The sequence below is a fragment of the Massilia yuzhufengensis genome (assembly GCF_900112225.1).
GTDB lineage: Bacteria > Pseudomonadota > Gammaproteobacteria > Burkholderiales > Burkholderiaceae_D > Telluria > Telluria yuzhufengensis.
The window spans coordinates 56,888-113,473 of sequence record NZ_FOLD01000016.1; the positions used below are offsets into that span (position 1 = coordinate 56,888).

Genomic DNA, 56,586 nt, shown 5'->3' on the forward strand with positions numbered 1-56,586 from the left:
GGATCATGGTGCCTGCATAGGAACGCATGAAGACCGGGCCGGCCGCCTTGTCGATCGCCGGCAGCCGGGCCAGGCGCGCGGCAGCGGTCTGCTCGGCCAGCGCTTTTTGCTCGGTCGGGTACATGCTGCCCATCGCCGTGCGCACGCGCGAGAACGGCAGCTTGGTCTTGAGGTCCTCGACGTTGGCAAGCCACTCGGCCTTCACTTTCGGGTCGGGACGCACGACCGTGGCGGCCAGCGCCGCGCCCTGGCCGGTGTCGGACTTGTCGCGCAGGCTTTCTGCCTCCACCAGCGCAGCCGCGCCCTGGTAGTTGTAGCGGTTCAGGCGGGCGATGATGGCCCAGCGCTGGTCCTGGCCGATGTTCAGGCCTTCGGTGCCGCGTCCTTCGAGCATGCCGGCCAGGCGCGCCAGCGCTTCCGGGCTGCTTGCCATGCCCATGTAGGTGGCGAACCAGCGGCGCTGGAAGCTGTCGTTGCCCTTGTAGGCGAGCACACCCTGCCACGCCATGTCTTCCAGCTGCTTCGTGGTGCGCTTGGCGTAGGCGTTATCCAGGCCCATCGCATCGAGGTAGTACTTGGACGAACCGACCTTGCCCAGCACGTCGCCCAGCAGGGTGTAATCTTTTTCCTGCGGCGCGTTGGCCAGCGCGACTTCGATGAACTCGTTCAGGGCCAGCTTGCCGTCTCGCACGCCGTCCCACAGGCTTTGCCACAGCATCGCGCGCAGCAGCGGATCGTCCACGCCGGCCAGCGTGGTGCGCGCGGTGGCGAACGAACGCTTGTCCAACTGGACCTTCACGAAGCCCCAGTCCTGGTAGTTCGGGTACACCAGGTCGGGGCAGGCCGCGCCGACCATGCCGGGGACCCTGGTGTTCGCGCCCGCATAGGTCACCGGCACGTTCTTGGCCAGTACCAGCTTGCCGTTCACGAGCTTGAACGCGGCGACCTGCACGCGCTGCTCGCGCAGGGTGGGCAAAGCCTTGCTGGCGGCGGTCTGCTGCAGCGAGAACGACGAGATCTTGCCGCCGCTGCAGCTGTAGTTGGCGGCCACCGTGTTCACCCCGGCCTGGTACAGCCAGTCCTGGGTCCATTTACTCAGGTCGCGCCCGGCCGCGTCGCCCAGGCTGCCGATAAAATCTTCCAGCTTCGCGTTCTGCCACGAATACTTGACCAGGTAGTTGTGCACGCCCTTGCGGAATACTTCCTCGCCCAGCATGTGGCGCAGCTGCTTCAGGGTCGAGGCGCCCTTGGAATAGGTGATGGCGTCGATATTGTCGAAGGCATTGCTCGAGGACGGCACCGGCACTTCGATCGGGTGGGTCGAGACCTTCTGGTCCTGGGCGTAGGCGCCCTGCTTGTCGTCCTGGTAGAAGGACTGCCAGGCGTCCTTGAATTCGGTCGCTTCGGCCGTGGCCAGGGTCGCCATGAAGGAAGCGAAGCTCTCGTTCAGCCACAGGCCGTTCCACCACTTCATGGTGACCAGGTCGCCGAACCACTGGTGCGCCATCTCGTGCATGATCACTTCGGCCTGCCGGGCTTTCTGCGCCGGGGTCATCTCGGCCTTGTACAGGAAGCCGCCTTCGGCGAAGGTGATCGCGGCGGCGTTTTCCATCGCGCCGTACAGGAAGTCCGGCACCAGCAGCTGGTCGTACTTCTCGAACTGGTACGGGATGCCGAAGTAGTCGTCGAAGAACGTCAGGCCGCTCTTGGTGTAGCGGAACCAGTCGGCTGGCGTTACCTGCTTGGCCACCGACTGGCGCGCGAACAGGCGCATCGGGTACTTGCCGCTCTTGTCTTCCCATACCTGGTAAGGACCGGCGTGCAGCGAGAAGTTGTAGGGGCTGAGTTTCTTCGTGGTCGGGAAGGTCCAGCGCTTGCCGCCGGCGGCGTCCGCGATCTTGTTCTCGCGGGTGGTGGTCACCACGTGCCAGTCGGCCGGGGCGTTGACGGTGACGGTGTAGGTGGCCTTCAGGTCGGGCTGGTCGAACACCGCGAACATCTGGTGCGCGGCGGCCGGCTCGAAGTGCGAGTAGGTGTAGACGCGGCCATCGACCGGGTCGACCATGCGGTGCAGGCCTTCGCCATTGGTGCTGTGCAGGCGCTCGTAGCTGACGGTGACGGTGTTCTTGCCCTTGACCAGGTCTTGCGGCGCCAGCGTGAGGAACCACTGGTTGTAGCTCGGCGCGACGGGCTTGCCGTTGATGCTCAAGGATTTGACGGTGGCCTTGTTCAGGTCGAGCGTGACGGCGGAGTCGATATCCTTGAGGTCGAAGCTGACCGTGGTGGTGCCGGCGAAGCTTTCCTTGCCGGTGAGGGTGAAGTCGAGCACGTAGTCCACGTTCGACACGCGCGCGGAACGGGTCATCGCGTCGGATTCCGACAGGTAGGCGTTTTCGGCGCGTTGCATCGCCGGTGCGGCGGCTGCGGTGTTGAAGGCGAATGCGGAAGCGATGGCGAGTGCCATGGCGCGGGGTGCGAAGGTGTTCACGTGGTCTCCTGGACAGCGCATGCTGGGTGCGCGTTAAAAATAATCGCGCAAGAATAGCATGGGTCAGGTGGGGTTTACATCACATGCATATACGGTTGTGGGGTGCGTACGTTCAAGGTGCAAGTTGACTAAGTGGGGTGCGACGGACTTGGGTTCCAGCCTGCGCCGGAAGTCGTAGGCGCCAGTGGCGCGTACGACGGTTCTAAAACCTGAGCAGAGAATGGCGTCGCTACTGGCCGTCTGCCTCAGCCCGTCGTCCCGGCGAAGGCCGGGACCCAATGTCGTCGCATACCGCTAACGCGCGTATTTACCCCAGCGCCGGATAATCCGTGTACCCCTCCGGCCCCGCATGATAAAACAGCTCCGGCTTCGGCTGGTTCAGCGGTGCATCGACCTTGAAGCGCTTCGGCAGATCCGGGTTCGCGATGAACCACACGCCAAACGCCACGGCATCGGCCTCGCCCGACTCGATCAGCGCCTGCGCACTGTCCTTGGTCAGCTTTTCATTGGCGATGTACACGCCGCCGAATTCCTTTTTCAGGTACGCGCGCAGGCTGTCGTCGCCGATGGCTTCGCGGGCGCAGATGAAGGCGATGCCGCGCTTGCCGAGTTCGCGCGCCACGTAGCCGAAGGTCTCGCGTGGGTTCGAGTCGCCCATGTCGTGTGCGTCGCGGCGCGGGGCCAGGTGCATGCCGACACGGTCGGCGCCCCAGACCTCGATACAGGCATCGGTCACTTCCAGCATCAGGCGGGCGCGGTTCTCGACCGGGCCGCCGTAGGCGTCGGTGCGCTGGTTAGTGGAATCCTGCAGGAACTGGTCGAGCAGGTAGCCGTTGGCGCCATGGATCTCCACGCCGTCGAAACCGGCCAGCTTGGCGTTTTCCGCGCCCTTGCGGTAGGCCGCGACAATGCCCGGAATCTCGGACAGGTCCAGCGCGCGCGGGGTCGGGTAGTCGCGCTTCGGGCGCACCAGGCTCACGTGGCCCTGGGCGGCGATGCTCGATGGCGCTACCGGCGCCTGGCCGTCGAGGAAGACCGGGTCCGAGATGCGGCCGACGTGCCACAGCTGCAGGAAGATGCGGCCACCGGCCTGGTGCACGGCGTCGGTGACGATCTTCCAGCCTGCCACCTGCTCGTCGGACCAGATGCCCGGGGTGTCGGCATAGCCCACGCCCATCGGGGTGACGGCGGTGGCTTCCGACAGGATCAGGCCGGCGGAGGCGCGCTGCACATAGTATTCGGCCATGATCGCGTTCGGCACGCGGGCGCCGCCCACGGCGCGCGAACGGGTCAGCGGCGCCATGATGATGCGGTTGGGGAGTTCGAGTGCGCCTACCTTGATGGGATCAAACATGCTGCTCATGTGGTGTACTCCTAAAGTCCGTCATTGAGTTGGTCGAGGAAGGCCTGGATGGTGTCCTCGTTGCGTTGGAAGAAGATGAACTGGCCGACCCGGCGGGTGTTCACCAGCCCGGCACGCGCAAGCGTGGCCAGGTGGGCCGAGACGGTCGACTGCGACAGGCCGGTGCGCTGGTCGATCAGCTTGCAGCACACGCCGAAATCGAGCGGGTGCTCCTGTTCGGCGAAATGCTGGTGCGGGTCCTTCAGCCAGTGCAGGATCTGGCGCCTGACGGGGTTGGCCAGCGCCTTGTGGATCGCGTCGATGTCCATGGGTTCTTCCTTATATCGGGTTCTTTCGATCCGAATATCGTCATCTTACGATATTCAGAAAAATCCTGCTTGCGGCCGCTATACTCGAGACTTTTTGCGGGAAGAGGAGTACACATGAGCTGGTTCTACCTGTTCATCGCCGGTCTGCTGGAAGTGGCCTGGGCGGTCGGCCTGAAATACACGCACGGGTTCACGCGCCTGATGCCATCGCTGTGGACATTGCTGGCCATGCTGGGCAGCGTCGGTATGCTGGGCCTGGCGCTGCGCAACCTCCCGCTGGGCACCGCCTATGCGGTCTGGACCGGCATCGGCACCGTCGGCACCGCGATCTGCGGCATGGTGCTGCTGAACGAGCCGGCCGGCGCCATGCGCCTGGGCGCGATCGCGATGATCGCCGGCGGCATCATCGCGCTCAAGGTGCTCACGCCCACCTGAGGCCTTATTCGCGGCCGAAGGCCGGGTTGGGGCGGGTGAGGTAGTACCACTCCGAGTTGGCGCCCGCCTTCGCGTCGGGGAACAGGATGCGGCCGCTGAAGTCGGCCGTCACCAGCGTGCCGTCGGCGCGCATGCCGATCTCCTCGCCTTGCTCGACCGGATCGAAACTGGCCCACGCGCGGCTGAAGCGGTCGTCCGCATGCAGCTTGTCGTGCACCACGACCATGGACAGCGCTTCCATCTGGTCGAACGGGATGGGTTGCGGATCCGGCGCCTCGATGAGTTTCAAATGCGCCAGCGTGTTCATGATGGCGCGGTAGGCGACGTCGGGCGAGGCCGGATCGAGGTGCTGGCCGCATTCCAGCGTGAGCGCATAGCCGCCGGTGGTGCGCATGTATTCGGTGGTGCCCACGCCGTAGCGCAGCACGGTTTCCAGTTCGGCGGCATTGCCGCGGCTGCGGCGCTGGACGCCGTCGCCGTAGGCCGCCAGCCAGCCGTCCACGAAACGCGTCACGCCCAGCCGGCGCGCCAGCGCGCGTTCCTGGGCGGCGTGGCTGAACGGCTGCAGCGGACCGTCGTTGTCGAGCGGGCCGACCATCACGAAGGGCAGGCCGCCGGCCGCATTGAAGGAATGCAGGTCGAGCAGCACGTCGTGCTGGGCCAGCAGGGGACACAACCAGTTGGCGATGTGGTCCTCGAAATCCTGCGGGTCGTCCTTCGGGAACAGGTTGCGGTTCAGGTTGCGGTCGCCGTTGCGGGTATTCTGCTGGTAGGCCTTCGGGTTCACGATCGGCACGAAGGTCACGCTGCCGGCGGCGATGTGCAGCCGGCCGCTGTCGATCTCGTCCATCACGCGGCCGATGCCGATGGTGCCGCACACTTCATTGCCATGGGTCGCGCCCATGATGATGACGCGCGGGCCGGGCTGCAGGCCGGTGTAGTTGACGGACTTGAACTGGTAGGTGCTGGGGGAAATCATTGCGTGGCGATCCTGGAGGGATTTTTTCGGGTGCGGGTATTCTATCGGTAAAAGTTGCCCCATGTCGAAGGCGCATGGCATCATCCGGCATGCAGCCAGCCATTCCAACCGCCCGTATCCACGGCCTCGACACCCTGCGCGCGCTCGCCGTCACGCTGGTGGTGCTGCACCACTACGTGCTGTTCGTCAGCGACGCACCCACCTTCGGATGGGTGGGCGAGATCGGCTGGGTCGGGGTCGACCTGTTCTTCGCGCTGTCGGGCTACCTGATCGGCAACCAGATCTTCGCCGCCCTGCGCAGCCCGGGCGGCTTCTCGCTCAAGCATTTCTACGCGCGCCGCCTGCTGCGCACGCTGCCCAATTACTGGGTGGTGCTGGCCCTGTACTTCCTGTGGCCGGCCTTCCGCGGCGACGCCCCGCTGCTGCCGCTATGGAAGTACCTGGCCTTCGTCCAGAACTTCGCGCTGGAGCCGGGCAGCGCCTTCTCGCACAGCTGGTCGCTGGCGATCGAGGAGCAGTTCTATCTCTTGCTGCCGGCCGTGGCCTTGCTCGGCGCCCTGTGGGGCGGGTCGCTGCGGCTGGCCTGGGTGGCGATCGCGCTGGCCTTTGCCGCCGGCATGCTGGTGCGCGCCGAGCTGTGGCAGGACCTGGTTGGAGGCCAGAAGTATCAGCTTTACTTCTATTTCAAGCACATTTATTACTCCAGCTTATGCCGTTTCGACGAGCTGCTGGCCGGCGTCGCGCTGGCGCTGCTGCGCAACCATCATCCCGCGGCGTGGGGCAGGCTCACGCGTCACGGGAACCTGGTGGGCCTGGCGGGGCTGCTGGTGTGCGCCGTAGCGTTCTGGCTATTCATTGACGACCGCTACGGCTTTGCGATCACCGTGTTCGGCTTCCCGCTGCTGGCGCTGGGGTTTTCGCTCTTGATCGCTTCAAGCGTGTCGGAGAATTCGCTGCTGCGCACCGTACGCGTGCCCGGCGCGGGACCGCTGGCCCTGTGGTCGTATGCGATCTACCTGCTGCACAAGCAAGTGTGCGTGCTGGGGGCGACATGGATGGCGACCTACGGTTATGGGGCCGAGTCGCCCCTGACCATCGTGGCCATGCTGGCGCTGTCGGTGCTCACCGGCTGGCTGCTCTACAAGCTGGTGGAGACGCCCTTCATGCGGCTGCGCGAGCGCTACGTGCCGAGCAACGCGGCGCGCCCCGGGCAGCTTACGCCCGCGCCTCGATGACCCCAAAAGCCGCCGGCGCATCGGCCAGGTAAGCCAGGATCGCATTGGCCTGCACATGCGGCTCGTAGCTTGAAGTGTCGCGGATCGCCTGGCGCAGCCCCGGCACGGCTTCCATCGTATGCGGGCTGCGATAGCTGGCCACCAGCAGCTGCGCCAGGTCGACCGGCGCCCCGTTCGTGCGGCGCAGGCGCTGCTCGATTACGCCAAGCAAGGTGCGCTGCATGCGCGGCGTCGGGTTGAGGATTTCGCCAAACACCAGCGGCGTATTGGCGATGGCTTCGCACACCGCGTGCTCGATGGCGTCGGGCTTGAGGTCGGAGGCGATGTCGAAATAGGCCTTGTTCCAGCGCGTGCGCGCATACGGATGGCCGGGCGGGAAGGAATCCACGGTTTCCAGCCCGAGCGCGCGGCTGGCGCGCCCGAGCAGGGTGGCGAGGGTGTCGATCAGCGGCATGATGGGAAGAGCGAATACGTCATGCCGCCAGTGTAGCGCATCAGGCGAAACGGCCGGCCCGGAAGTCGTCGAAGGCCTGGTGCAGCTGCTCGGTCGTGTTCATCACGAACGGACCATGCTGGGCGATCGGCTCGTTCAGCGGGCGTCCCGCCAGCAGGATCAGGCGGGTAGGTTCGATCGCCTTGATGCGCACGCCGTCGGCGCCCGGTGCATTGTCGAGGATCGCCATGCGGGTCTTGCCCACGCCCTTGCCATCGACCACCACTTCGCCCCGGTACACATAGAAGAAGGCGTTGTGCCCCGGGGGGATCGGCTGCTCGAACGTCACCCCGGCCGGGATCTCGATGTCGAGGTAGAGGGGCAGGGTGTGCGCGCGCTGCACCGCCCCGGCCACGCCGTGGGTCTCGCCCGCGATCACCTGCACCGTCACGCCATCGTCATTGGTAAAGCGCGGCACTTCCTCGGCCGGGATGTCGCGGTACCACGGCGCCTGCATCTTGTCCTTGCCCGGCAAATTGAGCCACAGCTGGAAGCCTTCCATCAGGCCCTCGTCCTGCTCCGGCATTTCGGAGTGGATCACGCCGCGCCCGGCCGTCATCCACTGCACGCCGCCATTGGTCACCAGGCCTTCGTTGCCGGCGCTGTCGCGGTGGCGCATGCGGCCATTGAGCATGTAGGTGACGGTCTCGAAGCCGCGGTGCGGGTGCTCCGGGAAGCCGGCGATATAGTCGCCCGCCTTGTCGCTGCCGAAGGCGTCCAGCATCAGGAAGGGGTCGAGGCGGCGCTGCAGGGTACCGGTGAGGACGCGGTTGATCTTCACGCCCGCGCCATCCATCACGAACTGGCCGTTGACCAGGCGTTCGACGCCGCGCGAGGTGGCGATGGTGGAAGTGGTAGTGAGCTCGGTCATGCTGTTCTCCTGTTGGTTGGTGTCGATGCTGCGCCGCGCGTCGCGGATCTTACGCCAGTGCGGCTTCGACCGCTTCGTTGGCGGCCTGCTGGCCATTGGCCGCCGCGTCCGGACCCATGTTCAGGCCCGACGAATAAATGAAGGTGTGGTCGCTCATGCCCAGGAAGTTCAGCAGCATGCGGATGTGCGGCACCTGCGGGTCGGCTTCCACCGGATATACGCCGCCACGGGCGGTGGCCACGTACACCTTCTTGTTCTTCAGCAGGCCTTCCGGACCGGTCTCGGTATAGCGGAAGGTCACGCCGGAACGGGCGATCGCGTCGAACCAGTTCTTCAGCTGCACCGGCATGCCGAAGTTGTACATCGGGGCGCCGATCACGATCACGTCGGCCGCCTGCGCCTCAAGGATCAGGGCGTCGTCCAGGGCCACGCGGGCGGCCTGCTCGGCATTGCGCTGGTCCACCGGGGTGAACAGGGCGCCGACGGCGGCGCCGTCGAGCAGCGGGTGCGGCTGGGCGCCGAAGTCGCGGCGGACGACCTGCGCTTCCGGGTTGCTGGAGACCAGCTTGTCGACGATCAGCTTCGTGACGCGGGTCGATTCCGAATCGTCGCCACGGACGCTGGAGGTGATGTGCAGGATGTTCATGTGGTGTCCCTTTCCAAGAAAATGTTGATGGACACACTGTATAGGTTCCATAATCAAGTCGGAAGCCAGTAAAATGGATAACATTATTCCGCTAGTGAGACAATCATGGACGTCGAACCGAACGACCTGCTGCTGTTTGCCCGTATCGTCGAGGCCGGCAGTTTCAGCCGCGCCGCCGAACGCGTGCAGCTGCCGAAATCGACCGTCTCGCGCCGCATCGCGCTGCTGGAACAGCGTCTGGGCGAGCGCCTGCTGCAGCGGACCACGCGCAAGCTGATGGTCACCGAATTCGGCGCCAGCCTGCTCGAGCACGCGCGCCGGGTCGTGGAAGAAGTGGAGGCGGCCGGCGCGCTGGCCCAGCACCGGCAAGGGGAACCGAGCGGCAAGCTGCGGATGTCGGTGCCGGGCGACTTCGCCCACAGCGGCCTGCACGACGTGATCGCGCGCTTCATCGCGCGCTACCCGCAGGTGTCGGTGGAGATCGACCTGTCGCCGCGCCGGGTCGACCTGATCGCCGAGAATTTCGATATCGCCATCCGCATGGGCGACCTGCCGGACGACGCTTCGCTCAATGCGCGCCCGATCAACCTGGAGACCTTCGGCCTGTATGCCTCGCCCGCCTACCTGGCGCGCCACGGCCTGCCGGAGCACCCGGACGAACTGCTGACGCACCACGACCTGCTGTGCATCCTGAGCCGCACCGGCGGCCCCGCGCCATGGGTGCTCAGCCGCGGCAAGACGCGCTGGGCGCGCGAGCTCAACGCCAAGCTCACGGCCAACTCACCGGGCCTGCTGGCGCGGATCGCCTCGCACGGCGCCGGCATCGCAATCAGCTCGCAGACCTTTGCCGCGCCCTACCTGCTGGCGGGGGAACTGGTGCGGGTGCTGCCGGAATGGGAACTGCCGTCGGCCAGCGGCTGGGCGGTGTTCCCGGGGCGCCGGCTGATGCCGGCCAAGACCCGGGCTTTCCTGGACCTGATGGGTGAAGAGTGCCGCAAGCGCGGGCACGCGGCCTGAATCAGCGCGGGCGGTTGCCCATGGCCTCGCCCAGGCGCACCGAACGCTCCGGCGCCCAGTCCCGGTTGAAGGCGATCGCGCCCTTCTTGAACAGCATCACGATGGTGGAGCCAAGCAGGAAGCGGCCCATCTCTTCGCCCTTCTTCAGCACCACCGGCGGCTGGTCCGGCCCGTAGTGCCATTCGCAGATGCGCGTCATGCGCGGCGGGTTCACCACGCCGTGCCAGACAGTGGCCATGCTGCCGACGATGGTTGCGCCCACCAGGGTCATCACGAAAGGACCGTGTTCCTCGGACTCGAACACGCAGACCACGCGCTCGTTGCGGGCGAACAGGCCCGGCACGCCGCGCGCGGTGGTCGGGTTCACCGAGAACAGCTTGCCCGGCACGTAGATCATGCGCGTCAGGCGCCCGTCGCAGGGCATGTGGAGGCGGTGGTAGTCCTTGGGGCTCAGGTAGAGGTTGGCGAAGTGGCCGTGCCGGAAGTGCGCGGCAAGGGTGGCGTCGCCGCCCACCAGTTCGACGGACGTGAATTTATGTCCCTTGGCCTGGAAGATGTGGTGGTCGTCGATGTCGCCGAACTGGCTGATGGCGCCGTCCACCGGGCAGATAAAGTCGGCCTGGGCCAGCGGCCGGACGCCCTCGCGCAGCGGGCGGGTGAAGAATTCGTTGAAGCTGGTGTAGCTGGCGATATCCGAATTGGCCGCCTCGTCCATGTTGACGCCGTACTTGCCCACGAACCAGCGGATCAAGCGCGTGGTCATGGCGCCGCCCTTGGCGCCGGCGACGCGGCCGGCGAAGTTGGTCAGCGCCGTTTTCGGCATCACATATTGGGGCAAGACTTTTAAACGGGACACTTTGACAGGCCTCTAGGTGTGGAATCGATGGCGAATTATAGCGGTGATAATGGCCGAAAACGCATGTTTGTCGCCACGGCAGCGCGCCGGTGTATGCGCGTGCAATAGAAAAGACATGCATATCGGAAACTACGGGACATCGGCAGTTGCTTCTGAGACAATCTCGCTCCCTCTCTCTGTTGAAGCATCCATGTCCTCCGCATTTCGCCCGTTTCGCATGACCGCCCTGGCTGCCGCCGCCAGCCTGTGCCTGCCCGCCGCCTTCGCCCAGCAGGCGCCCGCCGCATCCAAGCCGGTCACCAGGCAGGAGGACAAGAAGATCCAGCAGGTCGAAGTGAAAGGCACGGCCGACGCCTATGACCCGCGGCGCGACGACACCGCCACCAAGATCGTGGTGAACAGCGAAGAGATCACCAAGTACGGCGACACCAATGTGCTGGACGTGCTCAAGCGGGTGCCGGGCATCACCGTCAACAGCGCCAATGGCCGCGGCGGCGAGATCCGCATGCGCGGCCTCGGAGCGGGGTACACGCAGGTCTTGATCAACGGCGAGCGGGCGCCGGCCGGCTTCTCGATGGATTCGCTGGCCCCCGACACCATCGAGCGCATCGAAGTGCTGCGCGCGGCCAGCGCCGAGTTCTCGACGCAATCGGTGGCCGGCACCATCAACATCATCCTCAAGCGCGCCGTGAAGAACCGCCAGCGCGAACTCAAACTCGCGGCCCAGGCCGCGAGCAATGGCTGGGGGCCGAACGCCAACCTGCAATTGTCCGACCGCGAAGGCGCGTTTTCGTATTCGGTGTCGGCCAACGCCGCCCAGGACCGCTTCGAGTTCGATTCCTCGGGCGTGGAAACGGGCGTCTCGCCCACCGGCCAGCCCACCATGCTGCGCACCATCCGCCTGCCGCAGAAGGGCCAGTTCACCTTCCTGAACCTGAGCCCGCGCCTGAACTGGACGCTGGCGCCGGACAATACGATCACCTCGCAGACCTTCCTCAACCACAACCGCTTCCGCAACCGGGTCGGCACCGAGACCACGACCATCATCGGCCCGCCGCCGGCCTACCCCAACATGGTGCCGACCTACCGCAACGAGGGCACCTACCTGCGTTCGGACCTGACCTGGGCCCGCAAGTTCGCATCAGGCGCGAAGCTCGACCTGAAGATCGGCGCCTCGGCCGGCCAGAGCGACAACGCCTCGCAGCGCTCGGCGTTTGCCGCCAATGGCGCCGCGCTGCTCGATACCGACATCGCCCTGGCCAACCGCGACCGCGGCCTCAATTCCACCGGCAAGTACAGCCGCACCCTGAAACAAGGCCATACCCTGGCCTTCGGCTGGGACGGCGGGGTCGACACCCGCACCGACGAGCGCAGCGAACGCAATGCCCTGCTGGGGCCTGCCGCCCAGCCGCGCGACGAAGAGGCCGAGGCGCGCGTGCGGCGCCTGGCGCTGTTCGCCCAGGACGAATGGAACATCACGCCGCAGTGGTCGATGTACCTGGGCGCGCGCTGGGAAGGCATCCGCACCCACGTCGAGGGCAATGTGTTCGGCACGGCGCGCGCCGGCTCCAATGTGTGGAGCCCGATCATGCAGACGCTGTACAAGATCCCGGGCAAGAAGGGCGACCAGCTGCGCCTGGCCGTGACCCGCACCTACAAGGCGCCGAGCGTGCAGAACCTGACGCCGCGGCGCCAGACCAGCGACAACAACAGCTCGACCGAGCCGGATTACCAGGGCAACCCCAACCTGAAACCGGAACTGGCCTTCGGCATCGACGCCGCCTACGAGCATTACTGGGCCGAAGGCGCGCTGCTGTCGATCAGCGTGTCCTCGCGCCGCATCAGCGACTTTACCCGCACCCTGGTGTATTTCGACGGCGGGCGCTGGATCGCCACGCCGAGCAACCAGGACAGCGCGCGCACCCGCTCTTTGGAGATCGAGACCAAGTTCCCGCTCAAGGCCGTCATGAGCGACGCGCCTGCGGTCGACCTGCGCGCCAGCGTCACCCGCAACTGGTCGCGGGTCGAATCCGTTCCCGGCCCGGACAACCGCCTCGACCAGCAGACGCCTTTGTCGCTCAACCTGGGCGCCGACTACAAGGCCGGCGCGCTCACCGCCGGCGGCAGCTTCGCCTACCGCAGCGGTGGGCCGTTCCGCGCTTCGCTCAACCAGCGCGGCTACGCCTTCGCGCGGCGCGACCTGGAAGTGTATGGACTGTGGAAGTTCGACCCGCAACGCCAGCTGCGCGTGGCCGTGAGCAATGTGCTGCGCCAGGGCTACGAGACCGAGAGCACCTATATGGATGATCGCATCGGCTCCCAGACCCGCTACTTCATGTACCCGAACGGCGTGCGCGTGCGCGCCACGTATGAACTGAAATTCTGAACCTACCTTCGAAGAGTCCATGTCCCTGTTTATCCCGTTCCGCCTGACCGCGCTTGCTGCCGCGCTCAGTATCTGCCTGCCTGCGCTGGCGCAGGACAAGCCCGCCACCACCAAGCCTGAGGACAGCAAGAAGATCCAGCAGGTCGAAGTCAAGGGCAGCGCCGACAGCTACGATCCGCGCCGCGACGACACCGCCACCAAGGTCGTCGTGAACAGCGACGAGATCGTCAAGTACGGCGACACCAGCGTGCTGGACGTACTCAAGCGCGTGCCCGGCATCACCGTCAACAGCGCCAATGGCCGCGGCGGCGAGATCCGCATGCGCGGCCTGGGCAGCGGCTACACCCAGGTGCTGGTGAACGGCGAACGCGCGCCGGCCGGCTTCACGCTGGAAGCGCTGGCGCCCGAGTCGATCGAGCGCATCGAAGTGCTGCGCGCGGCCAGTGCCGAGTTTTCCACCCAGTCGGTGGCCGGCACCATCAACATCATCCTCAAGCGCTCGGTGAAGAACCGCCTGCGCGAAGTGAAGCTGGCGGCCCAGGCCTCCAGCAGCAGCTTCGGCCCGAATGCGAACCTGCAGATGTCGGACCGCGACGGCGGCTTCTCGTACTCGGTATCGGCCAGCGCGGCCCAGGAGCGCTTCGACAGCGAAGCCACCGGCATCGAGGTGGGCACGGCCCCTGGCGGCGCCACCGACATGCTGCGCACCCTCGCCATGCCGCAGGACGGCCAGTTCACTTTCCTGAACCTGAGCCCGCGCCTGAACTGGACGCTGGCGCCGGACAACACCATCACCTCGCAGAGCTTCATCAGCGCCAACCGCTTCCGCAACAACGTGCACCAGCGCACCACCACCCTGATCGGCAGCGCACCGCTGCAGCCGGACCTGCGCACCCACATGGGCAACGAAGGCGCGTCGCTGGCGACGGACCTGAGCTGGGCCCGCAAGTTCGCCGACGGCGCCAAGCTCGACCTGAAGCTCGGGATCTCGGGCAGCGAAGGCGAAAACCTGTCGGACCGGCGCGGCGCCGGCCTGGATACGCGCGTGGTCAGCGAGAACACCGACCGCGGTTTCAAGGCCACCGGCAAGTACACCCGCACGCTGGACAAGGGCCATACCCTGGCCTTCGGCTGGGACGGCAGCGTGGACGACCGCGACGACGAGCGCGTCGAACGCGCCGTGTTCGCAGGACCGGCGGGGCAGCTGCCGGACGAATTCACCGAGGCGCGCGTGAAGCGCCTGGCGGTGTTCGGGCAAGACGAGTGGAACATCACGCCGCAATGGTCGATGTACCTGGGCGCGCGCTGGGAAGGCATCCGCACCCATGTCGAGGGCAATACCTTCGGCAAGGTGGACGCCAGTTCCAGCGTCTGGAGCCCGATCATGCAGACGCTGTATAAACTCCCGGGCAGCAAGGGCAAGGGCGGCGACCAGTTCCGCCTGGCCCTGACGCGCACCTACAAGGCCCCCGGCATCGGCAACCTGAGCCCGAACCGCCGCACCAGCGAGAACAACAGCTCGACCCAGCCCGACTACGTCGGCAACCCGAACCTGAAACCCGAACTGGCCTTCGGTGTCGACATCTCGTACGAACACTACTGGGCCGAGGGCGCCCTGGTGTCGGTCAGTGCGTCGTCGCGCCGCATCAGCGATTTCACCCGCTCGCTCACCTATTTCGACGGCGCGCGATGGGTAGTCACGCCATCGAACCAGGACAGCGCGGTGACGCGCACCCTGGAAATCGAAACCAAGTTCCCGCTCAAGGCCGTCATGGTTGACGCGCCACCGATCGACCTGCGCGCCAGCATCAACCGCAACTGGTCGCGGGTGGAATCGGTGCCGGGCCCGAACAACCGCCTCGACCAGCAGACGCCCTTGACGGTCAACCTGGGCGCCGACTACAAGGCGGGCTCCCTGAGCGCGGGCGGCAGCTTCGCCTACCGCACCGGCGGCCAGGTCCGGTCGTCGCTGAACCAGTACGTGTACACCTGGGCGCGCCGCGACCTCGAGGCGTACGCCCTGTGGAAGTTCGATCCGAAGCGCCAGCTGCGGGTTGCGCTGGCCAATGTGCTGGGCGACGACTTCTTCTACGAGAACACCTATGCGGACCCCAGGTTCGGGACCCAGACCCGCAGCGTGATCTTCCCGAACAGCATCCGGGTGCGCGCCACCTATGAACTGAAGTTCTGATCCGGCGCCACCTCACCCGCCAGCCCGGCCGCGCGCCGGGCTTTTTCTTGGGCGTGGAATTCTCGATTGCTATGTCATAGCAATAAAATATACCTTGTCATGTTTACAATGTACCAATCTCTGGCATATAGTTGTTCGCACAAACCGAATAACTATTTCTGGAGATTGGAATATGACCCTGCTGCGCCCGCGCCACCTTGTTCTCATCGCCGGGCTGTCCGCCCCGGCCTTCGCCCAGCAGTCCGCCACGGAAAAACCGGTGCAGCAGGTGGAAGTGAAGGGGACGACCGAAAGCTACGACCCGCGCCGCGACGACACCGCGGCCCGTATCGTGGTGGGGCGCGAAGAGATCGCCCGCTATGGCGACACCACCGTGGCCGACATCCTCAAGCGCGTTCCCGGCGTGACCGTCACCACCGGTTCCGGGCGCAGCACCGAGGTACGCATGCGCGGCCTGGGCAGCGGCTATACCCAGATCCTGGTGAACGGCGAGCGCACCCCGGCCGGCTTCGCACTCGACACGCTTTCGCCCGACATCATCGAACGCATCGAGGTGCTGCGCGTGGCCACCGCCGAATTCTCGACCCAGGCCGTGGCCGGGACCATCAACATCGTGCTGCGCAAGAAGGTGGCCAAGCGCCAGCGCGAGGCCAAGCTTGGCTACCTGCTCTCCGAAGACTTCCGCGGTCCCACCTTCAGCACCCAAGTGGCGGACCGCGGCGAGAAATCGTCATGGTCTTTTTCGGCCAGCGGCAACCACGACAGCCTGTCGCGCGAATGGCGCGGGATCGAGGAAAACACCCGTCCGAACGGGGTGGTCGACCTGTACCGCGAGACGGTCGGCCCCGAGGAAGGCCGCATGAACCGGCTGAACCTGAGCCCGCGCCTGAACTGGACCCTGGACAACGGCGATACCCTGGCCTGGGAAACCATCGCCAACAGCAGCAGCTTCCGCAACAACGCGCACCCGATCGTCACGACCTACATCGGGCGAGCGCCGGCGGTCCCCGACCTGTATACCTTCGGCGAATTCGACGACCGCATGGTGAAATCCGACCTGAACTGGACCAGGACCATGGCCTCCGGCCTGAAGCTGGACATGAAGATCGGCGCCGAATGGTCGTCGCGCAAGATGTATGTGCGGCGCTCTGGGCTGGACGGCGCCGGCCGGCCCGAGACTGACGGCCACACCCTGTCCGATTCCCATGCGCGTGGCGCCAATTCAACCGGCAAGGCCACCCGCGCCTTTGACGGCGGCCACGTGCTGGCGCTGGGCTGGGACCTGCGCATCAATGAAAGTTCGGACATCCGGATGGAGCGCGACCGGGTGCGTCCCTTGCCGCCCGGCTTCCTGCTGGACGAGGATTTCCGCACCAGCATCAGCCGCGCCGCGCTGTACGTGCAGGACGAATGGACCGTCAACCCGCGCTGGTCGCTCTACATGGGCACCCGCTGGGAAGGCATACGGACGCGCTTCGCCGGCAACAGCGTGGAGGCGGCGCGCGTGCATTCGAGCGTCCTCAGTCCCATCCTGCAATCGCTCTACAAGCTTCCCGGCGCGAAGGGCCGGCAACTGAGGCTGGCGCTGAGCCGCACCTACAAGGCCCCAGACCTGGAAGCCATCGTGCCGCGCCGCCAGGCCTGGGAAAACAACAGCGCCACCGAAGCCGACTACCAGGGCAATCCGAACCTGAAGCCGGAACTGGCCTGGGGCATCGACGCCGCCTATGAACACTACTGGGCCGAAGGGGCGATGGTCTCGGTGGCCGGCGCGCTCAAGCGCATCGACGACGTCACCAGCAACGACATCTATTTCGACGGCCTGCGCTGGATCTACACGCCGGTGAATGCCGACCGCGCCACCATGCGCAGCATCGATATCGAGACCAAGTTTCCGCTCAAGGCCTTGTTCGCCAATGCTCCCGCGATCGACCTGCGGGCGAGCGTGAGCCGCAACTGGTCGCGGGTGGAGTCGGTGCCGGGGCCGCACAACCATATGGAGCAGCAGGTGCCGCTCACGGCCAACCTGGGTATCGATTACAAGTCCGGCAAGCTGGCCACCGGCGCCAGCCTGGCGCACCGGCGCGGCGGCTACGTGCAGGTGGTCGCCAATCGCGGCTTTTACCGCGAGGCCCGCACTGCGCTCGATACCTATGCCGTGTGGACCTACAACCCGAAGCTCGCGCTGCGGTTGGCGCTGTCGAACCTGCTCGGCGAGGCCAATGTGTTCGAGCCGAGCTACTCCGATCCGGTGCTGGGCCTGGAAAAGCGGCGCTGGATCTACCCGAACGGGCCGAGCCTGCGCACGACGCTGGAGATGAAGTTCTGACGCCTCAATGGGCGGCGGCGTGGGTGTCTTGCACGTGGTGGGTGCGGAAGTAGCGCCACGCGACCACGATGGCGATCGCCTGCATCGCCGCGCACAGCAGGAAGTGGCTGCCGATGCGCCAGTCGCCCTGCGGCAGGTGGCTGACGGTGGCCAGGATGGCGGTGCCCAGCAGCGGCGTGATGATGACCCCCAGGCTGCTGATCGACTGCAGGGAGCCCATCAGCTCGCCCTGCTCGTTGGCGGGGGTGGTTTTCGACACGATCGCCTGCAGCGAAGGGCCGGCCGCGAAGGCCAGCACATTGCACAGGATCAGGGCGTACATCATCCAGCCTTGGGTCGCCAATCCATACCCGAGGAAGGCGAAGGCGCCCGAGGTGATCCCCAGCAGCGACAAGCGCACCTCGCCGAAGCGGCGGATCAGCACCGCCAGCAGGCCGGCCTGCACCACGGCCGACACCAGGCCCACGCAGAACATGGCGATGCCGTTGTCGCGCGGGGTCCAGTCGAAGCGGAAGGTGGTGTACAGCACCCAGGTCGATTGCAGCATCATCTGGCCGAAGGTGACCAGGGTCAGGACGATGACCAGGCCGCGGATGTCCTTGCGCCGCACCAGGCGCAGCAAGGCCGCCAGCGGGTTCAGCCGCTTCCAGGCAAAGGGCGCGCGCGCGCCGGCCGGGAGCGACTCCGGCACGAAGAAGAACCCGTAGACCAGGTTGGCCGCGCCCAGCAGCGCGGCCACGTAGAAGGGCAGGTGCAGGTTGTTATTGCCCAGCAGGCCGCCCAGCATCGGGCCGCAAATGAAACCCAGGCCGAAGGCGGCGCCAATCTTGCCGAAGCTCTTGGCGCGGTTTTCCTTGGTCGAGATGTCCGACGCATAGGCCGCGGCCACCGACATGCTGGCCGAGGACATGCCGCCGATGATGCGGCCGACGAACAGCCAGGCCATGCTGGGCGCCCAGGCCGTGACCAGGAAATTGATGCACATCCCGGCCATGGAATACAGCAGCACCGGGCGGCGCCCGACCCGGTCGCTCAGCGCGCCCAGCGCCGGCATGAACAGGAACTGCAGCACGCCGAAGGTCGCGGCCAATACGCCGAACCACAATGCCTGCTCGTCCCGGCTGGGGAAGAACTGGCCGACCAGCAGCGGCATGACCGGGACGATCAGGCCGATGCCGAGCATGTCGATGAAAATGCAGACCAGGACGAAATTCAGGTTGCCGGTGCTGGGTTTCTGAAGCGCAGTGGTGCTGGTCATGCATGCCTCGGGCTGTCGACGAGGGCTTATCTTAGCACTGGTGTTGGTATTCAGGAATCTTTTGTGGCGCCCCATTCGGCGGCAAAGGCGCTGCGGAAGGCCTCCAGCAGGGCCATGCGCTCGCCGGCCAGCGCGCGCCCGCCTTCGGTCTGCATCATGGCGGGCAGGGTGCCCAGCTTGGCCTGGATGTGGTCGAGCGAATAGGCGCGGTCGTCGAGCGGGCGGCTGGTGGCCAGCGGGTCGCTCGGGTGGGCCAGGCCGCTACCCATCCGTCCCGCCGTGTAGAACATGCGCGCCAGGCCGACGGCGCCGAGCGCGTCGAGGCGGTCGGCATCCTGCACGATCTTCGCTTCCAGCGACTCGGCGGCAATCCTGGCCGAGAAACTGTGCGCCTCGATGGCGTGGGCCACCGCGTCCAGGCGCTCCGGCGGGAAGCTCATCCAGGCCAGCTGGTGGCGCGCCAGTTGGGCCGAGCGGCGTGAGGCCTGGGCGCGGTCCGGGTCGTCCTTGGGCAGGTTGACCAGGTCGTGCAGGTAGCAGGCGGTCATCACCACCAGCGCGTCGGCTTCCGGGTGGCGTTCCAGCAGGGCCTGGGCGTTGCGCCACACGCGTTCCAGGTGGTTGCTGTCGTGGGCGCCGTCGCCTCCGCTGCCGCTGGCGGCAAGGGCGGCCAGGCGCGGGCGCCAGCTGGCGAGGTCAGTCTGCGGTTCGTTGTTCATGGAGCTCTTCGATGGGTAATGGCGGTGTCGCGCGCTGCGACAGGGCGTCGGCGCGGGCGTTCTTGTGGCGCGGAATCCAGCGCAGCGTGGCGCCGGGCAGGCGCGCGAGCAGGGCGCGCGCGCGGTCGCGGTAGCTGCGCAGGATAGGGGAGCTGGCGCTGTCGGGGGCGTTGACGTCGTCGATCACGACCTGGCTGTCGCCGTAGACGACGAGCTGCGCGGCGCGTTCGTGGACGGCCGCTTCGAGGACAGCGATCAGGGCGCAGTATTCAGCTTCGCTGCTGTTGCCGTAGCCGGCTTCGCGCGACATTTCAATATGCACGCCGCCGGGGCCTTCCAGGACGGCGCCAATGCCGCAGCGGCCCGGGTTGGGGCGGGCGGAGCCATCGAACCAGGCGCGCCATGCCGGGATGGCGGCAGTCGTGGTGTCGCGCCGCGCCTGCGAAGCATCGGCCAGCGCCTGGCGCGCCACGGCGCCCTGTTCGCTGCGCAGGCGCGCCTCGGCGCGTTCGGCCAGCAGGTTTTCGAGTCCCGCGGTCCCGGCGCGCAAGGTCAAGGTGCTGCGCAGTGCGTCCGCTTCCGGTATCCCGGTGCGTTCGGCAAGCTTGCGGCTGGCGGCGAGTTCTCCCTTGAAGGCGGCTGCGACTAAGGCGGTGTGGTCGGTCATGGGCCGAAGCATAGCAAATGCTGTCCGGGGGTGAGGATTTCCGCCCGCTCAATCTATTGCTTCGTTAACCCCAAAACGTCGTTCCCGCCTGCGCGGGAACGACGTGCATCATGCGGTGGCCGGAATGTCGGCCGCTAACTTAACGACGATACGGATTGGTCGGCCGGTTATCGTAGCGGTTCGGCACGCCGTCTCCATCGACATCGCGGTCACGACTGTTGCGCACGCCGTCGTTGTCGAGGTCGCGGTCGTAGCGGTTCGGCACGCCGTCGCGGTCGGTGTCGCGGCGGCCGTCGCGGTAGCCGCGGCCATCGCGGTAGCCGTCGCGGCCGTAGCCCCGGTCATCGCGGTAGCCACCGGCATACACCGGCTGGTAGCCGCGGCGCTCGTAACGGTCGGGGATGCCGTCGCGGTCGCGGTCGCGGCCGCCGTACGGGGTCCAGCGCGCCGGTTCCATGTACCAGCGGCCCTGGCGCTGGCGCCAGCTCGGTGCGGCGTAGGCGTAGCCCGGACGGGCGGCGACCCAGTGGCCGCCGACCCAGCTGTGGCGATGGCCGCGCCATTCCCAGTAGCCGGGCGCCCAGACATAGCCGTGGCGCGGGCCGGGAACGTGTTCGTAGATCGGCGCCGGCGGAGCCGAGCCAATATAGACTTGGAAGTCTTGCGCCATCGCTGGCAGCGGCGCGAAAGCGGCGCCAATGGCGATCAGGGCGGCGAGGGTAAAGGTACGGGTTGCGGTGGGCTTCATGTCGGTCTCCAGTTCCAAAAACGGATGACCCACTATATCGCCGCTGTTTGCCCGCGGGGCGCTTTGAAAGAGATGCTTACAACTGATACAGGTGGTGCCGGAAACTTCAGAGGAGGCTGATACAAACAGCCGCGCTGCCTGCCGCCCACTGTCGCGCCAGGGCGACAGCGGGGCGGCGTGCGGCACTCATCCACGGCTCCCGGCGGCCAGTTTCTCTTCACCGGTCAGGCGCTTGGCGCTGACCGTCACCACGGCCATCTTGTCGCCACTGGCAACCATCGTGGCGTCGGCGCTGTAGCTGCGGGCCTGGGCTTCGGGGATCGCGTCCATCAGGTAGCTTCCCGAGACGCCGAGGCTGATGGCGACGACGAAAACGGCTTCCATGTGCTTGGTGATGTTCATGGTGTTTCTCCTTGCGGGTGGGTTGTCGATGTGTGTACTTTAGGTCAAGCGATTCCACGCCGCGAGCCGATTGCGACGGGACGCGGAAAACGCGGGACAGGCTGCGGAAAAGCCCCCGTGAACGCGCGTACCGCACGGCCCAATGGATGGGTTTCATCCGCCCCCGGCTAGGCTCCTGCACAGCGGCCGTCCCCGGGCCGCGCCTGGGAGCGGACCGCGCATGACAGCCACACTCGCATCACTGATGGGTTACTTCGCCGCCGGCCGTACCGCGCGCCGGCGTGCGCGCAACCTGCGTAGCGCGGCCCGGCCCGCGCCCGCGCCGCGGCTGCGCCTGAACGGCCTGGTCCTGCTGGCCTGCGGCGTGGTGGTGCTGGGCGCCGTGGTGCTGGCGCAATCGGCGCGTTCGCTGTCCGCCGCGGCGGGCGGCGCGGCGCCCGAAGGCGTTGCTGCGCTGGCCACGCTGGAGCCGCTGCTGGGCGGCGCGACGATCCGCGTGCCGCAGGAGCCGGGCATCGCGATCGTGCAGCACGGCGGCGCCGCGCTGGTGGTCGCGTCCAGCATGCGGATGGACGCGCCGCTGCGCATCGACCTGTGTTCCCAGCTGCCGCTGCGGATCGGCTATCCCTTCACTGAAGCGGCCGCGTTCGGGGCGTCCCGCACTGTGCTGCTCGCCGCGCAGGGCTCGGCCATGCCGCGTATCGACCTGCGCGGCGACGCCCGCGACGCGCTGCGGCTGGCGTGGAACGCGGGCGCCGGCCGGGCCGCATGGACGGGCGACGCCGCCGGCGGCGCGGTGGCGCGCGGCGCGCGCGGGGAGGGCCGGCTCGGCCAGTCGGGCTGGCTGGTATGGAAGGAGGGCGCGCTCAGGTTCACGCGCCGCGCCAGCGCCGCCTGCCCGGGGGCGGGCGAACTGCTGATCCAGCGGGTCGGGCCGGGCGCGGCGGGAACGGGACTGGTGCAGGCCTTCGGTTCCGGCGCCAGCCCGGCGGCGCTGCAGCTGGCCCCGGGTGACTACCTGGTGCCGGCGACCAAGGCGCGCGCGCTGGAAGACGCGCTGCTGTTCGAGCGCCTGCACCAGCATGGGCTGATTCGCCTGGGCCACGGCGGCCTGGTCGAGATCGCGCCGCGCGACCTCGCGGCCTGGCTGGCGGCGCCCGCGGACGGCCGGGCGCCGCTGCCCGGCTGGGACAAGCTGCAGCTCGACGCCGAAGGGCGCAAGCTGCTCGAGCGTCTCTACTACCGCGCCGACGGCGCCTTCGTGCGCGAGCAGGCCAGGGTGTTCAACAGCGAGCGCCGCTTGCTGGCCTGGCGCGTGCGGCCGGGCGCCGAGCGCCCGTGGCAGGCCAGCGTCGGCGGGGTGCCGGTGACGCAGACCGACGGGCTGCCGGTGGCCGCGATGCGCCTGTTCGCCCGCCTGCCGGAGGGCTGGGCGCCATGGCGGCGTGTCGGCGCGTGGGATGGCGGCGGCGCGGCCCGTACGGCGGCCCTGGCGCTGGATGCGGCAGGGCCGGTCGACCTCCTGCTGGCCGGCCGCGTGCGCCGGGTCGAGGGCGCCACTGCCGCCATGACCGGCGCCTGCGACGGGCGCGCCTGCCGCGACCCGGACGCCGTGCAGCGGGTGCGCCTGGCGCCGCTGCCGGGCGCGCGCCGCATCGTGCTCGAGGTCGAGCCGCTCGACCTGGCGCAACTGGCCGGCGGCGCCGATGCCGCCTACCGCCACCTGCGGCTCGACGGCGGCGCGCTTGCCTGGCATGCGCTGCCGGCGGCGACTGCGCCGGCCCGGTCGGCGCTGGCCGAGGTGAACCTGGCGGACCGCCATGGCCAAGCCCTGTGGTCCGATGGCCGGGCCAGCGCGGTGGCGCAGGCCGCCGGACTCGGGCCGCTGCTGGGTGTGCACCGCGAGCACGCGTCCAGCGTCGCCGGCATGCTGGCGCGCTTGCCGGGCAGCGCGCACGCGGCGCAACTGACGCTCGACCTGCACCTGCAGGCAGCCGCGCAGGCCGCGCTCGACTGCATCGGCTTGCGCGAGGGCAAGTGGGACGGCAAGACCTGCACCGGCTTTCATGCGGCGCCGGCCAGGCGCCAGGCCGGCCTGGTGCTGCTCGACGCCGGCAACGGCGACGTGCTGGCCGCAGCCGGCGCCGGCATGGGCGTGGCCGATCCGGCGCGCTGGCCGGAGGTGCGCGACTTCGACCGCGCCGACCCGGCGCGCAGCCCGCTACGCCTGCCGGCCTTCCAGCACGACGGCGGCGCCCAGCGGGCGCCCGGGTCCACCTTCAAGATCGTCACCGCACTGGGGGCGGAGGCGGCGGCGCGCAAGGACGCGCAGCTCGAGCGCCTGCTGCAGGGCCTGCCCCTGGCCGACATCGATGCGATGGCGCGCGACGCGGGCTATGGCTTCCGCACCGCAGCGCCGGCCTACCCGGACGCTGGCGGCGCCCGCATCACGAACTTCCGCGAACAGCAGGCCGGCATCCGTGCCGTGGAGGGACGCCTGGGCCTGGCGCAGGCAATGACGCACAGCATCAACACCTGGTTCGCCTGGACCGCCGAGCTGGGCGACCGCAGCCTGGGCGGACGGCCGCAGGGCGGCACGCCGGGCGTGATGGAACTCGAACCGGGTGCGCTCGATGGCGTGCGCCCGGTGGCCGGCATGGCGCGCAAGCTCGGCTTCGGCGCCAAGCTGCGCCTCGACGGCGGCCTGCTGCCGGAAGACTATGCCTGGTCGAGCTGGGACGCGCTGCAGGCCAGCGCCTCCCGGCTCGACCCGATCCAGACCCGGCACGAGGTGCGCCAGATGGCGATCGGCCTGCGCATGCAGGCCACCCCCCTGCAGATGGCGCTGGTGGCCGGCGCGGTGGGACAGGGCAGGATCGTCGCGCCGCGCCTGCTGCTGGCGCTGGACGGCAAGGGCGCCACGGCGCAGCCGGGGCCGGAACTGGGCGTGCGCCTGGACCGCATCCGCGCGGGCATGAAGGGCGTGGTCGATAGCGGCACCGCGGCCGGCGCCTTCCGCGGCAAGGCGTTCGACAGCCTGCGTCCCGGCCTGTTCGGCAAGACCGGCACCGCGCCCACCGGCGACGATGGCCTGGCCACGGTCTGGTTCACCGGCTGGCTGGAGCCGGGCAGCTTGCCGGGCCAGACGCGGCGCCTCGCGTTTGCCGCGTTTGTCAGCCAGTCGAGCCTGACGGGCGGCGCCCATGCCGCCCCCATCGTCGCGGCGCTGCTGCGTTCGGTCCAGCAGCAATCCCATGAAAAGAAGGGGGAATGAGCATCTCCTGAGCGCCTCGTTTTTGTGTTTGTATGGCATCATCTGTTGACAATCCGCTCTTGCGGATGGCCATCGAGGACGAGGAAGGTATGCGTTTGCCGGGAACCCGGTACCAGGAGCACGGTTGGGAGCAGGTCCGCAAGTTGCTGGGCCAGTGCTCGCTGCAGGCGCTCGCCCATCTCGGCCCCGCCCGTTTGCTGGACGGCGACGACGCCCTGCTGCCCGAGTATGTCGACGCCGTCGCGCGGGCGCTGCGTGCCGGCGGCAGCCGCGCCGCCATGGCCGGCAACAGCTACGGCGACACCGTGCTCGACCTGTCCCTGACCCTGGCCTACGAACTGCAGGCGCGTCCCGCCGACTGGGCCGCCCTGTGCGCGGCGGTGGCGGGCGAGCATGCGCGCATCGGCCCGTTCTGGATGGCGCCGGGCGGCGACGCGCTGCTGCGCAAGAAATTCAACGACCTGTACGCCGTCCTGCGCGACAAGGTCGACAGCGACAACTACCAGGCCGCCTGCGGGCGTTCCTGCAGCCCGAACCGAATGTACGCCTACCGCATGCTCGACACGGCGTATGGCGAGGTGGCGCGCCTGTTTGCCGCCTGGCGCGAGCACCGCGCGCAAGTGGGCGCCATCCTCGGGCGCGAGGTGCAGGCCGAACCGATCGAGGCGCGCCAGTTGCGCGGCCGCGCCGATTGCCGCCCGGAGTGGATCATGCGCTGGAGCGAGACGCTGGAAGGCTTTACCGGCGCGCCCGGTCCGCTGCACACGCGCTCCAAGCGCTTCGCCAGCCTGAAAGGCAGCGCCGACAAGATTGCGGCGATGCTGCGCGAGATCGGCGAATATGAAGCCCTGTCGGCCAACCAGGACCGCGACTGGCTGCAGGATGCGAGCGACGCCACCGCCTGGCTGGACGACTACTGGCGCGTGCTGGACGAATCCAGCCAGGCCAGCACGCCGGGCCCGGACCAGCTGTTGGAAGCGCGCCAGGATGAACTCGACCTGGCCGGGCTGGAGCTGGAGGATGCCGGGGAGACGGCCCAGGCTCCCGTGCTGCTGGACCAGGCGCTGGCGGCGCGGGTTTCACTGTCCCCCCGCTTCCTCTTGATGGCAGCGGCGGCGCAGGAGCGCGGCAGCTGGGCGGGGCAGGTGATGGCAGGCGATTCGCTGCCGGTGCGGCTGGCCGTCTACCTGAAACTGCTGGGGCCTTTCGACGACAGCTATCCGTCCGAATGGCTGGACCCAGCCACGGGCGAGCTGCCGACGATGCAGCAATTGGCGCTGCTGGACGAAGTCTCGCTGCCCACCTTGCGCAAACGGCGCGACGCCGCCATTGCCCGCTTGGGCGCGGCGGCAGGATAGATGGAGGAATCTTGATGGAGATGACAGAACTGGACCGCAAGCTGCAGGCACAGCTGCTGGCAGGACGCCGGGTCGAGGGCGACCGGCTGGTGCTGGCCGACGCTGTGCTGGTGGCGGCGCTGGACGGCAGCCGGCCCTTGACGGCGGGCGAACGCAGCGCGCTGCAAGCCTCGCCCTTGACCGCGCGGCGCCTGCGCAGCCTGGCCGACGCGCGCCGTGCCAGGGCCGCGCCGCGCGGCTGGCGTGGCAGCGCCGGCATGCTGCGCGCTGCCGACAGCGGCGCCGGGCCCGGCTTGCTCGCGACCGACGACGGCGCCTGGCGCCTGCATTTCGTCGATGGGCGCGTGATCCTGCAGCTCGATGCGCAGTCGGCGCTGGCCGCCACGCTGCTGCGCGAGGCCCCCTTGCTGCGGGTGCGCGACGGCGCCGGCGGCACCGTGCTCGAAGGACGGCTGGACAGCGACGGCGAATGCGAGGGCGCCTGGCCGTTCGCCGACCCGCCGGCGCAGCACTTCCAGCGCCATGGCGCGCTGTTTACCGTGGAGCCGGCCGGGACCTAGCATGCTCAAGCTCTTTACCCGGCCATTCCGCCAGCCAGCCCCCGACCTCGCCGGGCTGGGCGCCGCTTTCATCGCGCTGCCGCTGGCCAAGGGCTGCACGGTGCCGCCCGGCTGCTTCGCCGTGCTGGCGGACCAGCAAGGCCACACCCGCCGCCTGAGCGAGGGTGCGCGGCTGCTGGTGGTCGAGGGTGAAACCGCCTGGTGCGTCCATCCCGGCCCATACACCTGCGAGCTCACACCGTTTGCCGCGGCGCCGGAAATCGGCCTGCGCGTGGCCTTCGCGTTTGATGCGCCCGATCCGCGCGAGGCGCATCAGCGTTTTGATTTGTTCCTGGCCAGCGAGGGCAGCGCGCGGGTGGCGCTGGACGGCTTCGTGGCGGCCCTGCAACTGGCGCTGCAGCGCGAACTGGCCCAGGGTAACATCGAGCTGCCGCCCTGCACCAGCTTCGAAGAGTGGAATGTGTTCAGGAGCGGCTTCAACCAGCTGCTGTATACGCGCTTCGGCGTGATGGTGGACGATTGCATCCCGGTCGAACTGGGCGCGTCGAACGATCTGGCGGCCCTGCTGTCGGCGCGCCTGGCGTTGCAGCCGGCGCCGCAGCCTGCGGCCCTGCCGCCGCAGGAAGCGTTCGACGCGGCTGGCGAAGACGCCAGGGCCCTGCGCCGCCTGTTCCTGGAGCTGCCGGGCGTGCTGTGCGGCCTGCGGCTGGCCGTGCTGCCGGCCGACTGCGCGATCTTCCGCCGCCACCAGGAGCTGCTGCGCCGGCTGGACCTGGTCAGCCTGGCGGTCGGCACCATGCCGGCCCTCGAACTGGCCGCGCCTGGCCAGCCGCTGGCGGGCGCCGAACAGCTGCGCCGCGCGCGCCACAGCCGCCGCGCCGCGGCCGCGCTCGACGAAGCCTGGGCGCTGCTGGCGCGCCTGAAGCACCTCGATGCGGCCCAGGCCGGGGCCCTGCTCGAGGAAGCCGACCGCATCGTGGCCAACCTCGAATGCGACTGCGCCGCGCGGCGCGACATCGCGGGGCCACCAGCATGAACGCGCCCCTCGTCACCTGCCGCAGCCTGACCACGGATGGTTCCTGCCTCACCGTGACCGCCAGCGTGCGCCCGCGTGGCGGGCGCGCCGATGTCAAGTGCAGCGTGCCGGATGCGCCCGCGCTGGCGCAGCGGATGCAGGAAGTGGTGCGCCTGGCGCGCCATACCGAGCCGCGCTTCGACAGCCGCGACCAGGTGGTATTGAGCCTGGACCGCGCGCCGGCCCCGGGCAGCCGCGACTGGGAACTGGCCTGCGTGCTGGCCGACCGCATGGTGCGCGGCCTGTGGCAGCCGCAGCGCCCGGTAGTAGCGAACGGCTGGTCCGACGCCTGGCACCTGGGCCGCGTGGACGGGCACGGCCTGCGGCAAGTGCCGCCAGGCGTGCTGGCCGGCGGCGAGGGCGGCCTGCCGCACCTGGGCGCGCTCACCGGCCACCCCGACCCGGCCGCCGCGGTATCGGCGGCGCGCGCCTGGTTCCCGCTTGTGAGCGGTGGCGCCGGGGACAGCCTGTGCTGGGTCGAGGTCAGCGTGCGGCCGGCCGCGCACGGCGAGGACGAAGAGTCCAGCATCGCGGGGCCGGGCGTGGACGCGGCGCTGCAGGCGCAGGTGCGCGCGGTGCTGGCCGGGGCCCGCCACCACGATGGGCGCGGCGCCGGCCAGTGGCGCACCACGGTGCGTTTCGGCGAGGCGCGCTTCCAGGGCGCGTCCTTCGAGCTGGCGCTGGTCATGGCCGACCGCATGGCGCGCGGGCGAGAATTCCTGGCGCGCGGGCGGGTGCTGGCGACCGGGCAGTCGTCGGCCTGGCATGCGGGCCGCGTCGACACGGTGGAGGGCCTGGGCCCGAAATGCGCGCTGCTGGCAAGAGAAGCGGCGCCCGGCGACCGTATCCTGGTGCCGCGCGCGTGGGAAGCGCAGTTGCCGCCGCTCTGGCGCGAGGAGTTGCGTGCGCGCGGCGCCAGCGTGGCCTGCGTGGACCGGATCGGGATCATTTGAATCGCGCCTGGCCCTGTTAGAATCGACGGGCAGTGTGTTGTAATGAAACGGAGTTCAATATGTTCCAGATGTTCGGAGTGAAAGGCGCCAGTTGCCCGCGCTGCGAGCGCAAGCTTGGCGACGATGCGCGCTACTGCGCCGGCTGCGGCATGATTGTCGGCGCCCCGCGCAATGCGCCGGTGCTGGTCGACAACCGCTGGGTCGCGGGGGCGGACGAACTGGCCGTGTTCTTCGGCGTGCGCGAGCTCTCCGGCGTATTCGTCAAGACGCTGCGGGTGCCGGCCACGGCCCGCGCCTTCATCCTGCAGGGCGACAAGGCCACCGAGGTGCCGCAGGGCGAATACGAGATCGAAGGCTTCTTCACGCGCCTGAACCACCTGCTGCGCGACCAGCACGCCGAGATCCTCGTCACCCGCACCGGCGCGCTGCCGGTGGACTTCCGGTTCGACGATGTGTGTACATCCGAGCAGCTGGCGGTCAGCGCGCGCCTGGCCGTGAGCCTGCGCATCGAGAACGTGCCGGCTTTTGCCCGCCACTTCATGACCATGCCGGGCACGATCGGCACCCGCGAACTGCAGGAACTGTTGGCCGCGCCCGTGCGCCAGCTGCTCGACGAATTCGTCGGCGCGCGTTCGATCCGCGACATGGCGGGCACCGCCGCCCTGCGCGAACAGCTCGACGAGCGCCTGCAGGGCGGCCTCAAGCTGCTGCTGGCCGAATATGGCCTGGCCGTGGTGAAGGTCGATACCGTCGAACTGCGCCACGATAAATACGACGCCAATCGTGCCCGGGTGGGCAGCCTGTGGCTGGCCGCCGACGAGCGCCATGTGCAGGTAGAACACCGCAAGCATCTCGACGAGCTGTACGACGCCGAGGAATGGCAGCGCCTGCGCCGCAGCGAACAGCAGGCGCGCGTGCGCCAGCGCGAGGCCGAGCTGCGCCAGGACGACGCCATCGCCCGCGCCGAACTGTCGCTCGCCGGCGCCGGCCGCGCGCACGCGGTGCGGGCCCGCCAGATCGAGCTGTATGCGCGCATCCTCGACGCCCAGTCGCGCAAGCAGGCGCTCGAGCGCGGTGCCGGCGACGTTTTGGCCGAACTGGAACACGAACTGGCCAAGAAGGGCGCCGCGCGCGCCGACGACGCCCAGGAATGGAAGCACCTGCGCGCGATGGCCCAGGTGCGCATGCGCTCCGAACTCGAACTGGCGCAGCAGGACGCCCAGCAGGCGCGCCACATCGCGCGCCAGCGCTTCTCGCAGCAGCTGCTGCAGCAGCAGATCCGCCACAAGATCGAGCAGGCCGCACTGATCGAAGACGCGACGCGCCAGCGCGCCGAACTGCAGCGCCTGCGCGCCAGCGAAGAAGACGCGGCTCGCCGCTCGCGCGAGATCGACGAGGAAGAACATGTGGCGCGCCACCAGTCGCTGGCCCTGGCCAATGCGGCGCGGCGGCGCGAGGCCGGACGCCTGCAGGAATGGGAAGACGAGCAGGCGCGCCAGAAGATCGAGTCCACCCGCAGCGCGGCGCAGCAGGAAAAACTGCTGCGCACGATCGAACTCGATGCGCGCCAGGCGCGCGAGCTGCAGGGCGTGGCGCTCGAAGGCGAGGAACGCCGCCATGCGCTGCGTATGGCCGAAGGCGACTCGGTGGCCCAGCAGGAGCTGCGCCGGCTGGAAACCTTCGCCGCGATGGACGACACCGCCAAGCTGGCGCTGGCCGCCGCCCCGAATGCCGCCGCCCTGAACGACTTCATGAAAACCCGCGTGCATGCGACCATGGACGCCGCCCAGCTGGCCGCGCTGTCCGGCGTGGCCGGGGCGGGCAAGCTCACGCCACCCGAGGCGCTGGCGTTGGTGCGCGAAGAACAGGCGAGGCGAGAACTTGAAGTCGACAAGGACCGGCGCCACCAGGTCGCGCTGCTGGCCGCCCAGACGAACCTGGCCACCGGGATGGCGGCCGCCGTGCGCCAGTGCGCCCACGGCCATCCGGCGCGCGAGGGCGAGCGCTTCTGCGCGACCTGCGGCGCGCCGTTGCCCACCTGACGGAAGTGATGCAAACGGCCATCGACAAGATCCGCGAACTGCGTGCGCTGCACGAGGACGGCCTGCTGAGCCGCCAGGAGTTCGACCTGCGCAAGAACGCGATCCTCGACGCCGTCTACGCCCCCGCGGGAAGCAGCGCCGAGGAGGCGCCGCAGGCGCGCCCGGGTACCGAGATCGGCCTCATGGCCGGGCAGGAAGTGGGGCCGCCCACCCGGCGCTACCGGCTCGAGCGCCTGATCGCCCACGGCGGCATGGGGCAGGTGTGGCAGGCGACCGACCTGGCCACCCATGCGGAGCTTGGCCACAGCGCCCAGGTGGCGCTCAAGATCCTGCCGCCGCAGCTCACGCAGTCGGCCACCCACGCCAAGCTGCTGGTCCAGGAAGCCACGCGCGCGCGCCGCCTGGCGCACGAGAACATCGTGCGCGTCTACGAGTGGGCCCAGGACCCGGCCACGGCCAGCTATTTCATCATCATGGAGTGCCTGGACGGCGAAGACCTCGACAGCCTGCTGGGGCGCGAAGGCAAGCTGCCGTTCGAGCGCGTGCTGGCGCTGCTCGACCCGGTCGCCGCCGCGCTCGACTACGCGTGGGACAAGCACGGCCTGGTGCACCGCGACATCAAGCCGGGCAATGTCTTCGTCACCGGGCGCGGCGAAGTGAAGCTGCTCGATTTCGGCATCGCGGCGCGGGCCCGGGCGGCCGGCGCCGCGCCGGCGCTGGATGCACCGGGCAGCTCCGGCACCGCCGGCTACCGCGCGCCCGAAGCGGGCAGCCCGCGCGGCCAGCCCACTCCCGCACTGGACGTGTACGCGGTGTCGATGATGATCTACCAGATGCTCGACGGCGCGCTGCCGCTTGACGCCACCGTGCCTCCGGCCGCGCTGCGGCCGCACCAGTGGGACGCGCTCAAGGCCGGGCTGGCGCAGGATGCGTCCGCGCGGCCGGCCAGCGTGCGCGCCTTGCTGGACGGCCTGCGCAACGCCGTCGGCCCGTCGCCCGAGGAAATCGCCGCCAGGGCGGCGGCGGCGCGCGCCGAGCAGGAAAAGCGCGAGCGCGAGCTGGCGGCGCGGCGCCAGGCCGAAGAGCAGGCCCGCGCCGTGGCCAAGGCGGAAATCGACCGCCAGCGCCGCGAGCAGCAGCGCCTGGAGCGCGCCGCGGCCAACGAGGCGCGCGAGGCGCGCAAGGAAGCGCTGCGCCAGCAACTGCTGGCCAGGCGCGACGAAGAAGCGGCCAAGACCCGGCTGGCCCAGGAAGAAGCCCAGCGCAAGGCGGCCCAGGCGCGCGCCGCCGCCACCTACCTGGCCGAGCAGAAGCGCGCCCGCGAGCTGCAGGCCGCGCGCAGCGCGTCCGAGCTGGCGCAGCTGATCCCCACGCCCGCCAGCCCGGTCGCCGATGGCGACGGCGTGCTGGTGGATGCGTTTCTCGACGGCGTTGGCAGCGGCCCGGCGCTGGTGCTGATCCCGAGCGGGCGCTTCCAGATGGGCTCCCACGAGCATGAGCGCAAGATCGCCATGGCTGCCGGCGCGCAGCAGAAGTGGCTCGAGCGCGAGACCCCGCAGCGCTGGGTCGGCATCGAGCGCCCGTTCGCGATGGGACGCTATCCGGTGACGGTGGGCGAGTGGCGCGTGTTCGTGCAGGCGACCGGCTGGGAGCCGCAGGGGGAAGTGAACTGGAACGACCCCGGCTTCCCGCAGACCGACGCCCACCCGGTGGTGGGCCTGACCTGGCACGACGCCCAGCAGTACGTGCAGTGGCTGGCGGCAAGTACCGGCAGGCGCTACCGGCTGCCCAGCGAAGCCGAATGGGAATACGCCTGCCGCGCCGGCACCCGCACCGCGTTCAGCCTCGGCGACACCATCAATCCGGACCAGGCCAACTACGACGGCAGCTTCACCTACAACGGCGGGGCGCGCGGCGTGTACCGGCGCGGCACCACGCCGGCCGGGATGTTCCCGCCCAACCCCTGGGGCCTGTACGACATGCACGGCAATGTATGGGAGTGGGTGCAGGACGTGGTGCACGACAACTACGAGGGCGCGCCGCTGGACGGCAGCGCCTGGGAAGAGGGCGGCGACCAGGCCCGCCGCATCCTGCGCGGCGGCTCCTGGCTGTACAATCCGCGCTACCTCCGTTCGGCGCTGCGCAACGGCTTTTCCAGCGTGCTGTCGAACGACATCGTGGGCTTGCGCGTGGTGCGCGAGCTGATGTGAGGCTCTCGAAAAGCATCCAGCACATGACAGGTTTTACCCAAGGGCTGTTCGCCGCCGCATCCCTGCTGGCCGCATCCGGCGCCCAGGCCCAATCCACGACGCTCGCGCTGGTCGACACGGCGCGCGCACGCCCCGTCCCGGTCCAGCTCTTCCTGCCCGCCACGGCGCCTGCCTGCACGCCGGCGCGGCCCTGTCCGGTGGCGCTCCTGAGCCACGGCTATGGCATCGGCAGCGGCGAGTACGGCTTCCTGGTCGACGCGCTGCGCGGCCGCGGCTACCTGGTCGCCAGCATCGATCACGAGATTCCGGGCGACGCGAAGATGGACCTGGACGGCGACATGGTGCGCCAGCGCGGCGAGCTGGCGCGCCGCGGGGCGGCCAATATCCGCTTCGTGCACACGGCGCTCTCGCAAGCCTACCCCGGCTACGACTGGCAGCGCACGCTGCTGGTCGGGCATTCGATGGGCGGCGACAGTTCGGCGCGGCTGGCCAGCCTCGATCCGGCCGGCATCGCGGCCCTGGTCACCCTCGACAACCGCCGCGCCGCGCTGCCGCGCTCCGCAGGCATCCGGGTGCTGAGCCTGCGCGCCTCGGATACCGGCGCCGATCCGGGCGTGCTGCCCACGCTGGAGGAACAGCAGCGCCTGAAGGCCTGCATCGTGCCCTTGCAGGACGCGCGCCACAACGACATGTTCGACGGCGGCCCGTTCGAGCTGCGCGAGCGCATCCGCTCCACGCTGCTGGCTTTCCTTGCGCCGGGCGCCTTTGCCTGTCCTTCGGCAGGGCTCCCGCCTGGCCGCGATGGTGTACAGTAAAGGGATCGTTCAAGCACGGAGGAATCGCCATGGGCATCGCGCACCTGTTCAAATCGCATGACAAGGATCTCGGCGGCGGCTTCACCGTGCGGCGCATCCTGCCGGCGGCCGCGCGCCAGTCGGTCGGCCCCTTCCTGTTCTTCGACCATATGGGGCCGGTGGAGGCCCAGCCGGGAGCGCGCCACGATGTGCGGCCGCACCCGCACATCGGCCTGGCCACCGTCACCTACCTGTTCGAAGGCGCGATCATGCACCGCGACAGCCTGGGCACCGAGCAGCGCATCGAGCCCGGCGCGATCAACTGGATGACGGCCGGCAGCGGCATCGTCCATTCCGAGCGCACCCCCGACGACCTGCTGGACCGGGTGCGCCGCACCCATGGCCTGCAGCTGTGGGCCGCGCTGCCGCGCGCGCACGAGGAAGCCCCGGCCGCGTTCTCGCACACGCCGGCCGACCAGATTCCCGAAGTCGCATTCGAAGGCGCCACTGTGCGGGTGCTGGTCGGCACCGCCTTCGGGCGCACCTCGCCCGTGCCCACCTTCAGCAGCACGCTCTACCTCGACGTGCAGCTGGCGCCGGGCGGCTCGATCGACCTGGGCGGCCTGCCCGAGGAAAGCGCCGTCTACGCCCCGATGGGCGCCATCGAAATCGATGGCGAAGCGATTCCCGCCAATACCATGGCGATGGTCGAGCCAGGCCTGCCGGTGCGGGTGTCGTCCAGCGCCGGTGCGCGCTTCGTGCTGGTGGGCGGCGAGCCGCTGGACGGGCGCCGCTACATCTTCTGGAACTTCGTCTCATCCAGCCGCGAGCGCATCGAACAGGCCGCGCGCGACTGGGAGGCCGGCGCCTTTGTCCCGGTACCGGGCGACAGCGAACGCATCCCGCTGCCGGCCTGGCCGGCCGCCTGGCGCCGCGACGGGGCGTGACACGTCAGGCCGGGTCGCCGGCGCGCGCCACCGGCACGATGCGGTAGGCGCAGCGGCGCGCGCCGGCCAGCTGGTGCTCGACCCGTTCGACCTGGGTATCCGGGCCCAGCACGCGCCGGAACACGTCGAGTTCGGAGCGGCAGAAGTTCTGGCACACCCGCGCCGCCGCGCAGATCGGGCAGTGGTTCTCGACCAGCAGCAGGCTGCCGTCGGCGCCGGCCTGGGCTTCGGCCATATAGCCTTCGGCGTCGCGCATCAGGGCCAGCGCCGCCACCCGCTGCGGCAGCGGGGCGGCCGGATCGACCGCGGCCCGGTAGGCCGCTTCGCTCGCCACTTCGCGGGCGTCGATCATCCGGTCGATGGCCGCTTCGCCGAACAGGGAGCGCACCTGTCCGATCAGGTCGAGCGTGAGCGCGGCGTGGCGGTCGGGGAAGCGGGCGTGGCCCAGCTCGGTGAGTTGCCAGAGCCGCACCGGCCGGCCCACCTTGCCGGGTGTGTCGACATAGCGCACCAGGCCCTTGTCCTGCGCCGCTTCGAGCTGGCGGCGGGTGGCCATCGAGGTCAGTTGCAGGATCGCTCCCAGCGCCTGGGCGGTTTGCGGGCCGCGTGTCTTGAGCAGCAGCAGGGTGTGTTCGGCGGTGTTCATGCGAATTCCGTCTGTGTGGCGGTGGATTGGCGGCTCCAGCGCCGCATCGAGACGGCGCCCCATCCGGCCAGCAGGCCGCCGGCCACCAGCACCAGCCGCGTATCGACCAGCGCCAGCAGCCCGCCGCCCAGGGCCATGGCGAGTTGGGCCAGGCAAAAGGTGGTCGAGATCAATCCCATGACGGCGCCCTGGCCGTGGCCGGCGAAGTGCTCGGACGCCCAGGCCTGCAGGGTCGCATTATAGAAGGCATGGGGCAGGCCGAACAGCATGATGGCCGCCATGCCGATCCACAGGTTGCCCAGGCCCACGCACAGGATTGCCAGCGCCACCGCCCCCGCCTGGCAGCTGGCGCGGTAGCGCGCGTCGCCGGGATGGGCGCGCCCCGCGACCATGGCGGTGGCGGTCATCACGCCGCACATCGCCATGTTGACGAGTGCGATGCCGGCGGCGTCGTAGCCGCCCACTTCGACCAGCCAGAGCGGGAAGAATTCATAGAAGCCGGCTACGCCGCAGGCATAGGCGAAGTAGATCAGGAACAGCGTGCGCAGCGGCCCATGGCGCAGCAGCGTGAAGGCGTGGCGCTCGCGCGCCAGCCGCCATGGGTCGAGCGTGCCGGCTGGGGCAGGGTCCGGCGGCAGCACCAGCAGCGAGAGCAGCGCGCCCAGCACCAGGCCGGCCGCGGCCAGGCAGAAGGGGAGGGTGATGCTGTGGCCGGCGCTCAGGCCGGACAGCAGCGGCCCCACCAGCCAGCCGAGGTGGAAGGCGCCATTGATCCACGACAGCGCGTGCTTGCGCAGCGCTCCGCCCAGCCGCTCGGCCAGCAGCGCGCGCAGGATGGCGCCATTGCCCTCCAGCACCCCGGTGGCGAAGCGCGCCGCCACCAGCAGCGGGAAGGACTGGGCCAGCAAGGCCCAGGCGGTCAGCAGGTGGCCGGCCGCGGCGCCGACAGTGGTGAGCAGGAGCATGCGGCGCCGTCCCAGGCTGTCCGACCACGAGCCGAGCACGGCGCTGCCGATCAGCATGCCGGCCGGGTTGGCCATCAGCGCGATCCCGAACAGCAGTTTGGGCGGCAGGCCGAGGAAACTGTTCAAGGCGTTGCCGGCCCCGGCGAACAGGGGCGGCAGCAGCGGGTAGGCGAGCGAGGCGCCGGTGGTCGACAACAGGGCGAGCAGGCAGGCGGTGGCGATCAGCAGGCGGTGTTGCATACGGCATCCCGGACAATGGAGTATTGCCGGAAGTGTAAGCAAGCGTCGTAAATAAGTAAACGAATATGTTTACTTATTCGCGCGATTGACGCACGGCCACACGCTGCACGCTTGATGCGGGCGGCGTAGACTGGTCATCCCCGCATGGGTTTTATGTCACGCACTCGAAAGGATTGCGCCATGAACGTTCCTGACGACCTGAAAATTCCGGCCATCGTCTTTGCACTGCTGGGTGCACTGCTGGCCGGCGCCTCGCTGGTATTCCTGGTGCTGCGCCCGCCTGGCTATTGAAGCTGGGCGGCCGGCTGGCCGGACGACGCGGGAAGCGCACGCCGGCGCTCGCCGGCGCGGGCCGCCTGTACCCGCGTTTCCGGATACGCCTGCGCGGCGAAGCGCTGCTGCGGCCCGATGCTGCGCAGGCGCTCCAGCTGCGTGCCAGGCGCCAGCGCGGTTTCGGCGCCGCTGACCTGGTCCAGGTGCCAGAAGCCGCCATCGCGGTGGAACAGCAACGGCAGGGCGCCGGCGCGCGGCAGGAAGGCCTCCACGGCCGCGCCCGGGTTGGTGTCCGGCGCCACGATATAAAACGCCTCCGCGCGCGCGCCCGCGTCGATGCGGTGCAGGATCACGCCGTGCGGTAACAAGGCGCTCACTTCGAGTTCCACCACGCCGCGGATGCTGGCCGTGAACGCGATCTGCATGCCCAGGCGCAGCAGCACCGGCGTGTGCTTGCCCGGCCACACGCCGTCGAGCAGCACGCCGTAGCGCGATACGTCTTCGATCTCGAAGCCGTGGCGGCCCTGGCGGATGATGGCGTGGCGGCCCGACAGGCGGCGCGTCAGGCCGCCGCGCTCTTCGCCGTGCTCGCCGTGGTGGGCCAGCAGCAGGTCGGCGTCCGGGTCGAATTCTTCGAACCGGCCCAGCAAGCATTCGCCCAGCGCGAACAGGCGCAGGTGGCGCTGGGCTGCCGAATCGGGTTCGGCATGCACCAGGCAGGCGCTGCTGGCCGGGCAGGGGTGGGTCAGGACTTCCACCGGCACGTCGATCTCGATCAGGTCTTCGTCCCACGCGATAGTGGAAAAGCCCAGGTCGATCTTGCCGCCGGCGGGTTCGCGCAGGTCCACCTGCGCAATCGAGGCGTTGCGGGCGGTGACGTCGATATCGACGCTGCCGCCGCCCGGCGCCTGCACCCGTGCGATGCCGGCGTCGTCCGCCATCACCCGCACGTTCTTGTGGGTGGCCAGGAAGGTCTGGTGGATCTCGCCCAGGGTGGCGTCCAGGCGCGGCACCAGGATCACGGGCGAGCAGGTCCAGGTGCGCGACGCGTCCGGGCGCTGCGGGTGGCGGCTGTGCAGCTCGATTTCGATGCGGTACTGGCCATGCTCCAGGCCGCGCGAGGAAAATTCGAGGAAGACCGGGCGCCAGTCGCCGCGCGAGGTGCGCTGGAAGACGGTGAGGTCGCCGTCGCGCAGGCGCAGGCCGGAACGCACCAGCATGCTCACTTCAGGCGCGCAATCCATGGGCATGCCGCGCAGCTCCAGCTTGATGGCCTGGCGCCCGCCCGCCGCGCGCGGATCGAACCCGCTGATGTGCAGTTGCGGGCGCTGCAGGGCCGGGCCGGCCGTCACCGCCTGCGGAACCAGCGGGGTCGCGGCGGCCGGCGAGCGGCCCGCGCGCAGGGCGCTGATGACGTCGAAGCTCGACGGCAAGCCACCGGTCGCGTGCACCACCGGGGTGGCGGGCTCGGCGGCCGGCTGCGCATGCCCGTGCGCGCACACGCCCTCGCCGGGCAAAACCCAGACGGTGCAGTGCGGATGGTCGGGATGGCGGCAGCGATTCATGGCGGGATGGCGTTCAACGGGACAACATTGCAAGCTTACGCTGTTTTCGAACCCAGCGGCGCGCCGCATTCTTTGATTGGCAACATTATTAACTGTTAGGAATGTTTCAACACCGGGGCGTGGTAGGGCAGGGCGGTTTCGTCGCCATGCTGCGCCAATGGCCGCAGCACCAGCGCGGTCAGGTTGTCCGGCTGCAGCCCAGCCGGCGGCGACTCAATCGCGCCGAACAGGCGCTCCAGCATGGCCGCGGCGTCCGGGCTGCCGGCCAACAGCTCGGGCCAGCCGCCCACGAAGGCGTCCGGCGCGGCGCAGGACCAGAAGCCGTCGGTCGCCAGCACGTAGACGGCGTCCTCGCGCAGGGCCAGCACGCGCCGGTCCGGCAAGTGGCATAGCCAGGAAGGCAGGTTCACGGGCGTGAGTTCGAACAGCGGGTCGGACAGGTGGGCCGGGTTACTGAACGCGTTGCCGAGGATGAAAGCCTGCGCGATCTGCGGCGCATGCTCGCCGTGCACCTGGCGCCACCAGCCGCGCTGGTCGATGCGCCCGGCCAGCGCGGCCGCGGTGGCCGGTACGTGGTCGACCGTCAGCGGCATGGCGCCGGCCGGCCCGACCTCGTAGAGGCGCGAGTCGCCCACGTGGTACAGCAGCGGCGCGCCGCCCGCGGGCAGTTCCAGCATGGTGAGCGTGGTGCCGGGGCGGGTCCCGGTCTGGCCCGCGAAATGGCGCTGCAGCTCGGCGTGCAGCACGTCGAGGTGGCGCGCCAGTTCGGCGGCGCTGCGGCAGGCGGGAACGGTCAGCAGGCCGGCGGCGACCGCCTCGGCGGCCTCGCGCCCGTGCCCGTGGCCCCCCATCCCGTCGAGCACCGCGACGCGCCCGTGGCCGGCGGGCCAGCCGCGCACCCTGCTTCGGCGCAGTTCCTGGCCCAGCAGGTGGCAGGCCTGGCCCGCGACATCGATGACGACGAAATTGTCCTGGTTTTCGGGACGCTGGACCGGGCCGGCGCCGCGCCGGCTGGCGACGGCCACGTCGAAGCGTGGCGCAAACTGGAAATCGGACAAGACAGGAGGCATGGGGCGGCGGGCGGGGCCACATTGATGGCAATCCTGCTACTTTACACCTGAACATCGCTGGCCGAAGGCGCGATTAGAGGGGTAATGCCGTTCAGTTAACCGTAGGGTGGCCGGGTTTCCCGGCCGCGCGTCCAACGCAAATGGTCCAGCCACAGTGCAGCCATGATGTGAACGCGCGGCCGGCGGAGCCGGCCACCGTACATGTTCCAGCTAACTGAACCGCATTACGATTAGAGGGGCGTTCTCCGGTTTCCGGTGGCCACGGCCAGCGCATTGGCCAGCACGCAGGCGCCGGCGGCGCCGAGGGCGGTGCGCACGCCCCACATGTCGGCCACCTGGCCCCATACCAGGCTGCCGGCCACGTAGCCGCCGGACATCACGAACAGGTAGATCGACAGCGTACGCGCGCGCACCTCGGGCGGGAAGGACAGCTGGGCGGCGGCGTTCAGCGTCGATACGGTGGCCGACCAGGCCATGCCGCCGCACACGATGAGCGGCGCCAGCAGCGCCAGCGAGGTGGTGAGCGACATCGCCACCAGCATCATGCCGTACACCACCAGGGCCCCGGCCAGCACGGCGCTCTTGTCGACCCGCGCCCTGACCTGGGGCAGGAAGAAGGCCGCGATCACGGCGCCGCCGCCCAGACAGCTCATCAGGGTGCCAAAGGTGCTCGAGCGCAGGTAGAGCACGTCGCGCACGAACACGGGCAGCAGGCTGGCGAAGGCGATGGTGGAGAAGAACACGCTGCAGACGTTGCGCAGGATGCGGCGGTAGCGTGGACAGCCCAGCGCGGTGCGGAGGCCGCAGCGCAAGCGCGCGCCGAAACCCTCGCGCACGATGGCCTGGGGCGCACGCTCGCGCCACCACGACCAGTACACGAACAGCAGGCCGGCAAAGGACAGCGCATTGGCCAGGAACAGCGCGCTCGGCCCGATCCAGCCGAACAGCACGCCGCCCAGGGCCGGCCCGGCGATCGCCGACAGGTTGTACGAGAGGTTGTTCAGGGTGGCCGCCGCTTCCACTTCTTCCGGGTCGACCAGGCCGGACATCGCGGCCTGCCAGGCCGGCCAGACGAAGGCGGTGCCGATGCCGATGCAGAAGGTCAGGACCAGCACCGGGGTACTGGCCACCATGCCGGTGGTGACCAGGATGGCCATGGTGGCGGCGCACAGCGCCATGTACAGGTTGCAGTAGAACAGGAAGGCCGGCCGGTGCACGGCGTCGGCCACCACGCCGGAGAGCAGGGCAAACAGGAAGATCGGGACATAGGTCGCGGTCTGCACCAGCGAGGTCACCGAGGCCGATCCCGACAGCGAAGCGACCAGCCAGGCCGAGGCGAAGGTCTGGATCCAGGTACCCATGTTCGAGACCATGTTGGCCAGCCACAGATTGCGGTAGCGGGCGTGGCGCAAGGGCCGGGTGAGGGCGACCTTGCGGCGGGCCGCGGGAGCGGGCGATGCCGGAATCTGGGGAAGGCTGGTGCTGGGCGGCGGCATGGTCTGGACAGTGTAGGTGGAGGCGCTGTCCATGGTCAATTAAATTGCCTTGCGGGAACTATCTTCTATGATACTGTGGCGTTCCGTAAACACGTTGTGCGCGCACGCCATGTTGATCCGACCACTTGAACTCCCGGACATCCCCCTTGTGGCGGCCTTGTTGCGCGAACTGGCGCGCGAATACATCCTGCATGCATCGCCCCCGGAAGGCGCCTCGACCTTCCTGGCCGAGAACGACGAGATGGGCGTGCGCGGTTTCCTGGCGCGCGGGCACGTCTACCATGTGGCCATGATCGACGGCGAGATGGCCGGGTTCGTGGCGGTGCGCGATCGCAGCCACCTGTTCCACCTGTTCGTGGGAAAACGCTGGCACCGGCGCGGAGTGGCGCGCGCGCTGTGGGAGACCGCGCGCGAGGCGGCCCTGGGCGCGGGCGGCGACGGCAGCTTCACCGTGAACGCGTCGAATTTCGCGGTGCCGGTGTACGAGGCCTTCGGCTTCGTGCGGGTCGGGCCGACCCATTGCGTTAAGGGCCTGTTCTTCAACCCGATGCGGCTGGCCGGGTCCGACGACTCAGCGGCGTGAGCCGGCTTCGTCGGCGCGGCGCAGCCACAGGCTGCTGGCCCAGCCTTCCAGGCGGCGTCCGTCGACCACGGCGCTGACCTGCCACCAGTCGCCTTCGCGGCGTCCGCTGGCCGTCAGGTGCGACCCGGCCGGCACCACCGCCAGGCGGCGCGCCGCGACGCCGGTGCCGGCGCGCAGGTTCACGTGGTCCCAGGCGCGGTAGCGGGCCCCGGCCAGCGGAACATCGGCAATCGCCGGCGCTGCCTGCGCTGCTTGCGCCGCCTGCGACGGCGGTGCGACCAGCACATGCAGCAGCCCGCCGAGCAGCGCCGTCCCGCACACCAGCACGGCGAGCGCGCGCGCGTTGGCGCGCCGCCACCAGGCGCGTGGCGTCAGCCAGGCCGCCAGGCACAGGGTCAGCAGCAGGCCGGCGGCGAAGGCGGCGACGGTCGTGGCGCTTGGCATGGCGGGATTCACGCGTCGAAGCGCAGCACGTAGTGGCCGGCGACGAGGTGGTGGCCCGGCGGGACCAGGTAGGGACGGTCCTGCGTCGCCTCCAGCACCTGCGCCACCAGCTGCAGGTCGCCATCGAGGTGGAACAGGGCCTGGGATTCGGACAGGCGCACGATGCGCAGGCCGTCGCCGGCGGCTTCCCAGCTGAAGGCATTGCGCGACAGGCCGAGGCGGTCGGCGCTGGCGGCCGCGCTGCCATCCTGCAGGCGCAGGAATTGCGGCGCGTCGAGCACGCGCAGGGCGCCAAGGGCCGGCATGCCGCGCCCGAACACCAGCCGGGTGCCGGCCGCCGCCGGCAGCGTAGGCCCATGGTCGACGCCGAGCAGCGCCGCGTAGCGGTCGGCCATCTGCGCCGGCACCGCGTGCAGCTGCACGCGGCCGCCATCGAGCGGCGCGAACTGCGAGGGCACCGTGACGCGCTGGCGCCCGGCCGCCGTGATCGCATGGACCTCGTCGGCGTCGTCGACCGCGAAGCGGATCACGCTGTCCGTGGCCGGCGCGCCCGGCGCCAGGCCGGCGCCCAGGCCCACCTCGAGCGATTGCGCCCCGGTGTCGCGGTAGCGGCTCAGGCGCGGCAGCGCCAGCGCGGCCAGGGTGATGCGGTGGCGCGCCACCGGGGCGTAGGTGGCGTCGTTTTCAGGCTGCAGCGACGCGGCCTCGGGCACGGGCCCTGCTGCCAGCGGCATGGCGGTCATCTCGCTGTCGGCAACGGCGGCGCGCGGCTTCCACACGGAAGGCGCGCGGGCCGGCGGCGCGCTTTGGGTGCCTGGTGCAAGCGCGGCCGGCGCAGCGGCGGCGCGGCTGATTTTCAGCAGCAGGCGCTGGCCGGCGGTGTCGCCGGTGCCGCGCTTGCTGCGGATGACGTAGTAGCCGTTGGCGGCGTCGAACTGGCACTCGAGCGCGTCCTTCGGGCGTACCTGGACTTCGATCGGCGCGTCGGCCCCATCGTTGATCAGCAGGATGCCGCCTTCGCCGCCAAATGGCCAACCCGGCACCGCGAAGGTGGCGTCGGCCGGGTCCTGGCCGACCAGGGTCAGGCGCTGGTTCGGATACACCGCGCACACCGGCTGCCAGATCGCGCTGTCGCGCGAGGACGTGACCGTATACAGCACCTGTTCGGCGGGCGCGGGCAGGTAGACGGCATGGCCGAACTTGACTTTCACTTCGCCCGGCGCCACGGCGTCGGCGCCGACCACGTGGTAGCGCACTTCGTCGCCGCCGAGCAGGTCGCCGAAGTCCTTCTGGTGCAGGGCCTGCAGCGACTGGGCCAGGTCGCGCACGCGGGCGCCGCGGGTCAGGTGGCGGTCGTCGTCGACGTCATCTTGCGGCAGCATCAGGGTGACGTGCGAGAAGCAGCGGGTGGCGGCGCGCCCGCGCTGTTCGCGCGGCGAGCGCTCCAGCAGGTCGCGCAGCAGCGGGCGGCGCGCGAACAGCGCCAGGCCAGGGGCCTGCCACAAGGCTTCGGCGTTGAACACATCGCCTACCCTGGCCAGGATTTCGTGTTGGACGTAGACCGGCATGATTGACTCTCCTCGAAAGATTGAACGCTCGCCATGCCGAACGCTAGCAGGGGGCAGATGAAAAACAGCAGGTGCGAGCCGCCCGCCGACAGGAAACTCATCGGCTGGCCCATGATCGGGAACAGCGCCAGGTTGGTGCCCCAGGACAGCAGGAAGTGCCCGGCCAGGAAGGCCGCGCCGCCGGCCAGCAGGAAGCACTGGAAGCGCCCCAGCCAGGCGCGCCGGAAGTCGCCGGCCGCGGCTGCCGCGCGCCAGGCCGTGGCGGCCGCATGCAGCAGCGCCGCCAGCAGCAGCGCCTGCAGCCCCCACAGCAGCAGGCCGCCCAGCAGGCCATGGCGATTGACCAGGAAGGACGGCGCGAAGTCGTCCTGCACCGCCGGGATGCGCAGCGCCTCGCCGGCCGGCCCGCCCAGCGAGGCGGCGCCCAGCAGGCCATCGGCGCCGAACCAGCCGCCGGCCGCCACCGCGCGCGCGCCCAGCAGCATCTGCTGGCCGGTGTGCGGGTGGGCGGTGGGGTCGGCCCAGACCTGGAAGCGCTCGGCGTAGAAGCCGGCCGCGCCCAGTCCCGGCCCGGCCTGCTGCAGGCCGATGGCGCCGCCCAGCAGCGCGCAGCACAGGCCCGCGGCGATGCCCGCCTGCAGCCGGCGGCCGGTGGCCAGGCACCACGCCAGCAGCATCACGGCGGCCCACACCAGCAGCAGGATCAGCGGCGAGTAATCGTCCACCTGCACCAGGGCGACCGCCAGCAGCAGCACGAACAGCAGGGCCGGCGCCACCATGCGCAGCCAGTCGCGCCAGCTGCGCCGGCCCGGCGCCGCGCCGCCGGTGGCCAGCGCCAGGCAGTGCGCGCTGAGCGCGGCCAGCGCGAGCTTGGCGAATTCCACCGGCTGGATGTCGAACACGCCGGTCTCGTTGCCGAACGTCACCTGCAGCACCAGCCCTGCCAGCGCGCCGAGGGCCAGCAGCACCAGCAGCCACTCGGTCGCCGGGCGCGATACCTCGTTGCGGGCAAGTCCCTGCATCAGCAGCAGGCCCACCGGCAACCCGGCCGCCAGCAGCACGCAGCTGGTCTCGACAAAGCGCAGCATCGAGGTGTCGCGTGCGCCCAGGCCCAGTTCCAGCTGCAGCAGCAGGCCGGCGCCCAGCAGCAGGACCGCCACGACCCCCAGCAGAGAAGGCCGGCGCGGCCACAGCAGCGCGTGCCAGAGCGCCGCCCATGCCAGCAGCAGCGGCCAGCCGGCGCCCGGCGCGGCGCCGGTGCGCTGCATGACCAGTACCAGCACCGCTGCCGCGGGAATCGCGGCGCTGGCGAGGATCTTCGCGAGCGCCGCAGCGCCGCGCACCCGGCCGGCCGGGCGCAGGCCGGCGGCGCCGAGCAGCACCAGCGCGGACAGCGCGGGGATCCAGGCCGGCGCCGTCGGGGCGGCGAGCCGCCACAGCGCGCGTTCCTGCCAGCGCCACTGGACGGCAGCGGGCAACTCGGCCCGGGCTTGCGCGAACAGCTCCACCTGCGCCGAAGGTTGCAGGCGCAGGGTGGCGCCATCGACGGCCAGCGCATAGCGTGTGCGGCCCACGGCCAGGCTGTCGACGCCGGCGAGCGGGTGCTCGCGCTGGGCCGCGTCCTGCCAGCGGCCGGCGTGGGTGAGGAGCACCGGCTGCGATCCACGCACCGTCAGTGCGAGTTCGCCGGTAGGGGCGCGCGCCAGCGTTACGTTGCCGGTATCGAGCCCCGCGACGGCGAGGCGGTTGCCGCAGTAGAGATTGCCCCCGAAGACCAGTGGCCTCTTGAAGGCGAGCAGGGTGGGAACGATCCGGTTCCAGAGTCCCGCCAGGCGCGCGCCGCTGCCGGCGTCAAGGCAGGCCGGCTGCGCCTGGCCGTCGCGCAGCAGGCGCGCGCCGTCGTAGTCCCAGCGGTGGCCGGCGCCGCGCAAGACCGCGCGGCCATCCCGCACATCGGCCAGCTCGAACAGCGCGGCGCCGGCCTGCAGGCGCTGTCCGGTGGCGATCGCAACGCTGCCGGTGTGCAGGCGCTGCCCGCCTTGCGTGAGCAAGGCCGCCTGCGCCGGGCTGGCGTTGCGCAGCCACCAGTGGCCGGCGGCGTCGCGCCGCACCACGAACTGCCGGGCGGCCGCGCGCGGCGCCGCCAGTTCGGCGCGGCCGAGGGTGCTCGATGCGCCCGGCGCCAGCGTGACGGCTACTTGCGCGGGCAGGAAGCGTTGCGGCGCGTTCAGCAGCGCGGCAAGGTGCAGCGCGCACACACATGCCAGCGCCAGCGCGGCGCATGCCAGGCGCGTGCTCATGCCGCTCGCCGCAGGGGCTGTTCCAGGCCGGCGCGCACGGCGCCCAGCATGCGGCTGATCTCGAGCGCGTGCCGCGGCCGCGCTTCCGGCTGCGCAGCAAGCAGGCGGCGCAGCAGCGCGGACGCCGCCAGTCCGGCGCCGCCAAAGCAGGCGCCGAAGGCGGCCGCTTCGTCCGGCTGCAGGGTGGGCGGCACGCTGCCATCGGGTGCGCGCAGGGTCGCCGCGCCATCGCGGCCGTGGGCGCCGTAGGCCTGGCCGCAGGCTGCGCTGTAGCGCAGCATCCGGCCGCAGGCGAGGAAGTAGAGCAGGGCGCCGAGCGCGAAATAGTCGCTGCGCGTGTCGGTGAGGTACTGGCCGCGCGCCTGCGGGAAGAACTGTTCCGGCGCCTGCCAGTTGGCGGTGCCGGCATACGAATGGGTGGCCGCTTCCGGCAGCGCGCGGCTGGTGCCGAAATCGGCGAGTTTCAGGGCGCCGCTGCGGCGCTCGATGAGCAGGTTGCCGGGCTTGAGGTCGAGGTAGCGGAAACCCGCCGCGTGGACCTTGGCCAGGGCCTGGTTGACCTGGGCGGTCCAGTCGAGCACCTGCAGGGCGCCGGTCGCGCGGCCGGCGGCGCGTTCGCTGGCCAGGTGGGCCGTGAGGTCGCCGTCGAGCAGTTCCAGCGCCATCGCGGGCAAGCCCTCGTGCACGCCGCTGTCGAGCAGGCGCACGATGTGGCGCGCATCCCACGGCGCCAGGCCGGCCAGGAAATCCATTTCCTGGCGCGCGCAGTCGGCCCAGTGGCCGCGCAGGGCGCCGGGCGCGCGCGCCATCTGTTCGGTATTGACCAGCTTGATGGCGACGCTGCCGCCCGTCCCCGGGGCATCGGCGCGCCAGACCACACCATAGGCCGAGCCGCCGAGCTGCTCGCGCAGCCGGTACTGGCCACGCGCCAATGAAACGATGCTGTCTTGCTGGACCATGCCTGCCTCCGCCTATCGCGCCTTGCGCCCTTGGGAACTATCAGCGGGGGGCGGCGGAAAAACGAAAGAAACTTCGGGGTCAGGTCTGACATTTGGACACGGCCTGATCTGTACGCACGGCACGCCACTGGTTGTTACCTGGTTATTCAGTCGAAAGGCCTCAATTGACATCGGACGGCTCAGTTCGTGTCCAAATGTCAGACCTGACCCCGAAGTTGCAGTGGGTGGAAAGACGAAAAAAAGCCGCGCAGTGCGCGGCTTCGTGTTGCCAACTGGCCGGATCAGCGGTCGTGGCGGTCGTGGCGGTCGTTACGGTCCCAGTCGCGGCGGTCGTGGCGGTCGTTTCGGTCCCAGTCACGGCGGTCGCGGCGGTCGTTGCGGTCCCAGCGCTCACCGACGTAGACGGCGCGCGGTTGCACATACACAGGGCGCGGTTCGACGTAGACCGGACGCGGCTGGACATACACCGGGCGCGGCTGGACGTAGGTGCCGTAGGCGTAGCCGCGGTTGTCGTAGTAGCCGCGATTGTCGTAGTAGCCGCGGTTATCGTAGCGGCGGTCGTTGTGACCGGCGATCGAATTGCCCACCGCCGCACCCAGCACGCCGCCCACCAGGGCGCCGCCCGAACCGCCGGCGCTATGGCCGATCGCCGCGCCAAGCACTGCGCCGATCGCCGTATTCACGCCACGGTCGTCCGCCATTGCCGCAGGGGAGACGGCAACCGCGGCCAGGACCACCGCACCAAAGACTTTTGATTTCAACATGGCTTTTCCTTTTTGCCTCTGCGGAGATCAGGATGATCAGAACGACGCCAGGCATGGAACGAACTATAGACCCGCCGAATCGACATGCCATCTGTTAATACAGATTCTTACAAGTGCATCGCGAGCCGTAACATGGCATTGCGGCCTTGCAGGGGGAAAACCCCGCCCCATCTAACAATTGTTACTGTTTCGGCCCTGCCGGGCGCCTTTCGTGAACCGATCCTTCGCCATCATCCTCTTTCTGCTCATCCTGCTGCAGGTCTATATAGGCATGCGCCTGCTGCCGGGCCTCGGCATGGCGCCCATTGCGGCCGGCGTGCTTTTGCTGGCCCTGCTGACGCTGCTGGTGCTGGTGGGGCTGATGTCGGCGTCGATGCGGCGGCGCCGCTGGTCCGAGGCATTTGCATGGCTGGGCCTGCTGGCCATGGGCTTTTTCTCTTCCCTGCTGGTGATCACCGTGGGGCGCGACCTGGTCTTGCTGGCCCTGCGCCTGGCGGGTGCGTCCACGCCCGGGTTCATCGGGGGCAGCGCGCTCGCCGTGCCGCTGCTGGCGCTGGCCGTAAGCGCGCTCGGTTTCGTCAACGCGCGCCGGGTGGCGCGGGTGGTGAAGGTGGACGTGCCGATCGCCGGATTGCCGCCGGCCCTGCATGGCTACGCCATCGCACAGCTGTCCGACATCCACGTTGGCCCGACCATCCGGCGCCCCTACCTGAACGCGATCGTCAACCGCGTCAACATGCTCGGCGCGGATGCGATCGCCATCACCGGCGACCTGGTGGACGGCAGCGTTCACCGGCTGGCGCCGCACACGGAGCCGCTGGGCCGGCTGGCAGCGCGGGACGGGGTGTTTTTTGTGACCGGCAACCATGAATACTATTCCGGCGCCGAAGTATGGATCGCCGAAGTGCGGCGGCTGGGCGTGACAGTGTTGATGAACGAGCACGTGATACGGCGCCGCGCCGGGGCGACCGTCATGATTGCGGGCGTGGCCGATTACACGGCCCACCACTTCCACCCCGCGCACAAGAGCGACGCGCGGGCGGCGGCAGCGGGCGGGGCGGCGGACGTGCGGATCTTGCTGGCGCACCAGCCGCGCAGCGCACCGGACGCGGCGGCCGCAGGCTTTCACCTGCAATTGTCCGGCCACACCCATGGTGGCCAGTTCTTCCCCTGGAACCTGTTCGTGCCGCTGCAGCAGCCCTTCGTGGCCGGCCTGCACCGGGTGCGCGACATGTGGATCTATATCAGCCGCGGCACCGGCTACTGGGGTCCGCCCAAGCGCTTCGGGGCGCCGTCCGAAATCACCCTGGTGCGCCTGGTCCCCGGCTGAGCATCGAAATGACGATGTAAATACGTCAATGTTTTTCAGCAAGAAGTGAGCGGATACGCTATCGTTGGCAGCTCCAGAACCCACTCAAGGATCCACCGCATGAACCGCCGCAGCCGCCGCTTCCCTGTCCTGACCGTCCTCGCCGCCGCCCTCGTGAGCACCACCGCCCATGCTGCCGGCCCGGGCAACGACCCGGCGGCGCTGGCGAAGATCCGCGACACGGCGATGCAGAGCAATTACGCGTGGGAGCGCACGGCCGATATGACCGATCTGATCGGCCCGCGCCTGTCCGGCTCGGCCGGCGCGGCGGCGGCGGTGACCCAGGTGGCCGAGGCAATGCGCAAGCTGGGCGCGAAGGTCACCCTGCAGCCGGTCAAAGTCCCGCACTGGGTGCGCGGCCTGGAAACCGGCGAACTGGTGGAATATGCGGGCCGTCCGGCCGGCATCACCCAGCGTGTCGTGTTGACGGCGCTCGGCGGCTCGGGCGCCACGCCGGCCAGCGGCCTGGTCGCGCCGGTGGTGGTGGTGAGGAGTTTCGATGAACTGAAGGCGCGCGGCGCCCAGGTAAAGGGCAAGATCGTCCTGTTCGATGTGCCCTTCGACCAGCACATGGCCGACCGTGGCCTGGCCGGGCAAGCCTACGGCCAGGCGTCGGCCTTCCGCCGCGACGGCCCGCGCCTGGCGGCCGAATTGGGCGCCGCGGCGGCGCTGGTGCGCTCGGTGGGCGGCGCCAGCTACCGGCTGCCGCATACCGGCAGCACCGGCCTGGTGGACGGGGCGCGTATCCCGGCGGCGGCCGTGACCAATGAAGACGCGATGCTGATGACCCGGCTCGCGGCCCGGGGCGGCCTGAGCATGCGCCTGGTGCTCACCCCGCAGACCCTGCCGGACGCCGACAGCTATAACGTCATCGCCGACCTGCCGGGGACCGACAAGCCGGACGAGATCGTGATCGTGTCGGGCCACCTCGATTCCTGGGACCTCGCCACCGGCGCGCATGACGATGCCGCCGGCGTCGCCTCCGCGATGGCCGTGCTCGAGACGCTGAAACAGCTCGACTACCGGCCGCGCCGCACCATCCGCATGATCGCGTGGATGAACGAAGAGAACGGCACCCGCGGCGCGCGTGGTTACCTTGCTGCCGAGCAGGCGAATGCCGACAAGCACGTGGCCGCGATCGAGAGCGACAACGGCGCCGGCCGGCCCTTTGGCCTGCGCGCCAGCGTGCCTGCCACGTCGAGCAAGCTGTTCGCACCGCTCCAGTCCGTGCTGCAACCGATTGGCGCAGGCGTATTCCAGCGCCAGGACGCGCTCTCGACCGGCGACTTGTCGGGCCTGGAGCGCGCGGGCGTGCCGAGTTTCGCACCGCTGATCGATACGTCCAGCTATTTCGACTATCACCACACCCCCGCCGACACGCTCGACAAGGTCGACCCGGACCACCTGCGCCGCCACGTGGCGCTGATGGCCGCGACGAGCTGGTTCCTGGCCAACATCGAGCAACCCATCGGCCGCGCGAACGTTCCCGAGCGCTGAGCTTCCAGGCATATAGGCGGTCCCGGCGCTACCCGGGACGCGAGAAGGGCAGCGCCCTCAGGGCACGGCGATGCGCCTGACCGCCCGCGCATGTCCGCGGTAGGGCCGCCCGTAGATGGTCTGGATGCCGCTGGCGAAATTCTGCCCCCAGACCAGCTGGGTGCGGGTTTCGTGCGGTTCGCTCGACCAGTACCAGTTGCGCTCGAATCCTTCCCTGAGGTTGGCGAACAATAAAGCCAGTTCCCGCCGCGTTGGCAATACGCCGCCGCGGGCCACCGCCCAGTCGGCGGCGCTTGGCCAGCTGACATCGACGGCTTCGCCCGGCAACAGCACCAGATGATAATCGGACTCTTCCTTACCGAGGATTAGTCCCGCATAGGCCTCGCCCTCTTGCAGCATGGCCCGCACTTGCATGTACTCGCCCATTTAACGTTCCTTTCGGTTGGCAGCAGTCTAGTCAGACCCTGCGGACAGGGCATTGGTTGCTGCAGGAAGTTCGATCTGGGTCATGCAAGTGTTTGATTTCTCAGTGGAAATTTCACTTAAACCTTTAATACTCCGAGAAAATTTATTTGCGAAAACGTTGAACTAAGGAAGTTTCCACCGCTCAAAGCTTACTCATTCACCTGATGATGTAAGGAACCTTCCATGAAACAATTCAGTACTTTTGCTTCGGACCTCCGTATCAACGCACTCCTGGCCTGCAGCGCAGCTGTCCTGCTGACCGCCTGCGGCGGCAGCACCCTCGACGCCTCCGGCGCCCAGCAATCCGCCACCGCCGCCCAGGTCACTGCCGATACCGGTTCCGCAGCATCAGTCGAAGCTGCGTCGGCCGCCCCGGCCGTCGCAGTGGAAGCAGCCCAGCCAGCACCAGCAGCAGAAGCATCCGCCACCCCGGCGGCAGACGTGACGACACAGGCCTTTGAACTGACCGGCTACGACAGCAACCCTTTGACACCGAAAGCCGAACAGCAAGCCGACGCCAGCGCGCCGGCCTCGACCACGGACGGTGCGACCCGCCTGCTGGCCGCCAGCGTCGCCACGCCTGCCACCACCAACAACTTCTACGTCTCGCCAACCGGTTCCGACACCGCGTCGGGCAGCAAGACCGCGCCGTTCAAGACCCTGGCGCGCGCCGCCAAGGCCGCGACCAAGGCCAGCACCACCGTCTGGGTTGCCCCGGGCACCTATGCTGGTGGTATCAAAACGACCGCCAACGGCACCGCCGCCGGCCGCATCTACTGGGTCTCGACCACCAAGTGGGGCGCCAAGATCGTCCCACCGACCAACTCGACCAACAAGACCGCCTGGGACAACCGCGGCCACTATGTCAGCATCATCGGTTTCGACGTCGACGGCAGCAAGATCGGCAGCGGCACCAAGTGGGTGCTCGGCATCTACACCGGCGGCTCGTACAACGTCATCGAAGGCAACCACGTGCACCACATGGCCACCACCATCCCGTGCAACAGCGCGGGCGGCTCGGCGATCGGCGTGGACAGCTACTTCAAGGGCGTCAAGGGTGACGTGATCGGCAACACCGTGCACGACATCGGCCCGGCCGGCTGCACCTACGTCCAGGGCATCTACCACTCGACCTCGGGCACCATCAAGAACAACGTGGTGTACCGCGTCGGTTCGGCCGCGATCCACCTGTGGCATGACGCCACCGACCTGAAGATCGTCAACAACACGGTGAGCTCGTCGGTGTTCGGCATCATCGTCGGCGGCGGCGATTATTACTTCACCTCGGCCGGCGCCAACAACGTCCACGTGCACAACAACATCGTGTTCGACAACAAGTATGGCATTTCGGAGCAGGGCAAGACCGGCACCGGCAATACCTACAAGAACAACCTGGTGTTCCAGAACCCGACCTACAACTTCCAGCTGCGTAACGGCCTGAAGCACACCAACACGATCAGCTCGAACCCGCTGTTCGCCGGCTACTCGCGCACCGCCGCCATGCCGAACTTTAAGCTGACCACCAGCTCGCCGGTCATCGGCCGCGGCCTGTCGACCTACGCACCGGCCACCGACATCGACGGCCGTGCGCGCAACGCCTCCACCGGTTTCGACCTGGGCGCCTACCAGCACTAAGCAGCACCGGCAGTACCGGCAGCACCTCCGGTAATAAGCAGTCCCATCCCGTGCAGGCGGCCTCCGCCGCCTGTGCACTCCCGAGGGCGCGACGCATCGCGCGCGCCTGATCAAGCAACCAGGAAGACGCCGCCGAATTGTTACAGGCGGCCGGCTGTACCGGATTTCCCGGTGCACGGGGCAGCTTTTGCCGTCCTTCCATCGCCCACTCCCTTCGGGCACACAGGAAAAAACACCACATGAACAAGACTTTCGCTTTCGCTTCGCAGGTTCGTCACAAAGCCGTCCTCTGCGGCACCGCCGCTGTCCTGCTGAGCGCATTCGGCGCAAGCCATGCTGTCGCCGCTACCTCGGCAACCCCTGCGGCCGCCGCCAACGCGACCACCGCACAAAAGAACCAGATCAACCAGCTCTACGTCGACATGCTCGGCCGCCCGGCGGACGCTCCCGGCCTGGCCTGGTGGGCGCAAGCCCTCGACAACGGCGTGACGATGGACGACATCGCCGCCCAGCTCAAGGCCAGCGACGAATACGCCAAGCGCAACACCAATGTGGGCCCGGCCGCAGGCGGCCTGCCGACGATCCCGGCCACCACCTATAACTACTACGTGTCGCCGACCGGTTCGGACAGCGCGAACGGCAGCAAGACCGCGCCGTTCAAGACCCTGGCGCAAGCGGCCAAGGTCGCCACCAAGGCCAGCACCACCGTGTTCGTGGCCCCTGGCACCTACGCCGGCGGCATCAAGACCACCGGCAACGGTACCGCAGCCGGCCGTATCTACTGGGTCTCGACCACCAAGTGGGGCGCCAAGATCGTTCCGCCAACGAACTCGACCAACAAGACCGCCTGGGACAACCGCGGCAACTACGTCAGCATCATCGGCTTCGATATCGACGGCAGCAAGATCGGCAGCGGCACCAAGTGGGTGCTGGGCATCTATACCGGCGGTTCGTACAATGTGATCCAGGGTAACCACGTGCACCACATGGCCACCACCATCCCGTGCAACAGCGCGGGCGGCTCGGCGATCGGCGTGGACAGCTACTACAAGGGTGTCAAGGGCGACGTGATCGGCAACACCGTGAACGACATCGGCCCGGCCGGCTGCACCTACGTCCAGGGCATCTACCACAGCACCTCGGGCACCATCATGAACAACGTGGTGTACCGCGTCGGTTCGGCGGCGATCCACCTGTGGCACGATGCGACCGACCTGAAGATCATCAACAACACGGTGAGCTCGTCGGTCTTCGGCATCATCGTCGGCGGCGGTGACTACTACTTCACCTCGGCCGGCGCCAACAACGTCCACGTGCACAACAACATCGTGTTCGACAACCAGTACGGCATCTCGGAGCAGGGCAAGACCGGCACCGGCAACACCTACAAGAACAACCTGGTGTTCCAGAACCCGAAGTACAACTTCCAGCTGCGTAATGGCCTGACCCACACCAACACCATCAGCTCGAACCCGCTGTTCGACGGCTACTCGCGTACCGCCGCACTGCCGAACTTCAAGCTGACCACCAGCTCGCCGGTCATCGGCCGCGGCCTGTCGACCTACGCACCGGCCACCGACATCGACGGCCGCGCACGTAACGCGTCCACCGGTTTCGACCTGGGCGCCTACCAGCACTAAGCGGTATCGCTGTCCTGCACGGATGATCCATCCGTGGACGCAAAACCCGCAGGTGCAAGCCTGCGGGTTTTTTTACCGTCTGGTAAAAATCAGTCGGGAAGGGGCAGGGCCATCTGCGGGTCCTGGGCGCCGGCGCGGTTCACCGCCGTCGTCACCCGGTACCACTCGAAGGCCTCGCAGGGCAGGGCGGCGCGGCGCGCCAGCTCGAGCGCCTGCTCGCTCGACAGCCCCGGGTCGAGCCACAGTTCGGCATCGGCCGCTTCCAGCACCACCGGGCGGCGGTCGTGGATGTCGAGCATGCCTTCGCCGGCGGCATCGGTGACCAGCACGAAGCCGGCTTCGGCCCGGTTCTCCGTGAAACCGCCAAAGTTCGCCAGGGCCAGCAGGAACAGGGGCGCGCGGTCCTTGCGGTGGATGTGCCAGGGCTGCTTGGCGCCCTTTTCGCCGGTCCATTCGTACCAGCCTTCGGCCGGCACGATCGCGCGGCCGTTCTTGAGCAGGCCGCGCCAGTAGCGGTTGTCCAGCTTATCGATGCGCGCATTGACGCAGATCGGCACCTTGCCCTCGGCCCAGCGCGCCCGGTAGCTCCAGAACACGTCGTCGATGCGGCGCTCGCCGTCCTGCAGGTGCATCACGGGGCGGTAGCTGCCGGGCGAGACGTTGAAGGCGGGCGCGGCTTCGCTGTCGTAGACCGCATCGGTCCACCCGAACACACTGGCGTAGTAGCGAGCCGTCTGGCTCTGGTCAAATCGTCCACACATGACCGCATGGTAGCGCAGGCGCGCCGGGGCTGCGGCACGCTTGCGCGCGGATGAGTTCGCGTGCCTCCGGCACCCGGTGGTATGCTCCGGGTTGAACCTATGTGAGGAGAATCGTGTATGGCAACTGGCTGGTGGAGCGTCCTGAAGACCGTCCCTTGGAGCGAAGTCATTCATGCGGCGCCGCAGGTGGCGAGCGGCGCGCGCAGGCTGTGGGATACGGTGGCGCGCAAGTCCGGCGCGGCCCCCGGCATGGCGCCGGGCATGGTGATGGAAGAAGAGCCGCAGGAAGACTTCTTCGGCACCCTGGTCATGCGCGTCGAGAAGAATGAAATGACCCTGGCCGACCTGCGCGGCCAGATGCTGCAGGCCTCCGAGATCATCGCCAACCTGGCCGACCAGAACGCCCAGCTGATCGCCAAGATGGACATGGCGCGCACCCGCATGCTGTGGCTGGGCGTGGCGACCGGCGTCTCCGGCATCCTCGCGCTGGTGGCGCTGGCCCTGGTCGTCGCACGCACCTAGGACAGGCTGCATGAAAGCGGTACTGATCCTGGCGACGCTGTTCGTGTTCATCTCGATGCTGCTGAACGCGGCCCGCAATCGCGGCAAGCTCGACGACAAGGCCAACCGCGCGGTGGCCGGGCTGGCCTCGTCGATGCGGATCTTCGTGTATGGGCTGCTGTTCTTCGTCGGGATCGTGTGCCTCGCCGTCGCCTGGCAGTCGCTCTGAACGCGCAGGCCCATCTATTGCTCGTTTATTGTCCGATGTCGCTGACACGCGCATGAGCAAAACTGGCGCTTGAAGCTCCGGGCTTCGTGCTTATCTAGGCCATGTCCTTTGGTGAATAGTTTCACCTCTCCGCGTGTCTCCAACTCAGTTCGACTGGGTTATTGGCCGCTGCCTTCATCGGCAGCGGCATTTTTTTGTTCTTCACGGCATTGCTCAAGCACTAACACCGAGCTTGCTGCACGTAGTACAATCCCCGCCGGCGCGGGCATGGCGAAATTGGTAGCCGCAGCAGACTTAAAATCTGCCGACGCAAGTCTTGCCGGTTCGATTCCGGCTGCCCGCACCATATCGCCGCCCTGGCGATGCGATGCTCGACCCTTCCTCCAGCAGCGTCATGACATGCTCATCCATTGGTCCGCGCGCCCGGATGGTGTAGCATGCCGGACGGCGGCTCCCTCCTGGCGCCGCAGCAGTTGAGGACTAGAATTGAACATCACGATTAACGACGAGCTGCGCGCCTTCGTCGACCCATTGACCGACATCGAACATGCCGCCCTCGAGCGCAGCCTGCTTGCGGAGGGCTGCCGCGACGCCCTGGTGCTGTGGCGCGACACGCTCATCGACGGCCATAACCGCTACGCGATCTGCCAGAAGCACGGCATCCCTTTCCGCACCGTCCACAACAACAACTTCGCCTCGATCGAGGACGTGATGCTGTGGATGATCGACAACCACCTGGCGCGCCGCAGCGTGTCGGACTTCCAGCGCGGCCTGCTGGCGCTGAAGAAGAAGGAAATCGTCACCGCCCGCATGGCTGAACAGCTGGCCTCGGAGCCGCCCAAGCCGGAAGCCGACGACCTCGATGCGCGCCCGCCGCCACCGTGGAACACGCGCGAGGACGTGGCCAAGGCCGCCCGCGTGTCGGCCAATACCATCAGCCAGATCGAACGCATCCAGAAGGCGGCGACGCCGCAGCTGCGCGAAGCGGTGCGCTCCGGCACGATTTCGATCA

General features: G+C 68.9%; 48 protein-coding genes and 1 tRNA gene (2 of these 49 only partly in view). 24 read left to right on the top strand and 25 right to left on the bottom strand.

Annotated elements, in window-relative coordinates; translation table 11 throughout:
* The 3 genes from pepN to BM031_RS14305 all read right to left on the bottom strand — a co-directional run.
* Positions 1–2,488: the 5' portion of an aminopeptidase N gene (gene pepN, locus BM031_RS14295; RefSeq protein ID WP_229408896.1), read on the bottom strand. Its footprint begins 158 nt before the window's first position; the window shows 2,488 of its 2,646 coding nt (coding positions 1–2,488); it begins with the start codon at positions 2,486–2,488; its stop codon lies off the left edge, out of view.
* Positions 2,489–2,795: 307 nt separating this feature from the next.
* Complete coding sequence (locus BM031_RS14300) at positions 2,796–3,851, bottom strand: alkene reductase (protein ID WP_091875250.1); 1,056 nt, start codon at positions 3,849–3,851, stop codon at positions 2,796–2,798.
* Positions 3,852–3,862: 11 nt separating this feature from the next.
* Positions 3,863–4,159: an ArsR/SmtB family transcription factor gene (locus BM031_RS14305; RefSeq protein WP_091875251.1), complete on the bottom strand. Its 297-nt coding sequence runs from the start codon at positions 4,157–4,159 to the stop codon at positions 3,863–3,865.
* Between the two features lie 114 nt (positions 4,160–4,273).
* Between BM031_RS14305 and sugE the strand changes: the two genes are divergently transcribed.
* A complete protein-coding gene (sugE, locus tag BM031_RS14310) occupies positions 4,274–4,594 on the top strand; it encodes a quaternary ammonium compound efflux SMR transporter SugE (RefSeq protein WP_091875252.1) in 321 nt (106 codons plus the stop codon).
* 4 nt (positions 4,595–4,598) lie between these two features.
* Here sugE and BM031_RS14315 read toward each other — a convergent pair whose 3' ends face one another.
* Complete coding sequence (locus BM031_RS14315) at positions 4,599–5,573, bottom strand: succinylglutamate desuccinylase/aspartoacylase family protein (protein WP_091875253.1); 975 nt, start codon at positions 5,571–5,573, stop codon at positions 4,599–4,601.
* A gap of 74 nt (positions 5,574–5,647) precedes the next feature.
* Here BM031_RS14315 and BM031_RS14320 point away from each other — a divergent pair, with 74 nt between their 5' ends.
* On the top strand, positions 5,648–6,808 hold the full coding sequence (locus BM031_RS14320) for an acyltransferase family protein (RefSeq protein ID WP_229408897.1): 1,161 nt from the start codon (positions 5,648–5,650) through the stop codon (positions 6,806–6,808).
* Here BM031_RS14320 and BM031_RS14325 read toward each other — a convergent pair.
* Genes BM031_RS14325 through BM031_RS14335 form a run of 3 tightly spaced genes read right to left on the bottom strand, consistent with a single transcriptional unit; the run spans position 6,789 to position 8,818 of the window.
* Entirely contained in the window at positions 6,789–7,262 is a 474-nt protein-coding gene (locus BM031_RS14325) for a hypothetical protein (protein ID WP_091875254.1), read from the bottom strand. The two genes, BM031_RS14320 and BM031_RS14325, sit on opposite strands and share 20 nt — an antisense overlap.
* Before the next feature lie 40 nt (positions 7,263–7,302).
* A complete protein-coding gene (locus tag BM031_RS14330; RefSeq protein WP_091875297.1) occupies positions 7,303–8,172 on the bottom strand; it encodes a pirin family protein in 870 nt (289 codons plus the stop codon).
* A gap of 49 nt (positions 8,173–8,221) precedes the next feature.
* Entirely contained in the window at positions 8,222–8,818 is a 597-nt protein-coding gene (locus tag BM031_RS14335; RefSeq protein ID WP_091875255.1) for an FMN-dependent NADH-azoreductase, read from the bottom strand.
* A gap of 105 nt (positions 8,819–8,923) precedes the next feature.
* Between BM031_RS14335 and BM031_RS14340 the strand changes: the two genes are divergently transcribed.
* Entirely contained in the window at positions 8,924–9,835 is a 912-nt protein-coding gene (locus BM031_RS14340) for a LysR family transcriptional regulator (RefSeq protein WP_091875256.1), read from the top strand.
* Between the two features lies 1 nt (position 9,836).
* Here the strand turns inward: BM031_RS14340 and asd are convergent, their stop codons facing one another.
* Positions 9,837–10,691 (bottom strand): archaetidylserine decarboxylase, encoded by an 855-nt coding sequence (gene asd / locus BM031_RS14345; RefSeq protein WP_502500944.1) that lies wholly within the window; start codon positions 10,689–10,691, stop codon positions 9,837–9,839.
* A 190-nt stretch (positions 10,692–10,881) separates the two neighbouring features.
* On the opposite strand from asd, the gene BM031_RS14350 reads away from it, so the two are divergent.
* From BM031_RS14350 to BM031_RS14360, 3 genes are all read left to right on the top strand, one after another.
* Positions 10,882–13,077, top strand: a complete 2,196-nt coding sequence (locus tag BM031_RS14350; RefSeq protein WP_229408899.1) for a TonB-dependent receptor plug domain-containing protein — start codon at positions 10,882–10,884, stop codon at positions 13,075–13,077.
* 19 nt (positions 13,078–13,096) lie between these two features.
* Positions 13,097–15,268 (top strand): TonB-dependent receptor plug domain-containing protein, encoded by a 2,172-nt coding sequence (locus BM031_RS14355; RefSeq protein WP_091875259.1) that lies wholly within the window; start codon positions 13,097–13,099, stop codon positions 15,266–15,268.
* A gap of 172 nt (positions 15,269–15,440) precedes the next feature.
* Positions 15,441–17,597, top strand: a complete 2,157-nt coding sequence (locus BM031_RS14360; RefSeq protein ID WP_091875260.1) for a TonB-dependent receptor plug domain-containing protein — start codon at positions 15,441–15,443, stop codon at positions 17,595–17,597.
* 4 nt (positions 17,598–17,601) lie between these two features.
* Here the strand turns inward: BM031_RS14360 and BM031_RS14365 are convergent, their stop codons facing one another.
* The 5 genes from BM031_RS14365 to BM031_RS14385 all read right to left on the bottom strand — a co-directional run bounded on the left by BM031_RS14365 (position 17,602) and on the right by BM031_RS14385 (position 21,391).
* Positions 17,602–18,855 carry an MFS transporter gene (locus BM031_RS14365; RefSeq protein ID WP_091875261.1) on the bottom strand — a complete coding sequence of 418 codons (1,254 nt, stop codon included), beginning with the start codon at positions 18,853–18,855 and terminating at the stop codon, positions 17,602–17,604.
* 50 nt (positions 18,856–18,905) lie between these two features.
* The gene (locus tag BM031_RS14370) at positions 18,906–19,574 is read right to left on the bottom strand and encodes an HD domain-containing protein (protein WP_091875262.1); all 669 of its coding nucleotides are present in this window, start codon (positions 19,572–19,574) and stop codon (positions 18,906–18,908) included.
* Complete coding sequence (locus BM031_RS14375) at positions 19,552–20,241, bottom strand: ribonuclease HI family protein (protein ID WP_091875263.1); 690 nt, start codon at positions 20,239–20,241, stop codon at positions 19,552–19,554. Before BM031_RS14375 ends, BM031_RS14370 begins: the two co-directional genes overlap by 23 nt.
* Before the next feature lie 139 nt (positions 20,242–20,380).
* Positions 20,381–20,989, bottom strand: a complete 609-nt coding sequence (locus BM031_RS14380; protein ID WP_091875264.1) for a thrombospondin type 3 repeat-containing protein — start codon at positions 20,987–20,989, stop codon at positions 20,381–20,383.
* A gap of 186 nt (positions 20,990–21,175) precedes the next feature.
* A complete protein-coding gene (locus BM031_RS14385) occupies positions 21,176–21,391 on the bottom strand; it encodes a hypothetical protein (protein ID WP_091875265.1) in 216 nt (71 codons plus the stop codon).
* Positions 21,392–21,611: 220 nt separating this feature from the next.
* Here BM031_RS14385 and BM031_RS14390 point away from each other — a divergent pair, with 220 nt between their 5' ends.
* The 9 genes from BM031_RS14390 to BM031_RS14430 all read left to right on the top strand — a co-directional run bounded on the left by BM031_RS14390 (position 21,612) and on the right by BM031_RS14430 (position 34,604).
* Positions 21,612–24,665, top strand: a complete 3,054-nt coding sequence (locus BM031_RS14390) for a penicillin-binding transpeptidase domain-containing protein (RefSeq protein WP_091875266.1) — start codon at positions 21,612–21,614, stop codon at positions 24,663–24,665.
* Positions 24,666–24,754: 89 nt separating this feature from the next.
* On the top strand, positions 24,755–26,023 hold the full coding sequence (locus BM031_RS14395) for a hypothetical protein (protein WP_091875298.1): 1,269 nt from the start codon (positions 24,755–24,757) through the stop codon (positions 26,021–26,023).
* Between the two features lie 14 nt (positions 26,024–26,037).
* Positions 26,038–26,583: a hypothetical protein gene (locus tag BM031_RS14400; RefSeq protein ID WP_091875267.1), complete on the top strand. Its 546-nt coding sequence runs from the start codon at positions 26,038–26,040 to the stop codon at positions 26,581–26,583.
* A gap of 1 nt (position 26,584) precedes the next feature.
* Positions 26,585–27,619, top strand: coding sequence for a hypothetical protein (locus tag BM031_RS14405; RefSeq protein WP_091875268.1), 1,035 nt, complete (start codon positions 26,585–26,587; stop codon positions 27,617–27,619).
* Positions 27,616–28,611, top strand: a complete 996-nt coding sequence (locus BM031_RS14410; protein ID WP_091875269.1) for a hypothetical protein — start codon at positions 27,616–27,618, stop codon at positions 28,609–28,611. Before BM031_RS14405 ends, BM031_RS14410 begins: the two co-directional genes overlap by 4 nt.
* Positions 28,612–28,670: 59 nt before the next feature.
* Positions 28,671–30,653 carry a coiled-coil domain-containing protein gene (locus BM031_RS14415; RefSeq protein ID WP_091875270.1) on the top strand — a complete coding sequence of 661 codons (1,983 nt, stop codon included), beginning with the start codon at positions 28,671–28,673 and terminating at the stop codon, positions 30,651–30,653.
* An 8-nt stretch (positions 30,654–30,661) separates the two neighbouring features.
* A complete protein-coding gene (locus BM031_RS14420) occupies positions 30,662–32,863 on the top strand; it encodes a bifunctional serine/threonine-protein kinase/formylglycine-generating enzyme family protein (RefSeq protein WP_091875271.1) in 2,202 nt (733 codons plus the stop codon).
* Between the two features lie 23 nt (positions 32,864–32,886).
* On the top strand, positions 32,887–33,678 hold the full coding sequence (locus BM031_RS14425) for a serine aminopeptidase domain-containing protein (protein ID WP_091875272.1): 792 nt from the start codon (positions 32,887–32,889) through the stop codon (positions 33,676–33,678).
* Between the two features lie 29 nt (positions 33,679–33,707).
* Complete coding sequence (locus BM031_RS14430) at positions 33,708–34,604, top strand: pirin family protein (RefSeq protein ID WP_091875273.1); 897 nt, start codon at positions 33,708–33,710, stop codon at positions 34,602–34,604.
* A 4-nt stretch (positions 34,605–34,608) separates the two neighbouring features.
* On the opposite strand, the gene BM031_RS14435 is transcribed toward BM031_RS14430, so the two are convergent.
* The 5 genes from BM031_RS14435 to BM031_RS14455 form a co-directional block, all read right to left on the bottom strand.
* Positions 34,609–35,250: a helix-turn-helix transcriptional regulator gene (locus BM031_RS14435; protein ID WP_091875274.1), complete on the bottom strand. Its 642-nt coding sequence runs from the start codon at positions 35,248–35,250 to the stop codon at positions 34,609–34,611.
* Positions 35,247–36,455 (bottom strand): MFS transporter, encoded by a 1,209-nt coding sequence (locus BM031_RS14440; RefSeq protein WP_091875275.1) that lies wholly within the window; start codon positions 36,453–36,455, stop codon positions 35,247–35,249. Before BM031_RS14440 ends, BM031_RS14435 begins: the two co-directional genes overlap by 4 nt.
* 284 nt (positions 36,456–36,739) lie before the next feature.
* Complete coding sequence (locus BM031_RS14445; protein ID WP_143084592.1) at positions 36,740–38,293, bottom strand: FHA domain-containing protein; 1,554 nt, start codon at positions 38,291–38,293, stop codon at positions 36,740–36,742.
* A 95-nt stretch (positions 38,294–38,388) separates the two neighbouring features.
* Positions 38,389–39,363 carry a PP2C family protein-serine/threonine phosphatase gene (locus tag BM031_RS14450; RefSeq protein WP_091875276.1) on the bottom strand — a complete coding sequence of 325 codons (975 nt, stop codon included), beginning with the start codon at positions 39,361–39,363 and terminating at the stop codon, positions 38,389–38,391.
* Between the two features lie 230 nt (positions 39,364–39,593).
* Positions 39,594–40,892 (bottom strand): MFS transporter, encoded by a 1,299-nt coding sequence (locus BM031_RS14455; RefSeq protein WP_229408903.1) that lies wholly within the window; start codon positions 40,890–40,892, stop codon positions 39,594–39,596.
* Between the two features lie 76 nt (positions 40,893–40,968).
* On the opposite strand from BM031_RS14455, the gene BM031_RS14460 reads away from it, so the two are divergent.
* Complete coding sequence (locus tag BM031_RS14460) at positions 40,969–41,442, top strand: GNAT family N-acetyltransferase (RefSeq protein ID WP_091875277.1); 474 nt, start codon at positions 40,969–40,971, stop codon at positions 41,440–41,442.
* Here BM031_RS14460 and BM031_RS14465 read toward each other — a convergent pair.
* The 5 genes from BM031_RS14465 to BM031_RS14485 all read right to left on the bottom strand — a co-directional run bounded on the left by BM031_RS14465 (position 41,431) and on the right by BM031_RS14485 (position 47,477).
* Entirely contained in the window at positions 41,431–41,886 is a 456-nt protein-coding gene (locus BM031_RS14465; protein WP_091875278.1) for an SH3 domain-containing protein, read from the bottom strand. The two genes, BM031_RS14460 and BM031_RS14465, sit on opposite strands and share 12 nt — an antisense overlap.
* An 8-nt stretch (positions 41,887–41,894) precedes the next feature.
* Positions 41,895–43,454, bottom strand: a complete 1,560-nt coding sequence (locus BM031_RS14470; RefSeq protein ID WP_091875279.1) for a hypothetical protein — start codon at positions 43,452–43,454, stop codon at positions 41,895–41,897.
* Complete coding sequence (locus BM031_RS14475) at positions 43,415–45,754, bottom strand: FtsW/RodA/SpoVE family cell cycle protein (RefSeq protein WP_091875280.1); 2,340 nt, start codon at positions 45,752–45,754, stop codon at positions 43,415–43,417. Before BM031_RS14475 ends, BM031_RS14470 begins: the two co-directional genes overlap by 40 nt.
* Positions 45,751–46,713, bottom strand: coding sequence for a serine/threonine-protein kinase (locus BM031_RS14480; protein WP_091875281.1), 963 nt, complete (start codon positions 46,711–46,713; stop codon positions 45,751–45,753). Before BM031_RS14480 ends, BM031_RS14475 begins: the two co-directional genes overlap by 4 nt.
* Before the next feature lie 281 nt (positions 46,714–46,994).
* Positions 46,995–47,477 carry a glycine zipper domain-containing protein gene (locus tag BM031_RS14485; RefSeq protein ID WP_091875282.1) on the bottom strand — a complete coding sequence of 161 codons (483 nt, stop codon included), beginning with the start codon at positions 47,475–47,477 and terminating at the stop codon, positions 46,995–46,997.
* 271 nt (positions 47,478–47,748) lie between these two features.
* Here BM031_RS14485 and BM031_RS14490 point away from each other — a divergent pair, with 271 nt between their 5' ends.
* Together BM031_RS14490 and BM031_RS14495 are read left to right on the top strand one after the other, a co-directional pair.
* Positions 47,749–48,807, top strand: a complete 1,059-nt coding sequence (locus BM031_RS14490) for a metallophosphoesterase (RefSeq protein WP_091875300.1) — start codon at positions 47,749–47,751, stop codon at positions 48,805–48,807.
* A 99-nt stretch (positions 48,808–48,906) separates the two neighbouring features.
* Positions 48,907–50,343 (top strand): M20/M25/M40 family metallo-hydrolase, encoded by a 1,437-nt coding sequence (locus BM031_RS14495; protein WP_091875283.1) that lies wholly within the window; start codon positions 48,907–48,909, stop codon positions 50,341–50,343.
* A gap of 57 nt (positions 50,344–50,400) precedes the next feature.
* Here the strand turns inward: BM031_RS14495 and BM031_RS14500 are convergent, their stop codons facing one another.
* Entirely contained in the window at positions 50,401–50,769 is a 369-nt protein-coding gene (locus BM031_RS14500) for an Lcl C-terminal domain-containing protein (protein ID WP_091875284.1), read from the bottom strand.
* A gap of 222 nt (positions 50,770–50,991) precedes the next feature.
* Here BM031_RS14500 and BM031_RS14505 point away from each other — a divergent pair, with 222 nt between their 5' ends.
* Both BM031_RS14505 and BM031_RS14510 read left to right on the top strand, forming a co-directional pair.
* Positions 50,992–52,443 carry a right-handed parallel beta-helix repeat-containing protein gene (locus BM031_RS14505; RefSeq protein ID WP_091875285.1) on the top strand — a complete coding sequence of 484 codons (1,452 nt, stop codon included), beginning with the start codon at positions 50,992–50,994 and terminating at the stop codon, positions 52,441–52,443.
* Positions 52,444–52,682: 239 nt separating this feature from the next.
* Positions 52,683–54,083 carry a choice-of-anchor Q domain-containing protein gene (locus tag BM031_RS14510; protein WP_091875286.1) on the top strand — a complete coding sequence of 467 codons (1,401 nt, stop codon included), beginning with the start codon at positions 52,683–52,685 and terminating at the stop codon, positions 54,081–54,083.
* Between the two features lie 89 nt (positions 54,084–54,172).
* On the opposite strand, the gene BM031_RS14515 is transcribed toward BM031_RS14510, so the two are convergent.
* A complete protein-coding gene (locus BM031_RS14515; RefSeq protein WP_091875287.1) occupies positions 54,173–54,844 on the bottom strand; it encodes an SOS response-associated peptidase in 672 nt (223 codons plus the stop codon).
* 117 nt (positions 54,845–54,961) lie between these two features.
* On the opposite strand from BM031_RS14515, the gene BM031_RS14520 reads away from it, so the two are divergent.
* From BM031_RS14520 to BM031_RS14535, 4 genes are all read left to right on the top strand, one after another.
* Positions 54,962–55,366, top strand: coding sequence for a hypothetical protein (locus BM031_RS14520; RefSeq protein WP_229408901.1), 405 nt, complete (start codon positions 54,962–54,964; stop codon positions 55,364–55,366).
* Between the two features lie 10 nt (positions 55,367–55,376).
* The gene (locus BM031_RS14525; protein WP_091875288.1) at positions 55,377–55,574 is read left to right on the top strand and encodes a hypothetical protein; all 198 of its coding nucleotides are present in this window, start codon (positions 55,377–55,379) and stop codon (positions 55,572–55,574) included.
* Between the two features lie 261 nt (positions 55,575–55,835).
* Positions 55,836–55,920 (top strand) — tRNA-Leu (locus BM031_RS14530).
* A gap of 140 nt (positions 55,921–56,060) precedes the next feature.
* Positions 56,061–56,586, top strand: the 5' portion of a protein-coding gene (locus BM031_RS14535; protein WP_091875289.1) for a hypothetical protein. Its footprint extends 266 nt past the window's final position; the window shows 526 of its 792 coding nt (coding positions 1–526); the start codon lies at positions 56,061–56,063; its stop codon lies beyond the right edge, outside the window.

Excerpts from the sequence above, each read along its gene's own strand:
- BM031_RS14300 (WP_091875250.1), bottom strand. The coding sequence starts at position 3,851 with ATGAGCAGCATGTTTGATCCCATCAAGGTAGGCGCACTCGAACTCCCC.
- BM031_RS14305 (WP_091875251.1), bottom strand. The coding sequence starts at position 4,159 with ATGGACATCGACGCGATCCACAAGGCGCTGGCCAACCCCGTCAGGCGC.
- sugE (WP_091875252.1), top strand. The coding sequence starts at position 4,274 with ATGAGCTGGTTCTACCTGTTCATCGCCGGTCTGCTGGAAGTGGCCTGG.
- BM031_RS14315 (WP_091875253.1), bottom strand. The coding sequence starts at position 5,573 with ATGATTTCCCCCAGCACCTACCAGTTCAAGTCCGTCAACTACACCGGC.
- BM031_RS14320 (WP_229408897.1), top strand. The coding sequence starts at position 5,648 with ATGGCATCATCCGGCATGCAGCCAGCCATTCCAACCGCCCGTATCCAC.
- BM031_RS14325 (WP_091875254.1), bottom strand. The coding sequence starts at position 7,262 with ATGCCGCTGATCGACACCCTCGCCACCCTGCTCGGGCGCGCCAGCCGC.
- BM031_RS14330 (WP_091875297.1), bottom strand. The coding sequence starts at position 8,172 with ATGACCGAGCTCACTACCACTTCCACCATCGCCACCTCGCGCGGCGTC.
- BM031_RS14335 (WP_091875255.1), bottom strand. The coding sequence starts at position 8,818 with ATGAACATCCTGCACATCACCTCCAGCGTCCGTGGCGACGATTCGGAA.
- BM031_RS14340 (WP_091875256.1), top strand. The coding sequence starts at position 8,924 with ATGGACGTCGAACCGAACGACCTGCTGCTGTTTGCCCGTATCGTCGAG.
- BM031_RS14350 (WP_229408899.1), top strand. The coding sequence starts at position 10,882 with ATGTCCTCCGCATTTCGCCCGTTTCGCATGACCGCCCTGGCTGCCGCC.
- BM031_RS14355 (WP_091875259.1), top strand. The coding sequence starts at position 13,097 with ATGTCCCTGTTTATCCCGTTCCGCCTGACCGCGCTTGCTGCCGCGCTC.
- BM031_RS14360 (WP_091875260.1), top strand. The coding sequence starts at position 15,441 with ATGACCCTGCTGCGCCCGCGCCACCTTGTTCTCATCGCCGGGCTGTCC.
- BM031_RS14365 (WP_091875261.1), bottom strand. The coding sequence starts at position 18,855 with ATGACCAGCACCACTGCGCTTCAGAAACCCAGCACCGGCAACCTGAAT.
- BM031_RS14370 (WP_091875262.1), bottom strand. The coding sequence starts at position 19,574 with ATGAACAACGAACCGCAGACTGACCTCGCCAGCTGGCGCCCGCGCCTG.
- BM031_RS14375 (WP_091875263.1), bottom strand. The coding sequence starts at position 20,241 with ATGACCGACCACACCGCCTTAGTCGCAGCCGCCTTCAAGGGAGAACTC.
- BM031_RS14380 (WP_091875264.1), bottom strand. The coding sequence starts at position 20,989 with ATGAAGCCCACCGCAACCCGTACCTTTACCCTCGCCGCCCTGATCGCC.
- BM031_RS14385 (WP_091875265.1), bottom strand. The coding sequence starts at position 21,391 with ATGAACATCACCAAGCACATGGAAGCCGTTTTCGTCGTCGCCATCAGC.
- BM031_RS14390 (WP_091875266.1), top strand. The coding sequence starts at position 21,612 with ATGACAGCCACACTCGCATCACTGATGGGTTACTTCGCCGCCGGCCGT.
- BM031_RS14395 (WP_091875298.1), top strand. The coding sequence starts at position 24,755 with ATGCGTTTGCCGGGAACCCGGTACCAGGAGCACGGTTGGGAGCAGGTC.
- BM031_RS14400 (WP_091875267.1), top strand. The coding sequence starts at position 26,038 with ATGGAGATGACAGAACTGGACCGCAAGCTGCAGGCACAGCTGCTGGCA.
- BM031_RS14405 (WP_091875268.1), top strand. The coding sequence starts at position 26,585 with ATGCTCAAGCTCTTTACCCGGCCATTCCGCCAGCCAGCCCCCGACCTC.
- BM031_RS14410 (WP_091875269.1), top strand. The coding sequence starts at position 27,616 with ATGAACGCGCCCCTCGTCACCTGCCGCAGCCTGACCACGGATGGTTCC.
- BM031_RS14415 (WP_091875270.1), top strand. The coding sequence starts at position 28,671 with ATGTTCCAGATGTTCGGAGTGAAAGGCGCCAGTTGCCCGCGCTGCGAG.
- BM031_RS14420 (WP_091875271.1), top strand. The coding sequence starts at position 30,662 with ATGCAAACGGCCATCGACAAGATCCGCGAACTGCGTGCGCTGCACGAG.
- BM031_RS14425 (WP_091875272.1), top strand. The coding sequence starts at position 32,887 with ATGACAGGTTTTACCCAAGGGCTGTTCGCCGCCGCATCCCTGCTGGCC.
- BM031_RS14430 (WP_091875273.1), top strand. The coding sequence starts at position 33,708 with ATGGGCATCGCGCACCTGTTCAAATCGCATGACAAGGATCTCGGCGGC.
- BM031_RS14435 (WP_091875274.1), bottom strand. The coding sequence starts at position 35,250 with ATGAACACCGCCGAACACACCCTGCTGCTGCTCAAGACACGCGGCCCG.
- BM031_RS14440 (WP_091875275.1), bottom strand. The coding sequence starts at position 36,455 with ATGCAACACCGCCTGCTGATCGCCACCGCCTGCCTGCTCGCCCTGTTG.
- BM031_RS14445 (WP_143084592.1), bottom strand. The coding sequence starts at position 38,293 with ATGAATCGCTGCCGCCATCCCGACCATCCGCACTGCACCGTCTGGGTT.
- BM031_RS14450 (WP_091875276.1), bottom strand. The coding sequence starts at position 39,363 with ATGCCTCCTGTCTTGTCCGATTTCCAGTTTGCGCCACGCTTCGACGTG.
- BM031_RS14455 (WP_229408903.1), bottom strand. The coding sequence starts at position 40,892 with ATGGACAGCGCCTCCACCTACACTGTCCAGACCATGCCGCCGCCCAGC.
- BM031_RS14460 (WP_091875277.1), top strand. The coding sequence starts at position 40,969 with ATGTTGATCCGACCACTTGAACTCCCGGACATCCCCCTTGTGGCGGCC.
- BM031_RS14465 (WP_091875278.1), bottom strand. The coding sequence starts at position 41,886 with ATGCCAAGCGCCACGACCGTCGCCGCCTTCGCCGCCGGCCTGCTGCTG.
- BM031_RS14470 (WP_091875279.1), bottom strand. The coding sequence starts at position 43,454 with ATGCCGGTCTACGTCCAACACGAAATCCTGGCCAGGGTAGGCGATGTG.
- BM031_RS14475 (WP_091875280.1), bottom strand. The coding sequence starts at position 45,754 with ATGAGCACGCGCCTGGCATGCGCCGCGCTGGCGCTGGCATGTGTGTGC.
- BM031_RS14480 (WP_091875281.1), bottom strand. The coding sequence starts at position 46,713 with ATGGTCCAGCAAGACAGCATCGTTTCATTGGCGCGTGGCCAGTACCGG.
- BM031_RS14485 (WP_091875282.1), bottom strand. The coding sequence starts at position 47,477 with ATGTTGAAATCAAAAGTCTTTGGTGCGGTGGTCCTGGCCGCGGTTGCC.
- BM031_RS14490 (WP_091875300.1), top strand. The coding sequence starts at position 47,749 with ATGCGCCTGCTGCCGGGCCTCGGCATGGCGCCCATTGCGGCCGGCGTG.
- BM031_RS14495 (WP_091875283.1), top strand. The coding sequence starts at position 48,907 with ATGAACCGCCGCAGCCGCCGCTTCCCTGTCCTGACCGTCCTCGCCGCC.
- BM031_RS14500 (WP_091875284.1), bottom strand. The coding sequence starts at position 50,769 with ATGGGCGAGTACATGCAAGTGCGGGCCATGCTGCAAGAGGGCGAGGCC.
- BM031_RS14505 (WP_091875285.1), top strand. The coding sequence starts at position 50,992 with ATGAAACAATTCAGTACTTTTGCTTCGGACCTCCGTATCAACGCACTC.
- BM031_RS14510 (WP_091875286.1), top strand. The coding sequence starts at position 52,683 with ATGAACAAGACTTTCGCTTTCGCTTCGCAGGTTCGTCACAAAGCCGTC.
- BM031_RS14515 (WP_091875287.1), bottom strand. The coding sequence starts at position 54,844 with ATGTGTGGACGATTTGACCAGAGCCAGACGGCTCGCTACTACGCCAGT.
- BM031_RS14520 (WP_229408901.1), top strand. The coding sequence starts at position 54,962 with ATGGCAACTGGCTGGTGGAGCGTCCTGAAGACCGTCCCTTGGAGCGAA.
- BM031_RS14525 (WP_091875288.1), top strand. The coding sequence starts at position 55,377 with ATGAAAGCGGTACTGATCCTGGCGACGCTGTTCGTGTTCATCTCGATG.